Below are 55,498 nucleotides of genomic sequence, written 5' to 3' on the forward strand. Positions count from 1 at the left end.
CCGACGTCATCGACCGGTCCCTGAAGAACATTGTCTTCACCACCGACCCGCTCGCAGGGACGTACAAGAAGCTGCTCCAGGACGGCGTCGACGCCGGCACCACCAAGCAGGCCGACATCAACGGCATCTTCGACCTCACGGCGCTCAACAGCGTTCTGAGCGAGAGTGCCGGCAAGAAGATCTCCGCCGAGGGGCTCGGCAAGGACTAGCGCCCGGCCCCCAGCCATCCGCCACAACAGTAAGGACCAGACCATGCCAGTCGTACTGGAACACCTGGGCAAGCGCTTCGGCGCCGGCGCCCCGGTGCTGGACGACGTCAACGCCACCATCGGGCAGGGCGAGTTCGTCGCCCTGCTCGGTGCCTCCGGCTGCGGCAAGTCCACCCTGCTCAACATCATGGCGGGACTGGAGGCCCCGACGTCGGGCGCCCTGGAAGTGCCCAGCGACGGCGCCGCCTTCATGTTCCAGGACGCGGCACTGTTTCCCTGGCTGACCGCGCGGGAGAACATCGAGCTGGCCCTGAAGCTGCGCGGCGTCGGGAAAGCCGACCGCCGGGTCCGGGCGGGGGAGCTGCTGGACCTGGTGCACCTGGGCGGTGCGGGGGACAAACGGCCCCACGAGCTCTCCGGCGGGATGCGCCAGCGCGTCTCCCTGGCCCGGTCGCTGGCCCAGGACCGCCAGCTGCTGCTCATGGACGAGCCGTTCGCGGCCCTGGACGCGATTACACGGGACCTGCTCCATGACGAGCTGGAACGGATCTGGAAGGAAACCGGCCGGACCATCGTCTTTGTCACCCACAACGTCCGCGAGGCCGTCCGGCTGGGCCAGCGCGTCCTGCTGCTCTCCTCCCGGCCCGGCCGCGTGGTGCGGGAATGGCACGTCAGCGAAGAGCACCGCACCGACGCCGGACTGGCCGGCCAGCTCACCGGCGAAATCACCGCCCGGCTACGCGAGGAGATCCGCCGCCATGCCAAGTAACCAGCTTCCCGTGGCGGAAGCGCCAGCCGAGACCCGCAAGGTCCACGCCGCCCTGACTCGTTCCTCCACCGGCAAGGAAGACCTCCGCGAGCTCGAAGCGGGCCTCGACTCCCTGCAGTCAGACTCCATCCGCAAGGTCCGCATCGACTGGAGCCGGATCCTGCTGCCGGTGGCCGCGCTCGCGGTGCTGATCATCCTCTGGCAGTTGTACGTCTCCCTCGGCTTCAAGCGGCGCGACGTCGTGCCCGGCCCCCTGGATGTCATCGGCCAGGTCGGAACCCTGTGGGGGGAGGGCAAGCTTCAAGAGGCCGTCTGGACCTCGCTGCAGCGCGGCGTCGTGGGCTTCCTGATCAGCGTGGTGATCGCGACGCCGGTGGGTCTCGTGCTGGCCCAGGTGGCACCGCTGCGGCGCGCTTTCGGGCCGCTGATCTCCGGGCTGCAGGTCCTGCCGTCGGTGGCCTGGGTGCCGGCCGCTATTCTCTGGTTTGGGATCACGGATGCCACCGTGTATTTCGTGGTGTTCATGGGTGCGATTCCCTCGATCATCAACGGCCTGATCTCCGGTGTGGACCAGATTCCGCCGCAGTACCGCAGCGTCGGAAAGGTCCTGGGTGCGTCCCGGCTCCAGCTGGCCTTGCAGATCATCCTGCCGGCGGCCCTGCCCGGGTACCTCGGCGGTCTCAAACAGGGCTGGGCGTTCTCCTGGCGCTCGCTCATGGCGGCGGAAATCATCGCAGTCGGCGGCACCATCGGCTTCGGTCTGGGCTCCATGCTGGACCAGGGCCGCGTCCTGTCCGACATGACCATCGTCATGTCCGCCATCCTGCTGATCCTCGCCGTCGGAATCCTGATCGAGCTGCTCGTGTTCGCACCGATTGAAAAGCGGCTGCTCCGCCGCCGCGGCCTCCTGGCCGGCAGCACCCGCTAGGCCAGCCACCCAGCTCCTCCAAAGCAACGCGGGGTCACCTACGGCCCATAATCCATTGGTTTATGGGCTGTAGGTGACTCCGCGTTGCTTTTTCGATGGCTCCTTGCCCGGGTACAGGCACCGGCCTACACTCACGCCTAGAGGCCGTGTTGCGGCCCCTTCCACGGCTGATGCAAAGCCCGATTCCTAGGAGGTCGCTGTGGCGGCAAAATTTGGCGTGCTGGCCCTGGTCGAAGCCAAAGCGGGGAAGGAACAGGACGTCTGGGACTTCCTGAACGGAGGGCGCGAAATAGTGCTCAACGAGCCCGGAACGCGCACCTGGTATGCCTTCCGGGTCAACGAGAACACCTTCGGCATCTTCGACACCTTCGATACCGAGGAGGACCGTCAGGCCCACCTCAGCGGCGCCATCCCCGCCGCCCTCGGCGAACACGGTCCCGTCCTGCTCGCCAAGGATCCCGACATCAAGCTGATCGAACTCATCGCCGTGAAATAGGGGTGCCTCCGGCCGCCGCAGATCAGGAGCGGCGATTGCCATTATGTGACGCGGCGTTACCTTGCGTGAACTGGTGTTGCCGCACCGTTGTTCCGCTATGTGACGCCGCCCTATCGTCGATGCATGGCAATTCAGGACATTTACCCCACGGCCCTGCGCCTCCTCGGCCGTCCCGTGCTGGTGGTCGGCGCCGGCCCGGTGGCCGCCCGGCGCACCAAGGGGCTGCTCGACGCCGGAGCCCGCGTCACCGTCGTGGCACCGGCCGCCTGCCCGGCGCTCGCTGCACTTGCCGACGCCGGCCTCCTGAACTGGGAGCCCCGCCCGTACCGGCGGTCCGACGTTGACGGCGTCTGGTTCGTCCAGACCGCCACCGGCGACGCCGCCGTGGACGCGCAGGTCTCCGCCGACGCCGAGGCGCAGCGCATCTGGTGCGTCAACGCCTCCGACCACGAAGCCTCGGCCGCCTGGACGCCCGCCGTCGCCGTGGTGGACGACGTCAAGATCGCCGTCAACGCCGGCGGAGACCCGCGCCGCGCCATGGCCCTGCGCGACGCCGTCGCCACCGCCCTGGCCACCGGAGACCTGCCGCTGCGCCGGCACCGAGTTTCCGGCACGGGGGCAACTCCCGGATCCGTGGCCCTCGTCGGCGGCGGTCCCGGCGACACCGGACTCATCACCGTCCGCGGCCGCCGGCTCCTTGGCCAGGCCGACGTCGTGGTGGCGGACCGGCTCGGCCCGCGTGAACTCCTGGCCGAACTGGCCCCCGATGTCCGTGTGGTGGAGGTCGGCAAGACCCCCGGCCACCATCCGGTGCCGCAGTCTGAAATCAACCGGATCCTGGTCGAGGAAGCCCTGCAGGGCCACCGCGTGGTCCGGCTCAAGGGCGGTGACCCCTACGTGCTGGGCCGCGGCGGCGAGGAAGCCGAATTTTGCCGGCAGCACGGCGTCGAGGTCGAAGTGGTTTCCGGCGTCACGTCGGCCATTTCCGTCCCCGCCGCCGCCGGCATCCCGGTCACGCACCGCGGGCTGGCCAAAGGCTTCAGTGTGGTCACCGGCCATGAGGAACTCTCGGAAGTCCCGGCCCGTGCCGACCACACTGTGATCCTGCTCATGGGTGTGGGCCAGCTGCGCGATTCCGCAGCCTCCATGGCCCGCGCCGGTTTGCCTCTTCAGACGCCTGTTGGCATCGTAGAGAATGGATACCTGCCAAACCAGCGGGTGACCATCGGAACCCTCGGGACCATCGCGGACCAGGCGGAGGCCGCAGGCGTAGCGAATCCCGCCGTGATCGTGATCGGCGACGTGGTCCGCGTCAGCCCGTTCGCGCCGTCGCACTTCAAGACCGCGGACTACAGCACCACCTCCCCGAACGCTCCCCGCACCACCAAGACCCGCGTACTGACCCCCTAACACCCGTCGATTGCTCCACAACTGCCGTTATCAAGCCCCAAAGGGCGTTTGTGGAGCAACGGATGCAGAACAAAAAAGGAACACAGCCGTGTCAACTAGCACCCCCGTAGGAACCGCCGCCCGCCCGCTGCGCGTCGCCGTCGTCGGCTCCGGTCCCGCCGGCGTCTACGCCGCGGACATCCTGACCAAGAGCGAGGCCGTCAAGAGCGGCGAGCTCACCGTCAGCATCGACCTCTTCGACCGCTACCCGGCACCCTACGGTCTGATCCGCTACGGCGTGGCCCCCGACCACCCCCGCATCAAGGGCATCGTCAACGCCCTGCACAAGGTCCTGGACCGCGGCGACATCCGGTTCTTCGGCAACGTGGACTACGGCACGGACTTGTCCATCGATGACCTCCGCACCCACTACGACGCCGTCATCTTCGCCACCGGCGCCATCAAGGATGCGGACCTCAACATCCCCGGCATCGAGCTCGAGGGCTCCTACGGCGGCGCCGACTTCGTGTCCTGGTACGACGGGCACCCCGACGTGTCCCGCGAATGGCCGCTGGAGGCCAAGGAAATCGCCGTGATCGGCAACGGCAACGTGGCCCTCGACGTGGCCCGCATGCTCTCCAAGCACGCCGACGACCTCCTGGTCTCCGAAATACCGGACAACGTCTACACCGGGCTGAAGTCCTCGCCGGTCACGGACGTGCACGTGTTCGGCCGGCGCGGGCCCGCCCAGGTCAAGTTCACGCCCCTGGAACTGCGCGAACTCTCCCACTCCAAGGACGTGGACATCATCCTCTACGCCGAGGACTTCGAGTTCGACGCCGAATCGGACCGGCAGATCCAGAGCAACAACCAGACCAAGACCATGGTGGGCACGCTCACCAACTGGATCGCCGAACAGCCCGAGGACCTCTCCGAGCTCACCGCGTCCCGCCGGCTGCACCTGCACTTCCTGCACAGCCCGGTCGAGATCTACGGAGAAGAAACCGACGGCGCCGACGCGCCCGGCCGCGTCGCCGGGATAAAGTTCGAGCGCACCGAACTGGACGGCACCGGCAACGCCCGCGGCACGGGCGAGTTTGTCGAGTACCCGGTCCAGGCCGTGTACCGCGCCATCGGCTACTTCGGTTCCGCCCTCCCCGAGGTCGAGTTCGACCACAGCAAGGGAGTCGTCCCGAACGACGGCGGTCGGGTCCTGGACGCCGCCGGCACCCACGTGCCGGGGATCTACGCGACCGGCTGGATCAAGCGCGGTCCGGTGGGACTGATCGGCCACACCAAGGGTGACGCCCTCGAAACCGTGACCTACCTGCTTGAGGACCGCGAAAACCTGCCGCTGGCCGCGGCGCCCGCCCCCGAGGCGATCGTCGAGCTCCTGGCGGGCCGCGGCGTCGAGTACACCAGCTGGGAAGGCTGGCTGGCCCTGGACGAGCACGAGCGCGCCCTCGGTGAAAAGGCCACCGCTGCCGGCGGGTCGCACGGCGTCGCCGTCCAGCGCGAGCGCATCAAGGTGGTGCCCCGAGAGGACATGGTGGAGATCTCCCGCGGCGCCGCCGTCGAGGTCTAGCCTCAACACAGAACAACGCAGAGCAACGACGCAGAGCAACGCGGAGCAACGACGCTGACCAGCGCGGGGTCACTTCGCGCCCATCCCGGAAGGGATTTTGGGCGCTAAGTGACCCCGCGTTGTTTGATTTACGCGGAATCCCGGGCGGTAGTCAGTAGGCTTACCGTCATGGATGAACACTCGCCCAGGGCCGGCCAATGAGGCTCCGCCACAGCAACGCGTCCGGCCGAGGATACCGCAGGGTCCCCGCCGGGACCGGGTTCAGTTACAAGGACCTGGACGGCTCCACCCTGCCGCCAGGCCCCGTGCGGGAACGGCTCGAGGGCATCGGGATCCCGCCGGCCTGGACCGACGTCTGGATCGCCCCGTACGACAACGGGCATATCCAGGCCACGGGAGTGGACGCGGTGGGCCGGCGGCAGTACATCTACCATCCGAGCTGGCGGGAACGGAAGGACCGGCTGAAGTTCGACCGTTCGCTCCAGCTGGCTGAGACCCTGCCGACCGCACGCCGCCTGGTGACCATGGACCTGCGCTCCGAAGGGCTGACGCGGGAACGCGTGCTGGCGGCCGCCTTTCGGATGCTCGACAGCGGATCATTGCGCGTCGGCTCGGAGCGCTACACCAATGAAAACGGCAGCCATGGCCTCGCCACCCTGCTCTGCGCCCACGTCACGGTGCGCAAGGACGAACTCCGGCTCAGCTTCCCGGCCAAGAGCGGCAAGACCTGGGAGTCGCGGATTGACGACGCCGACCTCGCCGCCGTCGTGCGCCAGCTCAAGCGCCGCGGCGGCAACGCCCGCCTGCTGGCCTACAAGGACGGCCGCAGCTGGCATCCGGTGTCGAGCGCGGACATCAACGGGTACGTCAAGGAGCGCACGGGGGAGGACTTCACCGCGAAGGATTTCCGCACCCTGCGGGGGACGGCGGCGGCAGCGGTCAGCCTGGCGCAGAGCGGCCCGCAGCCGAAAGTCTCGGCCCGGAAGAGTGCGGTGAGCCAGGCCATGCAGGACGCGGCCGCGGTCCTGGGCAACACACCGTCGATCGCCCGGAAAAGCTACGTGGATCCCCGGCTGCTGGACCACTTCGCGGCCGGGGAAACGATCGACCCGAGGCGGCTGGATTCCGCCGAGTCCGAGATCCGCGCCCTGCTGTACCAGGAAGGCGACGTGGTGCCGCTGCGGAAGGCCGCCGGCTAGTTCCCGGGCGCGGCCCGGCGGCACCTCAGAACTCGGCGTTGATGAACCCGATGACAATCGCCGTCCACCAGCACAGCTGCGAGATCACCAGGCACAGCAGCAGATGGACCCGTTGCCCGGCGGTCAGGTCCTTGAACGAGGCATCGGGCGTCAGCCTGGCCAGCCGCCGCATGAGCGGAATGAGCATGATCCCGTTAAGGCTGAGCACAAGGACGGCGGCGAGCTTGAGGTCCGTCATCGGGTTGCTCAGGTGCGGGTTCAGGAACACGCCCGTGGCCAGCATGCCGGCCAGGCCGCCCCAGATCAGCGGTGTCGCCGCGCCGTCGAGCCTGATGGTTTCGGCCAGGTCACGTCTGCCGATCAGCCACAGGAAGCCGTGCCAGTCCACCAGGACGACGGCGCCAAAGGCCACCACCATCGACAGCACGTGCAGCACGACGGCGACATGGTGGACATAGGTGTCGACTTGGACCGCGGTGGACAACGTGACCGAGAGCAGCCAGGCCGCGGCGGCCGCGGCGGACAGGGCGGCCACGAGCCGCCGCGTGGACCGCTCAGATTCACGATGCCGTCGGAGGGTGCGTCTGCTCACCGGAACGTAGCTCATGCCATACCTCTGCGAGACCTGGCGCCGGTGGCCGTCCCAGCCCGGCTCGGGGTAGCTCCACGATAGTCCCGCGGGCAGATGCCAAACAAGGAAATCCCCGTCCAGGGCGGCGGCTACATCCGGCCGAAGCGCGCCCGGACCAGCGCGAACACGCCGTAGGCAATGAACCCGGCCCCGATCGCCAGGAGCAGGTACGGGCCGAAGGGGTGGTCCCGGAGCGCCTTGAGGCTGCCGTCCAAGCCGGTGGAGGAACCGGGATTGTTGGTCGCCGCGGCCACGACGAAGAGCAGCCCGGTCAGGATCAGCGCCAGCCCTTTCGAGACGTGCCCGGTGACGCCAAGGGCGCTGATCACCCTGCCGCGGCGGGTCCCCTCGAAGTGCTGCAGTTCCTCCTTGAACTTCTTCCCGAAGCCCTTGGCGATGAAATACACGCCGATTCCCATGATGGTGAGCCCGAGGCCGACCAGGGCCGGAACCCCCAACGGTGACTGGATCAGGGCCGTGCTGAAATCCCGGGTCGAGTCGCCCGAATCGCCGCGCTGGCCGAGCCCGAAGCCCGCGAAGCTCAGCCCGACGCTCCCGTACGCTATGGCAAGGAAGCCGGAGGAAATGAGTTTGCCCAGCTGCTCCCGGCGCGGCAGGTGGCGGCCCCGGAGCGTCGCCTCGCTCAGCTGCCAGAGCGCGAGGCCCGCGCAGGCGATGCAGGCCGCCCACATCACCGCCGGACCCCAGGGGTTGGCAGCGAGTTGTTCGATGGCGCCGGTGGGTTCGGCCTGACCCGGCGCGCCCAGGACCAGGGCGACGGCGATGGCCCCGATCACGATATGAAGCAGTGCCATCACCGCGAATCCGGAACGGGCGACGACGTCGAGCACGGTGCTGTTCGACGCCGCCTCCGCGGTGTCGACGGCGTCGCCGATGGCGGCTTCGATCCCGGACTCTTCTTCTGCCATGGTGATGCGGCTATTCCTCATCTGGTCCGGTGGAACGGTGCCGTGCCTACGGCGGTGTGCCGGTGTTGTGCCTTACGGCGGTGTGCCTATGGCGCCGATTCTACGCGGGGCGAAGTGACATCCGCTTGGACTACCGCGTTTTTGGTAAGTGTGCTTACCATAGCCGGGTCATGGCCCCGCTCGTGGACATGCCGCGGACCGGCAGCCTTGCTGCCCCTGCGATTCGGATTCGAAGACAGATGATAGGAAGCTCAACATGGCAGGTAATCTTGTTGCCCGATCCATTCACGACCTGACGGCAGCCGCCTGGTTCGGCGGTTCCCTGATGGGCGCCATTGGGCTCAACGGTGCCACGGCTGCTGCCAAGGACCCTGCGGAACGTACCCGCCTCTCAAGCCTGGGCTGGAAGAAGTGGGCGCCGTACCAGGCGGCGGCGTTTGGGGCGCATTTTCTTTCGGGCCTCGCCGTCATGTGGGAGAACAAGGGCCGGATGGCCAAGCAGGACGGCGTCACGCGCCTGAGCGTCTACAAGTCCGTCGTCACCCTCGCCGGTGCCGCTGTGACCCTGTACGCGGGCCTGCAGGGAGCCAAGGTGGACAAGCTGGCCGCCGAGGGCGCCAAGGGTGCCACCGAGCCGAAGCCGGGTGCCTCCGAGGAACTCCGTTCCGCGCAGCAGCAGCTGAAGATCCTGCAGTGGACCATCCCCGTGTTCGCCGGCTGGGTGATCGTGCTCGGCGCCAAGCACGGCGAGATGCAGCGGCCCAAGAACGTACTGAAGGGCCTCGTCCGCTAGCCCCGGCACAGCCGGTATGCGCCACTGTTGAGGGCCGGAACATCGCGTTCCGGCACTCAACAGTGGCAGTCGCACTCTCGCCGGAACAGCACTCTCACGCCTGAACGGGGGGAGCCGGGACTGCGGCCCGGCCCTTCGATTGCCGGGCCCGCAGGATGATCTTGAAGATTTCACCGAGGAACAGCAACACCACGCCCGGCACCAGGCAGAGCAGCCACTGCTGGCCGGAAAGCGGCAGCGTGCCGAACAGGTCCTGCATCACCTTCATCTGGGTGATCAGCATCGAGCCGAGGACGGCCCACGCGAACGCCCAGAGCAGCTTCGGGTTGGACACCGTGGCGGGCCCGAAGGCGCTCTCGGTCGGGTAACGCAGATTGAGCGCCACGAAGATGTTCATCAGCCCCAGCCCCACCACAGCCATGGTCTGGCCGACCTCCAGTGAACCGTAGGTGGTTTTGCCGATCTGCACGAGGATCAGCGTCGCGGCCGCCATGAAAAGCCCGACGACGAACAGGCGCACCATCATCGACCGGACGAGGATCGGCTGGTTGAAGGGCCGTGGTTTGCGGTCCATGATGCCCGGCGTCGCGAGATCCAGGCCCATCACCGCCCCAATCGGGGCGACGATCGCCATGTGGATCCACAGCACCTGGGCCGGGCTGAGCAGGGCCGTGCCGGCTATGGCGAAGGCCGAGGATCCGATGAACGCCAGAATGAACATGAACAGGTTGGCGACCTGGATCCGGATGAACTTCTGCAGGTTGTCGTACACGAGCCGGCCCTCTTCGACCGCCGCCACGATGGTGGCAAAGTTGTCGTCGGCCAGGATCATCTTGGCCGCGCCCTTGGCGACGTCGGTGCCGGTGATGCCCATCGCGATCCCGATGTCGGCGGCCGCGATGGCCGGCGCGTCGTTCACGCCGTCGCCGGTCATGGCCACGATGTTGCCCTTGCGCTTGAGCACCTCGACCAGCCTGACCTTGTGTTCGGGGGCTACACGGGCGATCACGCCGATCCCGTCCACCTGGCTGTCGGCCTCCGCGTCGCTCATCGCCGCGAACTCGGCCCCGGTCACCGCGCGGCCCCTGATGCCCAGTTCGTCGGCGATCGCCGCAGCGGTGACGGCGTGGTCGCCGGTGATCATCCGGACCCGGATGCCGGCGTGCTTTGCCTTGGCGATGGCGGCCACCGCCTCGGCGCGAGGCGGGTCAACCTCGCCGATCAGCGCCGAAATCTCCAGATCCTGCATCAGCGCCATCAGGTCGCCCGAAGGCTGGAACGTCGCCGGGTCGAACTCGCGCTGCGCCAGGGCGAGAACCCGCCTGCCCTGGCTGGCGATGCGTTCGTTCTCGGCAAGCACCTTGCCCCGCATTTCGTCAGTGAGGCGCTCGGCGTGGCCGCCCGGCATCCGGCCGAACGAGGACCTGCTCAGGAGGACGTCGGGTGCGCCCTTCACGTAGGCCCGGATCACGGGCCTGCCATCGGCCCCCGGCATCCGGTGGAACGTGGCCATGAACTTGTAGTCGGAATCGAACGGTACCGACGCCACGCGCGGGTTGTTCCGGCGGAATTCCCTGACGTCCACGCCGCCTTTCTGCGCGAGCACGTAGAGCGCTGCCTCGGTGGGGTCCCCGACCACCTCGCCGTCGTTGATATCGGAGTCGTTGCACAGGGCGCAGGAGAACATCACGTAGTCCAGGTTCCGTTCGGCGTCCCCGGTGGTCCGTTGGATCTGGCCGTCGAAACTGTAGCCCTCACCGCTGACGGTGTAGTGGTGCTGCACTGTGGTGATCTCGCGGACCGTCATCTGGTTCAGGGTCAGGGTGCCGGTCTTGTCCGAGTTGATGGCCGAGGTGGAGCCCAGGGTCTCGACCGCAGGGAGGACCTTCATGATGGCGTTCTTCTTGGCCATATTGACCGACCCGACGGACAGGATGGTGGTGACGACGGCGGGCAGCGCGTCCGGGATGGAGCCGACTGCCAGCGCCACACCGATTCCGAAGAGCACCGCGAAGGACTCGCCGGAGGCCAGGCCCATCACGACGATGGCGATAAACGCGAAGAGGGCCGCGATAATGATGAAGATGGTGAGCCGGTCCACCTGCTTGGTGAGCGGGGTCTTCTCCACTTTCTGCCCGGACAGCATGTGGGCGATGTGGCCGACCTCCGAGCCCATGCCGGTGGTGGTGACGAGGATTTCGCCGTGGCCCCGCGTCACGTTCGTGTTCATGAACGCCATGTTCAGGCGGTCGCCGATGCCGACGTCGTGCCGGCCGATGGTCTCGGTGTCCTTTTCGACGGCGACGCTCTCCCCGGTCAGGGCGCCCTCCTCGATCTGGAGGGTTGCCGCCAGGATGATCCGGCCGTCGGCGGGGACGCGGTCACCGGCATCGACCACCACGATGTCGCCGGGGACGATCTGTTCGGCGGGGAGCTCCACAACGTCACCGTCGCGGCGCACCTTGGCCATAGCCTTCATCATCTGCCCCAGGGAGGCGGCGGCTTCTTCGGCCTTGCCCTCCTGGTGGTACCCCAGCCACGCGTTGAACAGCGTCAGCAGGGCAAGCCCAATGGCGGTTCCGTATTCCGCGATCAGCAAGCTGACCAGGGCGGCGACCACAAGGACGATCTGCATGTAGTCCTGATAGTGCTTGAAGAACCGTTTCCATACCGGCTCCTGCTTAGCGGCGGCGAGGGCGTTCGGGCCGTACTCCTGCAGCCGCTGCTGCGCCTCTCCCGTGCTCAACCCGCCAGCCGGATCCACCTTCAGCTCGGCCGCCACTTCAGCCGGTGCCAGCGCGTACCAGCTCGCGTCAGCCTCCGCCGGGGCCACCCCAGCTACTGCTCCGGGATCGTCGCTCATGACTTCCTCCTCATCGCCGGGGCGCTGCTTAGAACGGGGTGGGGATGTGCCGCACGGCCAGTGCCGGTTCGGTGTAATCGCCGGCCTTCTGGCGCTTGGGGAGCTCGACGTCGAGCCCCGGGTACGGCTCGTAGGGCACCTGGCTGAGAATATGGCTGATGACGTTGAGCCGGCCGCGCTTCTTGATGTCATTGTGCGCGATGTACCACGGCGCCCAGGCGGTGTCGGTCGCCTCGAACATGGCGTCCCGGGCCCGGGAATAGTCGTACCACCGTTTGTAGGACTTCAGGTCCATCGGAGAGAGTTTCCAGGTCTTGCGCGGATCATCCATGCGGCTCTCGAGCCGCCTGGTCTGCTCGTCCGCACTGACCTCAAGCCAGTACTTGAGCAGGATGATCCCGGAGTCGACCATCGCCTTCTCCACCATCGGGGTCATGTCGAGGAACCTCTGGGTCTGTTCCGGGGTGCAGAAACCCATCACCCGTTCGACGCCCGCACGGTTGTACCAGCTGCGATCGAAGATGACCACCTCGCCCGCCGCCGGGAAGTGCGACATGTAGCGCTGGAGGTACATCTGCGACTTCTCCCGCTCGGTCGGTGTGGGGAGCGCGACCACGCGGAACACCCGGGGGCTCACCCGCTCGACAATGCGCTTGATCGTGCCGCCCTTGCCGGCCGTGTCGCGGCCTTCGAAGACGATGCAGATTTTGGCTCCGGTGGACTTCACCCACTCCTGCATGGCGACCAGTTCACCCTGCAGGACCTCCATCTCCGCTTCGTACTTCTTGCGCGGCATCTTCTTCCCGGCGCGCTCGTCCTCTGCGTCGGAGCCCTTGGACTTTTTCTTCTTCTTGCCCACCATCGACCTCCTCGCGACGTACTTGCTGAGGTAAACCACAACACTGCGACACCGGCGAGACTGTCATCCAACGAGACCGGCACCCCGGCCCGGGACTGGGGCGCGGCTGCACTTGTCGCGGGCACCCTCGTGCGGCGTCCTGCCATTCTTAGTGTTGACCGCGGCTCGGGTCCGGTCTACGGCACTAAGACCCTAATGGGCGGCGGCGGAACCGGGTGTCTCGGCCGAGCCGGCCCCTGCTGCTGGGCGCAGGGGCCGGCCGTCCGGGCTCGGCGCTGACGCCGATGATGACGGAAACCCGCCTGGCCGCGAGGCCGGTGCGCGGGTGGCGGCCGCCACTGAGACAGAGCATCTTCCGCGCACCTTGGGAAAGCCTTGGGTTAATCCTGGAGCCATTCCGCGCAGGAATTCAGATTCCGGGTGACGCTTTCGACGGCGGCCGCCTCGTCGCGGGCGGCAATTGCGGCCACGAGTTCGTCGTGGCCCTCGTGCGGCAGGCCGTTGAAGCCTCCCCGACGCTGCTGGCGGAGCAGGTCGTTGTGGAATACGCTGCCGAAACTGACATACAGCTCATGCAGCAGCGGGTTGGCGGACGCCTCCGCCACGCGCGCATGGAAGTCCCAGTCTGCCCGGGCCCACGCGGCGTAGTCCTCGGCGAGCCAGGCGGCACGGCGGGCGGTGAGCAAACCGCGCAGGGCGGTGAGGTCGTCGGCTGTCGCGTGGCGTGCAGCGAGCCTGGCCGCCTGGGTGTCCAGCCCGACCCGGACCTCGAGGATGTGCTCCTGGGAGTGGTCCTCATACATCCGCTGCGTGGCGCCTGCGATCTCGCTCGTGGCGCGGACATACGTGCCGTCCCCGCGGCGGACCTCGAGCATTCCGCTGTGGGCCAGCGCTTTGATGGCCTCACGCAGGGTGCCACGGGAGACCCCAAAGGCGGCCATCAGCTCAGGTTCGGCCGGAATGCGCTGCTGCAGCGGCCACTCGCCCGAGTGGATCAGGGCCCGCAGCTTGGCAGTGATTTCCTCCGCCAGCGGTGGCCGGTGCGAAGCTGTGAGTGTCATCGCCGGGTTCCTTCCGGGGCGTGCGGGGCGGTGGCCCGCAGCTTTTTGGCTGCCAGTTCCTTGGCCCGCAGCTCCTTCGGTCCGGCCGAGAGCAGGTGGCCCACCGCGATCTGGCCGAGGGCCACGGCCAGCAGCAGGGCCAACGGCAGCGTCCAGGAATTGGTGGCGCTGTGCAGCAGGCCCATGCCGAACGGGCCGAGCGTCGCCAGCAGATACCCGGCGGACTGCGCCACGGTGGACAGCGCGGTGGTCTCGGCCGTGCTGCGGCCGCTGCGGCTGATCATCACCATGACCAGCGGGAAAATGCCGAGTCCGAATCCCAGCAGCACCGCGGTCAGAGGAGCCCAGTCCGTCGGCACGACCAGCATCGAGAGGACGCCGAGGGCCATGGTCACGGTGGCCAGATAGAACGCGGTCCGAAGCATCCGGGGGCGTGATCCGATGGCCACCAGCACCATGCCGGCGGGGACGGAGACGAGCTGCATGAGCCCGAACATCAGCCCGCTGTCGGACGCGGAGAGCCCCATCGTGGCCAGCATGTAGGGGAACCAGCTGAGGACGGCGTAGGCCAGGAGCGCCTGCACTGTGAAGCCCAGCGTGATCATCGCGCCGGTGCGGGTCCGCAGCAGGGGCCACGGCGAAACCCGGGCGGCCTTGCCGGGGGATGCGTTGCGATGGGCGTGCACCGCGATCGGGAGGAAACCGAGGCACGCCCCCAGGGCCAGGAATCCGATCGCGCCGACGCCCGCCGACGGCGAGCCCAGGGCCTGGGCCACCGGAACGATCAGCACGGCGGTGGCAGTGGCGCCTGTGGTCATGGTCAGCGTGTAGACGGCGGTCATGAGGGACGTGCGGTCCGCGAAGTGCACGCGGATGAAAGAGGGCATGGCCACGTTGCAGATTGCCAGCCCGGACATCCCCGCCACGGTGCCGGCCAGGAGCATCCCGGTGGACGGGACGCCGCGGAGCAGCAGCCCGGCCGCCAGCATCACGAGGGAGAGCAGGATGGCCTTTTCCAGCCCCAGCTGCCGGGTGAGCCAGGACGTGGCAGCGCCGGCCACCGCGAAGCACAGCGTGGGGATCGAGGGGAGCAGCGCTGCGATCAGCGGGCCGTAGCCCAGGACAGCCTGCAGGTCGTGGAAAAGCGCGGCGGCGCCGGTGATGCCGGCACGCAGGTTGAGCCCGATGAGCACGAGCGCCACGACGCCGGCCACGATCACGCCCCGCGGGCGGACCGCGCCGGGTGGAGCTGTCTGGGAAAGTGCGGAAGCCGCCGTGCTGCTAGCCATAGCTAAAGGTTAGACGTTTGATGTTTGAGACTCAGCCTTTAGTGGCGAATATCTCTGCAAGTGACAGAAAGCAACGCGGGGTCACTTAGCGCCCATCCCGGGCCGCTCAATGGGCGCTAAGTGACCCCGCGTTGCCTGCGGGCCGGACTCGAAGCGCGGTCAGCGCGGATGCCGGGCGCTGAGCCGCTGCACCGCGAGCGCGAGCCAGAGCTGCACCCGGTCCGCTGTCTGCGCGGGGTCGTATCCGGTGAGTTCGGTGATCTGCGCCAGCCGGTAGCGGACCGTATTGCGGTGCAGCGTCAGTTCCTCGGCAACGGCCGCCACCGAGCCGTTGTTGCCGAGGTAGCTTTCCAGCGTGGCCATGAGTTCGGCGCCGTGCGCCGCGTCGAAGGCCCGCAGCGGGTTCAGTGATTCGTTGGCCATGTCCGCCAGCGGAACGTCCTCGCTCGCGAGCAGCAGCGAGGTCAGACTCAGCCGCTCGGGCTCGTTGACCGGCAGCCCGTGGCTGGCCGCGTCACGGGCCTCGAAATAGCTCCAGCGCAGGCCGTTGGGCTTGGTGTACGCCCCGCCTATGCCGATCGTGGCATGGATCCCGGCCTCGGCGAGGTGGTCGCTGAGGCTGCGGGCAAGGGCGCTCGCGCCGCTGCCGTCGTCGGCCACCACCACCACGAGGTCCTTCCCGACGACGGAGCCGACCGCCGCGGCCAGCGGCTGGGGCAGCGAAGAGCTGCCCAGCTGCTTCTGGTGGGCGGCCGATTCGGCGAGCAGGACCACGTTCTTGCGGGTGCTGTTGATGCCGACGCCGGCCAGACGGCGGGTGGCTTCGGACGCCTCCAGCGTCCCGTGGATAACGTCGTCGAGGACCTGGCCCGCCAGCGCCCGCTGCGCCTGCCGTTGTTTGACCATGTTGTTGAGCTCAACGCTGATCAGGTTTTGGGCGTAGCCCACGATGCCCGTGTCCTCGAACGGCTGCTTCACCCACAGGGTGCAGGCATCGCGGCGTCCCGTGGGGATGGGATAGGACGCCCAGCCCTCGGCCTTGGGCGCCGGGTGGCCCGCAACGCTGTTGTACAGCTGGGCGGTGAACTGGGTCAGGACGATCTCGGTGCGCAGCATCGACCCCAGGTGTTTCAGGAGCTCGGCCAGGCCGCCGCCCGTCAGCAGGGCGCGGGCCAGGATCTGGTGCCCGGCGATGAGCCGCTCAAGCTTGACCAGGTGGTCCGCGGACTGGGCGTCGGCCACGAGCTTTCCGATCGCGATGAACGGTGTCTCGTAGGGCACTTCCACCACCGGCAGGCCCCACCGGTTGGCTTCGGCGATCAGGGCCGGCGGAACGGCGTCGTGCGTCAGGCCGACCCCGAACCCGATGCCCACCGCGCCTGCCCGCTGGACCTGACGCACAAACCGGCGCTGCTCCGCGGCACTTTTGAGCCGCATACCGGTCGTCAGGATCAGTTCGCCGCCATTGAGGAACCGCTGCGGATCCTCCTGTTCGGTGACGGCCACCCAAAGAATGTCCTGGTGCCAGGTGGTTTCGGCGAGTCCGGCCTTGGTGAGATTCAGGGACGGAACTCCCAGTAGGGCTGCGAGTGAAATGGCCATGGATTCAGGATAGCCGGGTGCTGGTCAAGCGCACTAAAGTTCTGCGGGGATGGTGTGCAGGTGCCTATTCCCTGCCTTGGCCTGCTGGCATAGGCTCGTGACCAGTCACACATCCGTCATTGGCAGTAAGAAAGAGGTTGTACACCGTGGTTCAAACCTTGCAGAACTTCATCAACGGCGAGTTTGTCACGCCCGCCGGCACAGGATTGCTGCCCATAGTGAACCCCACCAACGGTGACGTGGTGGCGCAGGCGCCGATCTCGGTGCAGGCCGACGTCGACGCCGCCATGACGGCAGCCAAGAACGCGTTCAAGACCTGGAAGCACACCACGCCCGGGCAGCGGCAGCTCATGCTGCTCAAGCTGGCGGATGCCGTCGAGGCCAACAGTGACGAGCTCGTGGAGGCCCAGCACCGCAACACCGGCCAGGTCCGCTCCCTGATCGCCTCTGAGGAAGTGGCCGCGGGCGCCGACCAGCTGCGCTTCTTCGCAGGCGCCGCCCGCATCATGGAAGGCAAGTCCGCCGGCGAGTACTTCGAAGGCCACACCTCCTACGTGCGCCGCGAGCCGATCGGCGTCGTTGCGCAGGTGGCCCCCTGGAACTACCCGTTCCTCATGGCCATCTGGAAGATCGGGCCTGCCCTGGCCGCCGGCAACACCGTGGTCCTCAAGCCCTCGGACACCACCCCCGAGTCCACCCTGGTGCTGGCCCGGCTCGCCGGTGCGATCTTCCCGGCCGGCGTCCTGAACGTTGTTCTGGGCACCGGCGAAACCGGCGCCATGATGGTCGAGCACAAGGTCCCCGGCCTGGTCTCCATCACCGGTTCCGTCCGCGCCGGCATCGCTGTCGCCTCGGGTGCCGCCAAGGGACTCAAGCGCGCCCACCTGGAACTCGGCGGCAAGGCCCCGGCCATTGTGTTCGCCGACGCCGACATCAAGAAGAGCGCCGCGGCGATCGCCGAGTTCGCCTTCTTCAACGCCGGCCAGGACTGCACGGCCATTACGCGCGTCCTCGTCCAGGATTCGGTGCACGACGACGTCGTTGCCGCCATGGTGGAGCACACCAAGACCCTGCACACCGGCTCGCAGAACGACGAAGACAACTACTTCGGCCCGCTGAACAACGTCAACCACTTCAACGCGGTCACCTCCGTCGTCGAGCACCTGCCGGCGAACTGCAAGATCGAGACCGGCGGCCACCGTGCGGGCGAGAAGGGCTTCTTCTTCGAGCCCACCATCGTCACCGGCGCCAAGCAGAGCGATGACATCGTCCAGAAGGAAACGTTCGGCCCGGTCATCACGGTGCAGAAGTTCAGCACCGAGGACGAGGCCGTGGAACTGGCCAACGACGTGGAATACGCCCTGGCCTCGAGCGTCTGGACGACGAACCACGGAACCGCCATGCGCCTGAGCCGCGACCTCGACTTCGGCGCCGTCTGGATCAACACCCACATTCTCCTCACCGCCGAAATGCCGCACGGTGGCTTCAAGCAGTCCGGCTACGGCAAGGACCTGTCCATGTACGGCGTGGAGGACTACACCCGCATCAAGCACGTCATGAGTGCGCTCGACGCATAACGCAGACGCATAACGCAGACGCTGCTAACTCAACCTGACGCATAACTCGCGCGCCTCAACCGCACGCTTAGGAAGGCCTTCCCATGACCACCACCGCACATGACATCACCTACCGGCTCGAGCAGAAGCGCCGCGTCCAGGCCGACTTCCCGGGCCCCAAGTCCGTCGCCCTGACCGAACGCCGCAAGGCGGTCGTCGCCGCCGGCGTCGCGTCCAGCGTCCCGGTCTTCGTGGCCGACGCCGACGGCGGCATCATCCACGACGTCGACGGCAACTCCTTCATTGACCTCGGCTCCGGCATCGCCGTGACGAGCGTCGGCGCCTCGGACCCCGCCGTCGTCGGCGCCGTGAAGGAAGCCGTGGAGCACTTCACCCACACCTGCTTCATGGTCACGCCGTACGAGGGCTATGTCGCCGTTGCCGAGCAGCTGAACCGCCTCACCCCGGGCGACCACGAAAAGCGCACGGTGCTGTTCAACTCCGGCGCCGAGGCGGTCGAAAACGCCGTCAAGGTGGCCCGCCTGGCCACCGGCCGGGACGCCGTCGTCGCGTTCGACCACGCCTACCACGGCCGCACCAACCTGACCATGGCGCTGACCGCCAAGGCCATGCCGTACAAGACCAACTTCGGCCCGTTCGCGCCCGAGGTCTACCGCATGCCGATGAGCTACCCGTTCCGCGAGGAAAACCCGGAGATCACCGGTGCCGAGGCCGCCAAGCGCGCCATCACCATGATCGAGAAGCAGATTGGCGGCGAGCAGGTTGCCGCGATCATCATCGAACCGATCCAGGGCGAAGGCGGCTTCATTGTCCCCGCCGACGGGTTCCTGCCCGCGCTGGCGGACTGGGCCAAGGACAAGGGCATCGTGTTCATCGCCGATGAGGTCCAGTCCGGCTTCTGCCGCACCGGTGAATGGTTCGCCGTGAACCACGAAGGTGTTGTCCCGGACATCATCACCATGGCCAAGGGCATCGCCGGCGGCATGCCGCTCTCCGCCATCACAGGCCGCGCCGATCTCCTCGACGCCGTCCACCCGGGCGGCCTCGGCGGCACCTACGGCGGCAACCCGGTGGCGTGCGCAGCAGCGCTGGCGGCGATCGGCTCGATGGAGCAGTACGACCTCAACGGCCGCGCCAAGCACATTGAAGAGATCGCCCTCGGCAAGCTGCGCGAACTCGCCGCTGAGCTTGCTGACGGTTCGGTGATCGGTGACGTCCGAGGCCGCGGCGCCATGCTGGCCATTGAACTCGTCCAGGCCGGTTCCAGGGAGCCGAACCCGGAGCTGACCAAGGCCGTCGCCGCAGCCTGCCTCAAGGAGGGTGTCATCATCCTCACCTGCGGCACCTACGGCAACGTCATCCGGCTGCTGCCGCCGCTGGTCATCAGCGACGAGCTGCTGCTGGACGGCCTCGGGGTCCTGGCCTCGGCCATTAAGGCCAACGCCTAGCCCAAGGCCCAATGAGCTGCCGGGAAGGCGATCCTTTCCCGGCGAGCCGGCGCTACCCGAAAACGGGCGACACAGCAGAGGAGCCGCGGACACCTTGTCCGTGGCTCCTCCGCTGTTTCCGGCCTGGCTTTTCCGGCCCTGCATCCGGTCCTACTTCCAGGCGGTCGCGTCCAGCTGGATCGCCACCACGTACAGGTGCTGGCCCTGCTCGATCTTCTCCACCTCAGTGACCCGCACCTTCGTTTCCGGAATCGTGCCCATCGGACGGCCGACGCCGATCCCGTAGCTCAGCACGCCCTCGAAGTCCCCGGCCGGCGCGTAGCTGGTGAGCGCCTGGTATCCGATTGCCGGCGGCGGCGCACTGGTCACGGTGCTGGCCGTGCCGTCCGCGGTGTGTGACTGGGCCCCGCGGAAGGTCACCTCGAGGAGGGTTCCCGTGCCCGGCATCGGGATGGGCAGGCCGCTGCCGTCGTCGACGAGTTCGGGGACCATTTCGACGTCGTAGCTGGGGAAGCCACCGGTGAACCGGAAGCTCAACTGGTCGTACGGCGGCGCGTCGGAGGGGTGCTGGCCCGCGCCGATGGCGGCCAGCGTCGGCAGCGGTGCCGCCGGCGGGGGCGCGATCGGCACAGGGTTCTTGTGGTCCGTATGGAACGGAGTGGTTGGCCCCGGCACGGACCAGTCGTGGGTGACCGTGGAGGAGATCACCTTGTCGCCTGGTTGCGGCGGTGCCGTTTCGTCGGCATCCCCGGTTGCCGACGGCGACGGGCCGGCGGTCGGGCCGGCGGAGGCGGTCGGGGACTGCGACGGCGGCTGGCTGCCGGCGGAGGGCTGCGGGGCCGGCGGCGTGCAGGCAGTCAGGACCAGCAGGAGCGTCAGGGTTCCCAGTCCCGCGGCCCGCGTCCGGGTCCGTCCGTTGCGAATGGCGTCCATGGTGCGCTCCCCTCGACCATTCCAGCGTAGGTCCGGAAGATTGTGCTGGTCAGGGTAATAAGTCACCACCTTTTTGAGGTTCCGCTGGACTAGAGTCGTTCCTATCCACTGCAGGAACGCAGACCGGCCGACGTCGCCCGGAACCCCCGGGGCGCAGCTGGCATCTGCCCCAGACCCAAAAGGGGTTCATACATGCGATACGTAGTCGGCTATACACCCACCGAACGTGGTGCGGACGCCGTTGCCCTGGCCTCAGCCATGGCCCGCGCGCAGGGAGCGCATCTCGACCTGGTCTATGTGGTGGATCGGCACACGCCCTATGTGGCGATGAATCCGGAAGGAAACCAGGTCAGCGCCGCGGAGCAGCAGATCCGCTCAGCGGAACGCCAGGGAATGGAACTGGTCCCTGAGGGGCTGGAGGCGCACTTCCATGTCCGACAGGCAGAATCGTTCGCGGCCGGCCTCATTGAGGCCGCACTCGAGTACAGGGCAGGCTTGATCGTGGTGGGTGCCGCCAGCAGCGGCCTGTTCAAGCGCCATACCGTGGGCAACGTGGCCAACGCCCTGCTGCACGCTGCCCCGGTTCCGGTGGCACTGGCGCCGCGCGGCTACCGCCATACCGAAGCCATCACGCGTCTGACCCTCGCGGTGGGCCAGCGCGTCGGAGCGGAGGCGGCGATCGACGTCGCGATCGAATCCGCCGAGCGCCGCGGGGTGCCGCTTCGGCTGGTTTCCCTCGTGGAACTGGACGTCGAGGGGGACGGCGGGGAGAACGTCAACGCCGCCCACATCCACGCCAACACCGTCCTCGCTGCCGCCGCGCACCGTCTGCCGGAGGGCCACCACGTCAGCGTGGAGGTCGCCCACGGCCGCACGATCGAGGAAGCGATCGATGACCTGGAATGGGACGACGGCGAGGTCATGATCGTCGGGTCCTCCCGCCTGGCGGAGAAGCACAAACTGTTCATTGGCAGCACGGCTTTCAAGGTGCTGCGGGCGCTCCCCGTTCCCATGGTCGTGGTCCCGCGCGACTACCAGCGGGTGGATGCCTTCCCGGAGGTCTGAGGCCCCGGGGCCAGGACCGCCCAATACGCGGGAATGTTGCTGGGCGGTCCACCGGCCTCCATCGGCACCGTCTTCAGGACGGTGGGTCCCTCCGCGATGAGGGTCCAGCAGTCCGGGGGAAACACGCGGGAGCGTTGCCCGGCACCGAAGTGGCCCGGTTTCGGCAACGAGGCAATGGCCTGGCGGAGCGGTCCCGGGATCCGCTTGCCGGTGGCGCCGAGTTCCCTCAGGTAGCTCAGGGCGCCGCCCGGGACGTTCGTTTCGACGAGGTAGATCCTGCCCCGGGTGCCCAGGAGCGCTTCGATGGAGCCTGCGAGGCGTGCCTGCCGACGCCGGCTGAGGACATGGAGCACGCCGCGGACAAAGACGTTGGCGTCGCCGAGTTCGCGCGCCAGCGCAGCCGCCGCGGCCGGCTGCGTGGCATCCAGGCTCCGGAAACTGAGGCCCGCGACCTGCGGCTGCGCGGAATGCGCGGCTGCCACGGCTTGGGGTGAGACGTCGACGCCGAGGACCGAGGCGAAGATGGCGGTGAGTCGCCGTGTGATGGTGCCGTTCCCGCAGCCGAGATCGATCACCGGAAGGCTGGTGTCCATCGCGCCGGCCATCACCTGCAGGTGGTGCCGGATCTCTTCGTTCCCGGCGCCCGGGGCGGCGTCCCAGATGACCGGTTCCCGGAGGGACCCCTGGGACACGCCGCGCCAGAAGGCATCCCAGCGCCGGTCCGGGCGGCTGGGACGGTGCAGGGAGAGCACGGCAACCCTGGCTGCGAGCCGGACAGTGTCTGCCACCCTGTGCACGCGTTTTCCTGTCTTGCGTCTGCCCGCCGGAACGCTCACGCGACCGCGCCGTCTCTGTGCCCGAGCAGGTCCGTCATGTCCGCCACCGGGAGCGGGCGGCTGAAGAAATAGCCCTGGCCGAATTCGCAGTTCAGCTGCCGCAGCCTGTTGGCTTGCTCCCTGTCCTCGATGCCTTCGGCGACGGCGCCCAGCCCGGCCGAATGGATCAGCTGCAGGATGGCGGCGACGAAGGTTTCCTGCTGCCGGTCCGTGGTCAGCCCGTCGAGCAGGGACTTATCGATCTTCGCCTGCGCGGCGGGGAGCGTGCGCAGGTAGCTGATGGAGGAATAGCCGGTGCCGAAGTCGTCGATCTCGATCCGGACGCCGAGGTCATTGAGTGACTGCATGGTGGCGGCCACCTCGGGGCCGCCGCGCATGATCGCGGTTTCGGTGATTTCGATCGAAATATGGCGGGGCTCGACGCCGTGCTGGGCCAGCAGGCCTTCGACGTAGGGTGCCAGATCGACGTGGTGCAGGTCCGCGGGGGAGAGGTTGATGTGCGTGCTGAAGTCCGCGGAAAGCCCCGGATCTGACTTCCAGCGGCCGGTTTGTGCGATGGCGTTCCGGAGCACCCAGTGGCCGATTTCCACGGTGAGCCCGGCCTCGTCGGCGGCGTCGAGGAAGGTATCCGGCCCCAGCAGGCCCAAGGCGGGGTGGCGCCAGCGGATCAGGGCCTCGGCGCCGGCGATCGCTCCGGTGCGCAGGTCCATGATGGGCTGGTACTCCAGCTCGAGCTGGTCCATCGCCAGTGCCGTCCGCAGCTCCGCCACCTGGTGGACCCGCTGCTTGGCGGCCTCGTGCATGGCCGCGGAAAACACCAGGAGGGTGTCCCTGCCGCGTTTCTTGGCCTCGTGCATGGCGATGTCGGCATCGCGGATGAGTTCCTCGCTTCGCAGGCCCGGTTCCCCCAGCCGGACACCGGTGCCGGCCGTGAGGGCGACCGCCACACCGCCGGCAACGATTCTGTCCTTCAGTGATTCGCCGAGCCGGGCAGCGGTCTGCAGCACGGACTCCGTGTCCTGGTCCGCGACGAGCACCGCGAATTCATCGCCGCTGAGGCGCGCGATCAAGTGGCCCGGTCCGGCCGCGGCGCTAAGCCGCAGGGCCGTCTCGCGCAGCACGGCGTCCCCGGCGGCGTGGCCGAGGCTGTCGTTGATGAGCCGGAAGGAATCAAGGTCCATCAGGATCAGGGCCGGCTGGCGTCCCGTGCCGGCCCCGGCAACGGCTTCGGCCACTTTTTCCTGCAGCAGCGAGCGGCTGGCCAGGCCGGTCAGCTCATCGGTGTTGATGACGCGCCGGAGTTCGGCTTTGGCCGCCTCCAGGAGCGCGGTCCGCTCGGCGACCCGGACTTCCAGGTCCTCGTACATGCTCTGAAGCTCTTCGGCCAGGAGGTTGATGCCGGTGGTGACTGCGTCTATCCCGTCCCGGGCCGGTGAGACCGGCAGCCGGTTCGACAGATCGCCCGAGGACAGTACGACGATGCCGTCCACGAGGTCCTCGAGGCGGCGGTCATCATCACGCCCCGTCATGGCCCTGCGAGGTCAGCCAGCGGACCGCCTCTTCACCGTTGGTGAAAAAGCGTGTCGGAACCGGCGCGGAATTGACGCCGAGGAAGAAGTTGGCGAGGACCCGGTCTACGGCGGAGGAGCCGAGGAGCGCGATTGCCGAGGCGTCGCAGTGCTTGGCGAACACGGCCCGGGCGGCCCGGCTGACGGACTCCGTGGTGGCCATGTCGATCAGCAGCGGCGTGGGCCGGCCGTCGCACAACTCATTGACACGATCCATGGCCAGCTGGGCGTTGGGGGCATCAATCACCACGCCGCGGGCCCACTGAAGGCGCAAGATGCCGTTGCTGTCGAAGTCCAGGGACGAGATGTCGCGCCCGCCCTGAGTTTCACGATCCTCTTGTGGCACCAGCAATCCTCAATTTCGCCCCGACATATCCCCTTCATGATGACACTAACGCACGGCGGCAGGGGCAAGCAGGCCGCCAACCCGCCGGGGCGGTAGTGCTAGGCGGCGGCGCGGGCCCGTTTCCGGGTCACGGAGTTCTTCCGGGCCGTGTGCAGCATGTCCACGGTCAGTACCAGCAGCGCCAGCCAGACGACGCCGAAACCGGCCCACCGGTCAGGTGTCATGGTTTCCTTGAACACGACGAGCGCCACTATGAACTGCAGGACGGGCGCGAAGTACTGCAGCAGCCCGATCGTGATCATCGGCAGACGGCGGGCGGACGCGCCGAAGAACAGCAGGGGCACCGCGGTGATGACGCCCGACGCCACCAGCAGCCAGAAATGGCCCGCACCGTTTCCGGCCAGAGTTGCCGACCCGCTGACCGCGAGGAAGATCATGGTGGCCGCAGCTACGGGCGCCAGGACGATCGTCTCCACGGTGAGGCTTGTGATCGCCTCCGCCCGCGGGCCCACGCGCTTCTTGACGAATCCGTACAGGCCAAAGCTCAGCGCGAGTGTCAGTGCTATCCAGGGGAGCTTGCCGTAGGAGACCGTCAGCACCCCGACGGCCACGAAGCCGATGCCGACGGCGGCCCACTGCAGCGGCCGCAGCTTCTCCTTCAGGACGAAGACCCCCAGCAATACGGAGACCAGCGGGTTGATGAAGTAGCCCAGGGAGGCCTCGACGGCCTGGCCGGTGGTCACGCCGTAGGTGTACGTCAGCCAGTTCACCGCGATCAGGGCAGCGGCGATGGACAGCGGCCCAATCACCGTGCGGTCCCGGAAAGCAGCAGCCAGCACCCGCCAGGACCGTGTGACGGTTATGAGCAGGACGCAGAACAGGAGGGACCAGACCACCCGGTTGGCGACGATTTCGACCGCACCGGCCGGATGCAGGACGTAGAAGTACAGGGGCAGCAGCCCCCAGAGCCCGTAGGCGCCGATACCGAACAGGATTCCCGCCGTCGTGTCCTTGTCCACCGGTGCCGGTCCGCCCGGCCGGGCCGGCGCCGGCCCAGCGGCCGGGCCGGCCGGCGCTGTCAATGGGGCGGGGGACAAGGATCCTTCGGGCTTAGACACAAGACCAATAACACCACCTGCGCGGCGCCTATTCCTGCCAATCGGAGCGCGAGCGGGCCGGTCACATTTAGAATGGGGGCCTGTGCGCTGTATCTACTGGCGCTGTCCCTAAGACTCAGAAGGGCTCCCGGTGTCCAACTCGGCCGAATCCACATCCTCTCGTCCCCTCCGTGTCGCGATTGTTGGCGCCGGCCCGGCCGGTGTCTACGCCGCGGACATCCTGACGAAGTCCAATGAGGTCAAGGACGGCGACTTCCAGGTCAGCATCGACCTCTTCGAGGCGTATCCGGCGCCCTACGGCCTCATCCGCTACGGAGTGGCTCCCGACCATCCGCGGATCAAGGGCATTGTCAACGCGCTCCACAAGGTCCTGGACCGCGGCGACATCCGGTTCCTCGGCAACGTCACCTATGGCCGGGACCTGACGCTGCATGACTTCCGCGCGTTCTACGACGCCGTCATCTTCTCCACCGGCGCCATCAAGGACGCGGACCTGGATATTCCCGGGATCGGCCTGGAGGGATCCTTCGGCGGGGCCGACTTCGTCTCCTGGTACGACGGCCACCCGGACGTGCCGCGGGACTGGCCGCTGGAGGCCAAGGAGATTGCGGTGATCGGCAACGGGAATGTGGCCCTCGACGTGGCCCGCATGCTGGTCAAGCACGCCGATGAACTCCTGGTCACCGAAATCCCGGACAACGTCTACCGGGCGCTCAAGGATTCGCCGGTCACCGACGTCCACGTGTTTGGCCGCCGCGGCCCGGCCCAGGTGAAGTTCACGCCGCTGGAGCTGCGCGAACTCAGTCACGCCAAGGACGTGGACATCGTCCTGTATCCAGAGGACTTCGAATTCGACGAGGCTTCGGACGAGGCCATTCGCAGCAACAACCAGATCCGGACCATGGTCAACACCCTCACGAACTGGCTCGTCGAGGAGCACGCCGAGGCCGAGGAACCGTCCTCGCGCCGGCTGCACCTGCACTTCCTGCACAGCCCCGTCGAAATCTATGGAACAACAGACGACGCCGCGAACCCCGGCAAGGTCGCCGGCATCAAGTTCGAACGCATGCAGCTGGACGGCACCGGGAACGTCAAGGGCACCGGTGAGTTCCTCGACTACCCGGTCCAGGCCGTCTACCGCGCGATCGGCTACCACGGTTCGCCGCTGGATGAGCTGGAATACGATGCCCGCCGCGGCGTCGTCCCGAACGAAGGCGGCCGCGTGCTCGACGCCGAGGGCAACCCCGTGCCCGGAATCTACGCCACGGGCTGGATCAAGCGCGGCCCCGTCGGGCTGATCGGCCACACCAAGGGCGACGCGCTGGAGACCATCGGCTTCCTGCTGGAGGACCGGCTGACGCTGCCGCCGGCGCAGAACCCGGACCCGCAGGCCATCATCGACCTGCTCCAGGAGCGCGGCATCGAGTACACCACGTGGGAAGGGTGGATCAAGCTCGATGCCCACGAGCTCGCCCTCGGCGCCGAGTGGTCCGCGGCGGAGTCCGCCAACGGCATCGAACGGGAGCGCATCAAGGTGGTGCCGCGCGAGGACATGATCGAGATTTCCCGCGGCTAGGCTGTGACAGCCTGAGGCGGCAGGCCGGTGCGTTTCCAAACGCCCCGCGCGGAACTAGACTGGGCCGGACGAGGCGGCCTTCGGCACGCCGTCGAGCCCGTCCGGTGGGAGTTCAATGAGGAAACTGGTCCATCCCGCAGCACTGTTGCCGCCGGCAGGCGGAGTCACCGCAGCGCTGCGCCAGCAATATGCCAGCGCGGGCCATGAGCAGCTGGATTCCCGTGGAATGGCGTTCTCCGAGGGCCTGCAGTTGCCCGGGATCAGCACCCTGATTCAGGAATCGTGGCAGCGCTCCGTCCGGCTGCAGGCCAACCCGGACAACCCCGAGGCGCCGCTGGCCATGGACCGCGAGGAACTCGAAGAATACCGCCGCCAGCACCCCCTGGCCGCCATCATGCCCGTGATCCACAAGCTCCTGGTCCTGCCCAGCCACGACAGCGGAATGCTGGTAGCCGTGGGTGACGAGGTCGGCAGGCTCCTCTGGGTGGAAGGGGACGCCGCCCTGCAGCGCCGGGCCGAGGGCATGATGTTCGTCCCGGGCGCCGACTGGTCCGAGGCGACGGTCGGCACCAGCGCCCCCGGCACCGCGCTGGCCCTGGGCCGGGGAATCCAGATCTCCGGCGCCGAGCACTACAAGCGCTCCGTGCATCCGTGGAGCTGTACGGCGGTGCCGTTCCACGACCCGGATTCCGGCGCCCTGCTGGGGGTCGTGGACATCACCGGCACGGAGTCGGCCGTGGCCCCGCATACGTTGTCGCTGGTAGAGGCGACGGTCGCCGCGGCCCAGGCGCATCTGCGGGTCGAGCGGCTGCAGCTGGCCGCCGCCGGCCAGTCCTCGCCGTCCAGGCGGCGGAACTCGACGCCGAAAACGGCCGGGGGACCGGGCGCCAGCAGCCTCTACCGCAACAGCCTCCAGTTGCTCGGCCGCGACCAGGCCCTGCTCAGCATTGACGGCCGCACCGTGGCCATGTCCGCCCGGCACAGCGAGATCCTGGCCCTGCTCAGCACCCACCCGGCGGGGCTGAATGCCGAGGAGCTTTGCGCCCTCCTGTACCCCGGGGACGCCTCCACCATGACGCTGCGCGCCGAGATGGTGCGGCTGCGCAAGGTACTTCAGCAGCTCAACCCCGATGCCGTGCCGCAATCACGCCCCTACCGGCTGCCGCTGGACCTGGTCCCCGACGCCGGACAGGTGCTGGACTGCCTGCAGCGCGGCGCCCACCGGATAGCGCTGGAAATCTACCGCGGCGCCGTGCTGCCCCGCTCCGAGGCCCCCGGCATCGTGGAGCTGCGGGCCAGGGTCTCCGCGCTGATGCGCGAGGCACTGTTGACGGACGGCAGCGCGGAATCGCTCCTGAAATACGCCGCGCTGCCCGAAGCAAAGGACGACGTCGACGTCCGCATCGCCGCGCTGAAGCTGCTGGCGCCGCGCTCGCCCAAGCGCGCCGCCGTCGTCGCCGATCTGGAACGGCTGGACCGCGAGCTAAGCGCCTGACCGTCGCGGACCGCCGGAATGCCCCGCCAGTGACCTGGCTCACTCCGGTTGCAACCTGACTGCAACCTTCACGCGCCTACGCTGGGTGCAACGGGGGCCGGAAGCGCCTTGCAGCCCCCCATCTTGCACAGCAAAGGAGCTAGCAATGACTGTTTACGCCCAGCCCGGAACCGAGGGCTCGAAGGTCACCTTCAAGGACCGCTACGAAAACTGGATCGGCGGCGAGTGGGTTGCGCCGGTCAAGGGACAGTACTTCGAGAACATCACCCCGGTGACCGGCAAGGCTTTCTGCGAGGTGGCCCGCGGCACCGCCGAGGACATCGAACTGGCGCTGGATGCCGCCCACAAGATTGCACCGTCCTGGGGCAAGACCTCCGTGGCCGAGCGTGCCGCGATCCTGAATAAGATTGCCGACCGGATCGATGAGAACACCGAGATGCTCGCCGTCGCCGAGTCCTGGGACAACGGCAAGCCGATCCGCGAGACCCTCAACGCCGACATTCCGCTCGCCGCCGACCATTTCCGCTACTTCGCCTCCGCCGTCCGCGCCCAGGAGGGCCGGCTGTCCCAGCTCGACGACGACACCACCGCTTACCACTACCACGAGCCGCTCGGCGTCGTCGGCCAGATCATCCCCTGGAACTTCCCGATCCTCATGGCCGTCTGGAAGCTCGCCCCGGCCCTCGCCGCCGGCAACGCCGTCGTCCTGAAGCCGGCCGAGCAGACGCCGTCTTCGATCCTGGTGCTGATGGAACTCATCGGCGACCTGCTGCCGGCCGGTGTCCTCAATGTGGTCAACGGCTTCGGCGTCGAGGCCGGCAAGCCACTGGCCTCCAGCCCCCGCATCCGCAAGATCGCCTTCACCGGCGAAACCTCCACGGGCCGCCTGATCAGCCAGTACGCCAGCCAGAACCTGATTCCGGTCACGCTGGAGCTTGGCGGCAAGAGCCCGAACATCTTCTTCAACGACGTCGCGGACACCAATGACGCGTTCTACGACAAGGCCCAGGAGGGCTTCACGCTCTTCGCCTTCAACCAGGGTGAAGTCTGCACCTGCCCGTCGCGCGCCCTGATCCAGGAAGACATCTACGAATCCTTCATGGCCGACGCCGTGGCCCGGGTGGAGAAAATCATCCAGGGCAACCCGCTGGACACCGAAACCCAGCTCGGTGCCCAGGCCTCCAACGACCAGCTGGAAAAGATCCTCTCCTACATTGACATCGGAAAGCAGGAGGGCGCCAAGGTGCTCACCGGCGGTGCCCGGGCCGAAATGCCCGGAGACCTGGCCGGCGGCTACTACGTCCAGCCCACCATTTTCGAGGGCCACAACAAGATGCGGATCTTCCAGGAGGAAATCTTCGGCCCGGTTGTTTCCGTGACCCGCTTCAGCGACTACAACGACGCCATGGGCATCGCCAACGACACCCTGTACGGCCTCGGTGCCGGCGTCTGGTCCCGCAATGGCAACGTCGCCTACCGCGCCGGCCGCGAGATCCAGGCCGGCCGCGTGTGGGTCAACAACTACCACGCCTACCCGGCAGGGGCCGCGTTCGGCGGATACAAGTCCTCCGGCATCGGCCGCGAGAACCACTCGATGATGCTGGACCACTACCAGCAGACCAAGAACCTCCTGGTCAGCTACAACGAGAACAAGCTCGGCTTCTTCTAAGCCGCACTGACCCGGGCGGGGCGGATCGCGCATGATCCGCCCCGCCCGCACCACTTGTGCACCTACACGGAGGGACGCCGGCTCACTGCACACGCCCTTTAGCCACACCCAAGTTTGATGACGCAAGGATTTCGCCATGACGACGACAATGACGACGACGACAATGCAAGCCGCGGTAGTTACCGAATTCGGCAAGGACCTCCAGATCCAGACCCTCCCCGTTCCCGTGCCGGGCCGCGGTGAGGCACTCGTCAAGGTGCTGACCACCGGCGTCTGCCACACCGACCTGCACGCCGCGGAGGGCGACTGGCCGGTCAAGCCGTCCCCGCCGTTCATTCCCGGCCACGAAGGCGTCGGCGAGGTCGTCGCCCTCGGTGAGGGCGTCACGGACCTGGCCATCGGCGACCTCGTCGGCAATGCGTGGCTCTGGTCCGCCTGCGGCGACTGCCAGTACTGCCGCACCGGCTGGGAGACCCTGTGCGAGGCCCAGCAGAACGCCGGCTACAGCGTCGACGGTTCCTTCGGCGAATACATGCTGGTCGACACCCGCTTCGCGGCCAGGATCCCGGCCGGCTCGGACCCCGTCGAGGTGGCTCCGGTGCTCTGCGCCGGCGTGACCGTCTACAAGGGCCTGAAGATGACCGAAGCCAAACCGGGCCAGTGGGTCACCATCTCCGGCATCGGCGGCCTCGGCCACATCGCCGTCCAGTACGCCGTGGCGATGGGCCTGCGCGTCGCGGCTGTGGACATCGCCGACGACAAGCTCGCCCTGGCCAAGAAACACGGCGCCGAGCTGACGGTCAACGCCCTGCACGAGGATCCGGCCGAAGTTATTCAGCGCGAAACCGGAGGTTGCCATGGAGTCCTGGTCACGGCAGTGCACCCGTCAGCATTCGGGCAGGCCATCGGGATGGCGCGGCGCGGCGGAACGATCGTGTTCAACGGGCTGCCGCCGGGGGACTTCCCGGCGCCGATCTTCGAGATTGTGCTCAAGGGCCTGACGGTCCGCGGCTCCATCGTGGGCACCCGGCAGGACCTGGAGGAAGCGCTCGAGTTCTACGCCCAGGGCAAGATCCACCCCACGGTCTCCACGAGGGAACTCTCCGAGGTCAACGCCGTTCTTGACGAGATGAAGCACGCCAAGATCGACGGCCGAGTGGTCATCAAGTACTGATGAAGGACGGACTCTGATGCCAGCGACAAAGCTCGACGCCGCCGTGACCCTCCCCGGGGAGGACTTCTCCCGGGTGGCTCTCACCCCAGAGGCGGTGGAACTGCTGCTCAAAATGTGGGTGCAGCACGGACCGCTGATGTTCCATCAGTCCGGCGGCTGCTGCGACGGTTCCTCGCCAATGTGCTATCCCGCCGGGGAGTTCATCACGGGGGACTCGGACGTATTGCTCGGCCTGTTCGACATTTCCGACGGGCTGCGGCCCCAGCCGCTGGAATTCTGGATGTCGCGGGAGCAGTTCAACTACTGGAGCCACACGCACCTGACTGTCGACGTCGTTCCTGGCCGGGGGAGTGGTTTCTCGGTAGAAGCGCCGGAAGGCAAGCGGTTCCTGATCCGCTCGACGCTGATGGAAAACTGGCCGGTCTAGGCGGCCTGGATGGTCTGAAACGGAGCAGCTGCGCGCAAGCGGGCCGTGCAGGATAAACCTGCACGGCCCGCTTTTGCGTCTCACTATGTGGGATAAAAATGGCCGTCCAGTGGATGGACTCTAAGATGGATAGGTCTGTTTCCACCCCAGTTATCGAGATTGCGGACTTTCCTAATGAACCTTTTCCGGACCAAATCCATCGAGCAGTCCATGTCCGACGCCGATGAACCCGGACGCAAGCTGAAGCGCACGCTAAGCACGTGGGACCTCATGATCATGGGGGTCGCGGTTGCCGTGGGCGCCGGGATCTTCTCGGTCGGCGCCAAGGCCGCCGCGAACTTTGCCGGCCCCGCCGTCACCATCTCCTTCGCGATCGCCGCCGTCACCTGCGCGCTCGCCATCATGTGCTACGCCGAGTTCGCCACGGCCATTCCGGTGGCAGGCTCCGCCTACGTCTTCACCTACGCGACCATGGGTGAGATCCTGGCGTGGATCATCGGCTGGAACCTGATCCTCGAACTCTTCACTGCCGGCGCCGTGATTGCGAAGTACTGGGGCATCTACCTCAGCAAAGTCTTTGCGCTCATGGGCGTGGACATTCCGCCGTCGATCTCCCTGGGCGGCGTCGACCTCTACTGGGGCGCCTTCCTGATCGTTGCCATCTTCACCGTGCTGCTGGTCCTCGGGACCAAGCTCTCCGCCCGCGTCGGCAACATCTTCACGCTCATCAAGATCGCGGTGGTCCTCTTCGTGATCGTCGTCGGCTTCACGTACGTGAAGTTCGAGAACTACGCCCCGTTCGTCCCGGCCTCCGAGCCGACCGGAGGCACCGGAACCGCGGATGTCCTCAAGCAGTCGTTCTTCGGCTTCCTGACCGGCGCCGCCCCGGCCCAGTATGGAACCCTCGGTATCTTCGCCGGCGCCGCCCTGGTCTTCTTCGCCTTCATCGGCTTCGACGTCGTCGCCACCTCGGCCGAAGAGGTCAAGAACCCGCAGAAGACGCTGCCCCGCGGCATCTTCGGCGGCCTGGCAATCGTTACCGTCCTGTACATCCTGGTGTCGCTGGCGTTGACCGGCATGGTCTCCTACACCCAGCTGGCTGAGGCCAAGAACCCGACGCTCACCACCGCCTTCGAGGCGGTCGGCAACACCGACGCCGCCAAGGTCATTGCCTTTGGTTCCCTCGTGGGCCTGACCACCGTGATCATGGTGCTGCTCATGGGCCTCTCGCGCGTGGTGCTCGCGATGAGCCGCGACGGCCTGCTTCCGCGCTCCCTGTCCAAGACCAGCTCGGTGCGGGGGACGCCGGCCCGCCTGCAGATCATCTGCGGCGCCGGAGTGGCGCTCGTCGCCGGCCTGACCAACGTGGACCTGCTCGAGGAAATGATCAACATCGGGACCCTGTCCGCCTTCGTGATGGTGAGCCTTGGCATCCTGGTGCTGCGCAAGAAGCGCCCGGACCTGAAGCCGGCCTTCCGCGTCCCGTTCGGCAAGGTGCTCCCGGTCGTCTCTGCGGTCCTGTGCCTGTACCTCATGACGAACCTGGCCGTGGAAACCTGGATCTTCTTCGCCATCTGGCTCGTGATCGGTATTGCGATCTACTTCGCCTACGGCCAGCGCCACTCCAGGCTGAATGAAAAGTTCGCGGAGGCCCGCGCCTCGGTGAACGGCACGGCCAGCGCGGCCGGAGCGCCCGCGGAGGACAACGAGGACGCGCTCACCCGCTCCTGAGAAGGGAGCGGTCGGCCCCCCGCATCGAAGTCGCCGGAGCCGTGCGAATTCGCCGGAAATTTCCGGCGTAACCGCACGGCTCCGGCGACTTCGGCGTTCGGGCGCCGCTCCGTCAGGGCGGCGCTCCCTAAGATGGACACATGGCCCGCCCAGCAAGACCGGAACGCAAATCAGAGTTGCTGTCGGCAATTCTCGACTACCTCATGGACAAGACCCTGGCGGAGCTGACGTTTCGCGGTCTGGCCGACGGGCTGGGTGTCAGCAGCTACGTCCTGGTCTACCACTTCGGGCACCGCGAACAGCTGATCAACGAGATCATCCGCGGCATCGAATCCCGGCTGGACAGCATCCGCGCCACCGACGTCAGGGACATCGACCGGGACGCGTGGCGGGCCTTTCTGCTTGAGTCCTGGCAGTGGACCATGGCGCAGCGCAACCGGCACCTGGCCCGGCTTGAATTTGAGGCCACGGCGCAGGACATTGTGGCGGCGGTGCCGCGCGGCACAGCGCAGGAGCACTTCCGGATGTTGCACGAGAAGGCCCGGGACTGGCTGGTCATCCAGGGCATCCAGCCGGAATTCGCCGACACCGACGCCCGCCTGTTCACGGCCGCGTTCTACGGGCTGCAGTTCGATTTCGTCGTCAACAACCAGCCAGAGGAAGCCACCAAGGCCTTTGAGCTGATGATGCTGGTCTTCTTCAACAACCTCGACAGGCGCCTCGCCACCGACGGCCAGCACATCTGAGCAGAACCTCAGGGAGCAGCGTAGCTGCCCTCCCACTCCACGAGGGGGCGCAGTTGGTCCCAGCGCTGTGCCACTTCCTCCACCGCCCCGGGACCGGCAAGCCAGCCGGGCTGGCCCACGTTGACGCCGGCCGTGAGGGATTTGTGCTTGAGCAGCTCCGCCCGGGGATGGTCCTTGTCGAAGCCCCGCGGCACCGTCTTTAGCCGTTCGCCCTCCACCGCGAACCCTGCCGTCTCGACCTTCCGCACGATCGCCTGCAGGGCATCGCCGCTGTCGGGATCGTCCACGGCACCGCGAAAGCGTGCCAGCTGGGCCGGAGTGTGGGTGTGGCAGCCGCCGCCGATCAGGAGGCCGTCGGCGCTGAGCTGGATATAGAAGCCCACGCCTTCGCCCACCGCCGCGAAGGCCCCCTGCGCGGTCTTATAGGGTGATTTGTCCGGCGAGAACCGCACATCCCGGTTGGGGCGAAAGAGCTTGGCCGGTCCGAAGCGTGGCTCGAGCTCGGCCAGCAGCTGGGTCAGCGGCCCCTTCACCGCGGCCTCGTAGACCGGCTTGTGTTCGAGCCACCAGTCCCGGTTGTTGTTCTGTTCAAGATCGGCATAGAACCGGAAGGCGTCACTTGGAATGCCTGCGAATGGAGTGCCAGCGAATGCGGTCATGCCCAAATCCTACGGAGCCGCGGCACACGGTGGCGAGGGGCACGCGCACCCATGTGGATAACCGCAAAACGCCCCGCCACGGGAGTCCGTGGCGGGGCGTTTTGTTGGCTCCAGCGGTCACCGAATGCCGGTCACCGGCCGCCCAGGCGGCCGTCAAGGCCAGCCGTCAGGCAACGTTCCATGCAACCATCAGACCTTGTTGGCGGCCTCGGCGTCGGACTCAACCTGGCCGGCACCGAGGTTGGCGCGCAGCTTGGCGCCGAATTCGACGTCGACGTTGGTCCAGTACGCGATGGCGCGTTCCTTGATGCTGGCGTTCTTGACGCCGCTGACGGCGCCGGTGACGGTCTCCAGCAGGCGGGCCTTCTCGCCGTCGTTGTACACCTCGCGGTACAGCGTGCCGGCCTGGCCGAAGTCGCCGTCCTCTGCGTGCAGGGAGTGCGCGGAGAGCGTGAGCTCGCCGTCGTTCTCCCAGCCGCCGCCCGCAACGCCGGGCTCAACGGCAGCCGGGCCGCCCACGGAGTTCGGTGCGTACACCGGAACGGACGGGGCGTTGAAGTGGTAACGCCCGGCGCCGTCCTGGCTGTAGTTGTTGACCTGGCTCTTGGGCAGGTTCACCGGGAGCTGGGCGTGGTTGGTGCCGACGCGGTAGCGGTGCGCGTCCGCGTAGGAGAAGATGCGGGCCTGCAGCATCTTGTCCGGGGAGGCGGCGATGCCCGGCACGAAGTTCGACGGCGCGAAGGTGGCCTGCTCGATCTGCGCGAAGTAGTTCTCCGGGTTCTTGTTCAGCTCCATGGTGCCGACCTTGACCAGCGGGTAGTCCGCGTGCGGCCACACCTTGGTGAGGTCGAAGGGGTTGAAGCGGTACGTCTTGGCGTCCTCGTACGGCATGACCTGGACGTGGAGGTCCCAGGAGGGGAAGTTGCCGGCGGCAATGTTTTCCTGGAGGTCGCGGATGTAGAAGTCGCCGTCGGCGCCGGCAAGGGCCTCGGCCTCGTCGCCGGTCATGGACTTGACGCCCTGGTTGGACTTGAAGTGGTACTTGACCCAGAACCGCTCACCCTCGGCGTTGATCCACTGGTAGGTGTGCGAGCCGTAGCCCTGCATTTCACGCCAGGAGGCCGGCAGGCCGCGGTCACCCATGAGCCAGGTGACCTGGTGGGCGGACTCGGGGGAGAGGGTCCAGAAGTCCCACTGCATGTCGGCGTCGCGCAGGTGGGTGCCGGGGAGGCGCTTCTGGGAGTGGATGAAGTCCGGGAACTTGATGCCGTCGCGGATGAAGAACACCGGAGTGTTGTTGCCGACGAGGTCGTAGTTGCCCTCGGTGGTGTAGAACTTCACGGCGAAACCGCGGGGGTCGCGCCAGGTGTCGGGGGAGCCTGCCTCGCCGGCAACGGAGGAGAAGCGGATGAGCATGTCCGTCTCAACGCCGGGCTGGAACAGTGCGGCCTTGGTGAACTTCGAGACGTCCTCGGTGGTCTTGAAGGTACCGAAGGCGCCGCCGCCCTTGGCGTGCACGACGCGCTCCGGGACGCGCTCGCGGTTGAACTGCGCGAGCTTCTCGATCAGGTAGTGATCGGTCAGGATGATCGCGCCGTCGGCGCCGACGGACTTGGAGTGGGCGTCGGAAGTGACGGGAGCCCCGGACTGTGTCGTGGACACGGCGGGCGCAGAGATGATCTCAGTCATAGTTCTCCTTGGGTTGGGTTTCTTAGTTTCGTTCGGAGGGAAGCTGTTGGGTGCGCTGGCAGTCCTGGCAGATGCCCTGGTACAGCACGTCCGCGATCTGGATGGTCATCGGCTTGGCGTCCGCGTTCCAGTGCGGGGTCAGGCAGGGCGCGTGGCCCACGGCGCATTCGACGTCCTCCACCCGGCCGCAGCTGATGCACACGGCATGGTGGTGGTTGTCCCCGACCCGCGTCTCGTACAGCGCGGGGGAGTGCGGGGGCTCAAAACGGCGCAGCATGTGCAGATCCGTGAGGTCCCCGAGGACCACGTAGACGGACTGGGCGGTCAGGTCCGGCAATTCCTGCCGGGCGGCGGCAAGGATTGCCTCTGCCGGCGAATGCGGGTGATGTTCGACGGCGGCCAGCACGGCCAGGCGCTGTTTGGTCACCCGGCGGCCGTGGGCACGCAGGGCGGCTGCCCATGCGTCGTGGGTGCCCGAGGAATCCGTCATACCCTCATTCAAGCACTTATTATGACTGCCTCACAATAAGGCGTGGCTAATATTGTCCGGCCGTGTCACAGGGCACTCCCGGTTCGCCACTAGAGTTGCCCGGTGGAGAAATTGTTGGCGGACATCACGCCGTTGCGTGAAAGTCCGGCCTTCCGCCGTCTGTGGCTTGGGTCCGCCGTCTCCGCCCTGGGCAGCCAACTGACCCTGGTGGCGGTCAGCCTGGAGGTCTACCGGCTGACCCAGGACAGCCTCTACGTGGGCCTGCTGAGTCTCTTCGCCCTCGTGCCGCTGGTCTTTGGGGGCCTCCTGGGCGGCTCGATCGCCGACGCCCATGACCGCCGCACCGTAACACTCCTGGCGTCGTCCGTCCTCTGGCTGACCACCGCCGCGCTGGCCCTCCAGACGTGGCTGGAAGTGGGCAACGTGTGGCTGCTCTATGCGCTCGTGGCGGTGCAGAGCGGTGCCCAGGCCATCAACCAGCCGGCCCGCAGCGCCATCATCCCGGTGCTGGTGCGCAAGGAGTTGCTGCCGGCCGCAAATGCCCTGAGCATGATGATTTTCGGGCTGACCATGACCGCCGGCCCGCTGCTGGCCGGCGTGCTCGTGGCGTGGGTCGGGTTTGGCTGGACGTACACGATCGACGTCATCAGCTTTGCGTTTGCGTTCTGGGCCCTCCTGAAACTGCCTTCCATGCCGCCGGGCGAGCACGCCAGGCCGGCCGGCCTGCGTTCCGTGGTGGAGGGGTTCCGTTTCCTTGGCACCCGGCCCAACCTCCGCATGACGTTCGTGATCGATCTCGTGGCCATGATCTTTGCCCAGCCCCGGGCGCTCCTGCCGGCCATCGGCGCGTTGACGATCGGCGGCGGTGAGGCCACGGTGGGGATCCTGTTGGCTTCGATGGCCGTGGGGGCATTCCTGGCCGGCCTGTTCTCGGGGCCGCTGGGCGGCGTCCGCCGGCAGGGGGCCGCGGTGGTGTGGTCCGTGATGGGCTGGGGCGGCTCGGTGGCGGCCTTCGGCCTGGTGGTGGTCCTGGCCGGTCATTCCGGCGACGACGGCGTGGGCGTGTGGCTGCTGCCCGCCGCCCTGTGCTGCGCGCTGGCCGGCATCGCGGATTCCGTGAGCGCAGTCTTCCGGACCACCATCCTGCAGGCCTCCACCCCCGACCATCTGCGCGGGCGTCTGCAGGGCGTCTTTGTGGTGGTGGTCGCCGGCGGACCCCGGATCGGGGACATGCTGGCCGGCGGCGCGACTAAACTTTTGAACGAGGGGTGGGTCCTGCTGCTCGGCGGCGTGCTGTGCATTGCTGTGGCCTGGATATTGGCCCGCCAGCAGGTCGGATTCCTGCGGTACGACGCGCGGAACCCGGTGCCGTAGCGGTTCGTTTTCCTTGGTAGGTCAGTGAATTACAGGGCATCAGCTTGCAGTACACGTATCAGGAGGACCAGTGCACAAGCATCACAACGGACTGAAGACCGCGGCGCTGTTCGGAGTGCTGTGGGCGGTCCTGCTGGGCCTGGGGGCGTTCATCGCCGCGGGGACCCGCAGTGCGGCGCCGATCTGGATCATGGCCCTGATCGGGGTCGGCACCACGGCCTACGGGTACTGGAACAGCGACAAGCTCGCCATCCGTGCCATGCAGGCCTATCCCGTCACGGAGGCCGAGGCGCCCCAGCTGTACCAGATCGTCCGGGAGCTGTCCGGCCGGGCCAACCAGCCGATGCCGCGCATCTACGTCTCGCCCACCATGGCGCCAAATGCCTTCGCCACCGGCCGGAACCCGCAGAACGCGGCAGTGTGCTGCACCGAGGGCATCATGCGGATGCTGGACGCCCGCGAACTGCGCGGCGTCCTGGGGCATGAACTGATGCACGTCTACAACCGGGACATCCTGACGGCGTCGGTGGCGGCCGCCGTCGCCGGCGTCATCACTTCGGTGGCGCAGATGATGTTGCTGTTCGGCGGCGGGGACCGCCGCAATGCGAACCCGTTCGCCGCGATCGCCATGGCCCTGCTGGCCCCGTTCGCCGCATCCCTGATCCAGATGGCCATCTCCCGTACACGGGAGTACGACGCCGACGAGGACGGCTCGTCGCTGACCGGAGATCCGCTGGCGCTCGCCTCCGCCCTGCGCAAGATCGAGCAGGGCGTGCAGCTGGCGCCGTTGCCGCAGGACCAGCGGCTGGTCAACGCCTCGCACATGATGATCGCCAACCCGTTCAAAGGCGGAGGCGTGGCCAAGATGTTCTCCACCCACCCGCCGATGGCCGAGCGGATCGGCCGGCTGGAGCGGATGGCCGGGCGCCCGCTCAGCTGAGGCAGGCTGCGGCTCTGGCGACGCGCGAGTAGTTCCGCGACACGCAAAAGGGCTGGCGACACCGTCGCCAGCCCTTTTCCGCGACGCGCAAATTTGCGCCGCGGACGGGCCGCTAGCTGCGGAAGTTAACGAACTGCAGGTCGGCCTCGTCGAAGCCCTTCAGCAGGTTCATGGTCTCCTGGAGATCATCGCGGGACTTCGAGGTCACCCGGAGCTCGTCGCCCTGGATCTGTGACTTGACGGACTTGGGGGCCTCGTCCCGGATCAACTTGTTGATCTTCTTGGCGAGGTCCTGGGCGATGCCCTCCTTGATGGAGGCCTCGAGCCGGAATTCCTTGCCGGAGGCGTAGGGCTCACCTGTGTCGAGGGACTTCAGCGAAATGCCGCGGCGGATGAGCTTGGACTGCAGCACATCGAGCACCGCGAGCACCCGCTCCTCGGAGTTGGCCTTCATCAGGATCTTCTCGCCGCTGAAATCGACCTCGGCGCCGACGCCCTTGAAGTCGTAGCGCTGGGCAATTTCCTTCTGCGCCTGGTTCAGCGCGTTGGCGACTTCCTGCTTGTCTACCTTGCTGACGACGTCGAACGTGGATTCGCCTGCCATGACTTTCCTCCTGATGTTTGCCGGGTGCCTGCGTGAGGCCGGGATGTCTGCATTCCAGACTAGTACGGATGCCCCCGATGTGGCGGCCGGCCTTGCGGCCCGGGTTTCACAGTCCGCTCATAGCTCAATCACGGCGGGAACGAAGCCGGGCTGGCCAGAGTTGCAAGAGTTGGAACCGCTGCTGAAAGGCAAGAACATGCACCAAAAAGCCGTCCGCTACGTCAACCGCACTACCGCCGCCGCTGCCAGCACTCTGGCCGCGACGGCGAGCTCCGTTGCCGCCGCCGCGCTGGCGGCGTCCATCATCCTGAGCCCGGCCGCCGACGCATCAGTCCGCATGGACGGGGTCCACACGGACCTGGCCCGTGCCGTCGAGCTGAACCAGGTCACCGCCGAGCAGGCGGCACGATTCGAGGCAAGACTGGCGGGGCGGATTCTCGGCGAGGCCTGAAATTCTGCGGATTTTGGCCCTTTTTCGGCCCTTTTATGATCTGCTGAGGCGCCGATTCGATTCTTCGGCGGAAGTTCTGTAAAGTTGTCTTGCCCGCGGGTGCTGGAAGCGGAACGGACTGGAAACAGACGTTCCGGGACTGGAAACCGCGAGTGATCTTCTTTTGAAGTTCGGCAGATTACCCGAGCGGCCAAAGGGGGCTGACTGTAAATCAGCTGGCAACGCCTACGGGGGTTCGAATCCCTCATCTGCCACCCTTGGAGAAGCCTCCGGAACCATTAGGTTCCGGAGGCTTTTTCTTTGTCCGCGGCCCAACGGCCCGTCTCCACAGTGCAAGGTCTGTCTCAAAGACCTGCCTCAATGGCCCGGCTCAGTCGGCCGGGGGATTCGGAATGGTTACCGTGGTGCCGGCGGGCGGAATCCATTCGCCTCCGGTCAACAGGTTCAGGTTGGCTATCCGCAAGGCATAGAGCGGGACGCCGTAGCGGCTCGCGATGCCCGAGGGAGTGTCTCCGGCGCCCACCCTGTACAGGAGCCGTCCCTGCCCGTCCTGCCCGGTCACGCTGCCGCCGGCCCCTAGCTGGGGCACGTCCACGCCCCTGAGGTCGATAATCTCTCCTGCGGCAACGGACACCGCTTCGTTGAAGCTCCTGAGGATCTCCGGAGTCATCCGGAAGTGGGCGGCGATGCCCTCCCAGGTGTCGCCGTCGACGGCCGCGTAGCGCATCGGCAGGAGGAACCCGTTCACTTCGGTCGTCCCCCGCAGGCCTCCGGACGCCGGGGACGTTGCGGGGGCGGACGCCGCAGGCCGGCCCGCCGGAACTCCGTCCGGGGCCTCTGCGCCGGAAGAACAGGCTGCCAAAAGAATGGCGAGAGCCGCGGCCAGGAGAGCTGCGGCCAGGAGTACTGCGGCGGGCCGGACCCGATGTGCACCGGAATCGAGATTCACCCTGGGTGTCCTGTCGATCGGGGCCTCCCCCCGAGGCCCGTTGGCACCAATTATTCCATACGTTGTATGAAACCCGTTGTTCTGCCAGACTGTTCTGCCAGGCAGCGCCCGCGCGTTCGGTATAGTGCGGGTCATGGACGACAAAGCGATCTTGCACACCTACCTGCGCACCCGGCGGCAGGACCTCCTCGGGAAGCTCGAAGGTCTCAGCGAGTATGACGTGCGCCGGCCCCTCACTCCCACGGGAACCAGCCTGCTGGGACTGGTCAAGCACGTGGCCAGCGTCGAACTCGGCTACTTTGGCGAGGTCTTCGGCCGTCCCAGCGAGCTGAAGCTGCCGTGGTTCGCCGACGACGCGGAGCCGGATGCGGACATGTGGGCAGCCCCCGGCGAGACGCGCGAGCAGATCACCGAGCTGCACCGGCTCTCGGCGGCCCACAGCGATGCCACCATCGATGAACTGCCGCTCAACGCGCCCGGTGTGGTGCCTTGGTGGCCGGACGAGCGCAAGCACGTGACCCTGCAGCAGATCCTCGTGCACATGTGCGTGGAGACCGCCCACCACCTCGGACACGCCGACATCCTGCGCGAACTCATCGACGGCAGCGCGGGCCAGCGTCCCGGGGATCCGAACCTTTCGCCGCGCACCGCCGAGGAATGGGCCGTGCACCGGGCCCGCATCGAGGCTGCCGCCGTCGCTGCCGAAGCAGCGGGGGCAGGCCGGTAGGAGCCCGAAGGCGACCCGGAGAGGCGGAATGATCCTTCCGTGCGGGAAATAGCTCAACTAGCATGGCGGCATGAGTCGGTTGCGTCGAAGCGGTCTGCTGGTTGTTGCCATGCTGGTTGCCGGCATGGCGCTGGCGGCAATCACGGGGTGCTCCGGCCCGGCGCTGAAGTCGTTCGCCGGAAGTTGGGGACAGACCGTCAAAGGTCAGCCCAACCTGACGATCACCGACGACGGCTCCTTCCAAGGAACGGACGGCTGCAATCGTTTGACGGGCAAAGGATCGATTTCGGGCGATTCCTTCGACTTCGGCCCGATCGCATCCACCATGATGGCCTGCAACGACGTCGACACGTGGCTATCGCAGGCGCACGCCGCCAAAGTGGATGGGACTGTGCTTGTCGTCTACGACAACAGCGGTAACAAGATCGGAACCCTGGCCAAGCAGTGACATTGCCGTCTTCGCACTCTGTGGGCGTTCGTGTTCCGGCAAACACCCCGCTTTTCTGCAAGCTAAATCTCAGTTTTCGGTGCGGAGCCAACGTAGGGTGGTCCGGTCCGCTGTTGAAGAAGAAGGAGCATTCGTGAAGTCGTTTGCCTGTGGTGATGTGGTTCCCGGTTGTGACGCCCGCTGGGTGTGCAGTACCGACGATGAAATTCTGGTCAATGTGGCCGCCCACGCGGCGTCCGCACATGGGCTGGAGGAGCTGCCGGCCGACGTCGTGCAGTCGGTCCACAGAGCCATCGTTCCCGTTAGTTGATTCACGAGGCAGGCGGCCTCCCGCCCGACGCCGGGGCCGCGCCGGGCCCGGATTGGGTGAAGCAACTGGCGGCCGCCTGCCGGGGTGTTGGCCTTTCCGCGGCCTACCAGCCCATTGTTGATACCGCGCGCGGCACAGTGGTGGGCTATGAGGCCCTGGCCCGGTTTCCGGGCTTCGCCGAAAAAAATCCTGAGGTGTGGTTTGCCGCCGCGCGCACGCATGGCCTGGCAGCCGAGCTCGAGGCCGCAGCCTTGCGGGCGGCGCTCGCGGCGCGTCCCACATTGCCGCCGAACTGCTTCCTGACCCTCAACGTCTCACCGGAGCTGCTGTTGACGGAGGAGATCCGTGGCATCTGGCGCGGCCAGGGAAACCTCGCCGGACTGGTGGTCGAGCTGACGGAGCAGACCCCGATCGACTCCTATCTGGAGCTTGAGCCCGACCTCAACCAGCTGCGCGCTGCAGGCGCGCTGATCGCCGTCGACGACGCCGGTGCCGGCTATGCCGGGCTCCGGCACCTGCTGGCCCTGCGGCCCTCGCTGATCAAGCTGGATCGTGAACTGATCCAGGATGTTGACCGTGACGAAGCCAAGCGTGCCCTGATCTCCATGCTCGGAACCTTTGCCAGCCGCGTCGATGCCTGGATCCTGGCCGAGGGAGTGGAGCGCGTGGAGGAACTGGACGCCCTCGTCGCCCTCGGCGTACCCCTGGTGCAGGGGTATTGCCTGGCCCGGCCCGGACCGGCGTGGGAAAAAATCGATCTCGACGTTGCCCACCGTCTGGCGTCCAACCCCCCGGCGACGCACCAGAGCATCATCCGGGACATCGTGGAACCCGCGACGACGGCCGCCACCACTGCGACGGCGGCGGCCGCGTTTGATGACAACCCGGCCCTGCAGTCGGTGGTGCTGATGGGCGATCATCTGCGGCCCGTTGCGGTGCTCGACCCCTCCGCGGCGGCCCTCGGCGTCGTGAGCCCGGGAATGCGGGTCAACCTGGACACGCCGCTCAGCGAAGCCCTGGCCCGTTCCATGACGCGGACTCAGGCCAACCGGTTTGACCCCCTGCTGGTGACGGACAACGCCGGCCGCTTTGCCGGCGTCGCCCGCATGGAGCGGATGATCACGGCGCTGGCCGCGGACAGCTAACCGTCCGCCGGGTCCGGGCCGCCGGGTTGTCCGTCCCGCAACTGGCCTTCCAGCAGCCGGTCCGTGGCGGGATCGGACAGGCCATCGAAATAGCGGTCCAGGACGACGCGGAACACGGTTTCGCCGGGCGCGGCCCGCTGGAACAGCGTCATGGATGAGTGCAGCTTCCGGGTGTCGATGCCGCCGAAAATTTGCGCCGCGGACCGCCCCTGAAGTTCGGCCACTGCGGCGGCAGCCTCCCGCAGCCGCGGGCCAAGGACGCCGTGCCGGCAGTAAGCGCGGGCCTCGGCCAGGGATGAGATGGCGTACTTCCGGGCGGTTTCGCTGCGGCCCAGGCCCGCGAGCTGGGGGAAAACGAACCACATCCAGTGACTCCTCTTCATGCCTGACCGCAACTCCGCCAGTGCGTGCCCGTAGGTTCCGCCGGCGTCCTGGGCCGCCACGAACCGTTCAAGATCGTAAGGGTCTTCCATGCTCGCTAGGCTACGTCCCCCGGTGCCGGAGTGACAGCACGGCGACAGGCCGCGCGCGGGCGAAGGGTCATTCGGCCGGGGCGGGATTGCCGATCCCGGGCGTATCGTGTCCCCCATGGCGAATGTCCTGGAGATGGTCGGCGTTGTGAAGCGGTTCGGTCCCGTGGTTGCCTTGAATGGGTTGGACTTTTCAGTCGAGGCGGGCGAGGTCCACGGCTTCCTCGGACCGAACGGCTCCGGCAAATCGACCACGATTCGCCTGCTGCTGGGCATGCTTCGCGCCAATGCTGGCTCCATCCGGGTGCTGGGCCTTGACCCGTGGCGCGACGTCGCGAGCCTCCACCGGCGCCTGGCCTACGTCCCCGGGGATGTGGCGTTGTGGCCCAACCTGACCGGCGGAGAAGTGATCGACCTCCTCGGCCGGCTCCAGGGCGGCCAGGACCTGGCCCGGCGGGCCCAGCTGTTGGAGCTCTTCGACCTCGATCCGACCAAGAAGTCCCGGGCCTACTCCAAAGGCAACCGGCAGAAAGTGGCCCTGGTCGCTGCCCTGGCCACCGACGCTGAGCTGTTCCTGCTGGACGAGCCCACCAGCGGACTGGACCCCCTGATGGAGGAGGCCTTCCGCGGCTGTATCCGGGAACTGCGTAACCAGGGCCGCACGGTACTGCTCAGCAGCCATATCCTCAGCGAGGCCGAGGCACTTTCGGACCGCGTGAGCATCATCCGTGAGGGCCGGGTGGTGGAGACGGGGCGGCTTGATGAACTCAGGCACCTGACCCGCACCTCCGTCACTGCCGATGTCGCGGTGGTACCGGCGGGCTTGGATGCCCTGCCAGGCGTGCACGACGTCGTCGTCACGAACCACCGCGTCAGCGCCCACGTGGAACCGTCCGGCCTGGCCCCGTTCATGCGGGCGTTGACCGACGCGGGACTCGTCGCGCTGACCAGCCAGCCGCCCACCCTGGAGGATCTCTTCCTTCGCCACTACGGCGCTGCGGTGCCCGTGGCCGCGGCCGGGTCGAGCAGCGGACGCACCACCGATGCGTGAAACGTTGGCGGGGACCGGAGTCCTGATCAGGCTCGGGCTCCGCCGCGACCGATGGCTGTTGCCGGCGTGGATCGCCGGATTCGCCGCGACAACGTATTCAACCGCGGTGGCCGGCGCCGAGCTCTACCCCGATGTGGGCAGCCGGGTCGAGGCCGCGACGGCCCTGAATGCCACGGCCTCGCTCGTGGCCCTCTTCGGCAGGGTCTACGACCCCACGTCCCTCGGTGCCTTGTCCCTCATCAAGTACACGGCGTTCATGGCTGCCATCCTCGCCGTCCTGATGGTGTTCATTACCGTCCGCCATACCCGCAGCGACGAAGAGTCCGGGCGGCTCGAGCTCCTGGGCGGCGGCCGAATGGGCCGCGACGCGCCGCTCGCGGCCGCCCTCACCATCAGCTTCGGAGCCAGCATTGTCCTGGGGCTGGTCACTGCGGTGTCTTTGGCCGCCGGCGGACTTCCGGTGGCCGGCTCGATCGCGTTCGGACTGGGCTGGGCCGCCACCGGCATGGCATTCAGCGCCGTGGCCGGGGTCACCGCCCAGCTGACGGCCAGCGCGCGGGCGGCCACGGGAATGAGCCTCGGCGTCGTTGCCGTGACCTATGCGCTGCGTGCGGTGGGGGACCTCGCCGAACCGGGGCCCTCCGCCCTGTCCTGGCTTTCGCCGATCGGCTGGAACCAGCAGATCCGGGCCTTCGCCGGGGACCAGTGGTGGGTGCTCGCCCTGCCACTGGCACTGTGCGCCTTACTCGTGCCCGTGGCCCTGGCACTCCGCGCCCGTCGGGACCTCGGCTCCGGCCTGCGCCAGGAGCGCCCCGGCCCGGCTCGCGGCTCGCTCCGCGGGGTTGGGGACCTCGCTGTGCGGCTCCAGTTCCGGCTGCTGGCGGCCTGGGCGGTCGCCTTCGTGGTGTTCGGCGTGGTGATCGGATCGCTGGCCGGCAACGTCATGGACTTGTTGAGTTCGCCCAACGCGCAGGACCTGATCATGATGCTGGGCGGAACCCAGGCCATGACGGATGCCTTCATTGCAGCGGAGATCAGCATCATGGGACTGCTGGCCGCTGCCTACGGACTGTCCGCGGCCAGCCGGCTCCGTGACGAGGAGACCGACGGCCACGTCGAGGCACTGCTGGGCACCGCCACCACCCGGCCGCGGTGGGCGACCAGCCATTTCGCCCTGGCGCTGGCCGGGGTCGCCGTGCTCATGCTGCTGGCCGGAGTGTCGGTCGGGGCCGGCGCAGCCACCGTCCTGGCCGATGCCAACCAACTTGGCCGCGTCACACTGGCCGCTGCCGCCCAGATCCCCGCGGCCTGGGTCATGACCGCTGCGGTGCTGGCGGTGTTCGGCTGGGCGCCCCGGCTCACCGGGACGGTCTGGGCCCTGCTGCTGCTCTTCGTCGCGCTTGGTGAGTTTGGCGTGCTGTGGAATGCCCCGGAGTGGCTGATGGAGCTCTCCCCGTTCCGGCACTCGCCGCTGCTGCCCCTGGATTCCGGCGCCGTCGGGCCGTTGCTCGGACTTACGGTGATTGCCGCGGCGCTCGCCGCGCTGGGGTACGCCGGCTGGCGCCGCCGGGATCTGGCCCCGTGAGCGGGCCAGAGCAGCCACTACTCGCCACTAGGGGGCAGCGGTAATATCAGATTCGAGAGTTCTTGGCGCATTCCGGCACTGACGGGACGCCGCTCTCGGGCCGGGTCGGAGGGCGGGATGCAGGACGCATACGGGCTATATACCCCGACCACGCTGGTGGAAATCGGGCTTCTGCTGGCGACATTTATCCTCTGCTCCCTGATTGGCACTGAGCGGCAGGTCCGGCAAAAGGTCGCTGGCTACCGCACCCACGTCCTGGTCGGCCTCGGATCGTGCACGTTCACCCTGATCTCCGCCTACGGCTTCGCCGCCGCGCTGGCGCCCGGGGCCACCATGGACCCGTCCCGTATTGCAGCCCAAATCGTCAGCGGCATCGGCTTCCTCGGTGCCGGGGTGATTTTCAAGGGACGGAACGTAGTCCGCGGCCTGACGACGGCGGCCAGCATTTGGGTTTCTGCCGCCGTCGGCATGGCGTGCGGGGCCGGAATGCTGTCCCTGGCTGTTTCGCTGACCGCTTTCCACCTCATCACGTTGTACGTCGTTTCTCCCGTGATCAGGAAGATCCCGACCCCCGACGCCCACCGGGTTCTGCACCTGGGCTATGACGACAACCGGGGCGTGCTGCGGCAAGTGTTGGAGATCGCCACGAATATGGGGTTCAGCTCGTCGATCCTGAGCATCAATAAGGCGGGCGATGAAAAAAAGCCGATCGTCCTCATGGACATCCGCTTCCATGGTCATCTTCCGCTGCGGGAACTCGTCCCTTACCTCCTTGATGTGCCCGGCGTGCAGAGTGTGACCGTTCGCGGCACCGATCCGAACGAGGATGACGACGATCCCAGCGCCTGAGAACCCCATCAAGCACACCACCGGGACTCCCGTGACTGGCGCACGCTGATTGAAGCCGTTCGGGATGACCGTTAGAGTCTGCGGATGACCGAGAACAGCGTCGCTTTGACGGATACCGTGTGCGTGCGGGTGCTGCGCAGGTCCGACGCCGGGCACCTGGCCGACGCCTACCGGCGGAACCGGGAGCACCTGGCGCCCTGGGAACCGGTGCGGTTTGAGGAATTCTTCACCGCAGAGGGACAAGCCGCCAGCATTGAATCCAAGCTCGGGTTGTTCATCGCGGGAACGGATGTGCCCTGGGTCCTCGTGGAAGGCTCCCGCATCATCGGGGTGATCAACCTCAGCGGGATTGTCCGGGGGCCATTCCTCAGCGCCCACCTCGGCTACTGGGTGGACAAGGACCTGACAGGGCGGGGAATTGGCTCGGCCGCGGTGGAGTTCGCCCTCCAGACCGCGCGCAACGAACTGGGACTGCACCGGCTGCAGGCCTCAACCCTCCCGCACAACGCCGCGTCCCAGCGGATCCTGAAGCGGGCTGGCTTTGAGGAGATCGGTTTGGCAGCCCAGTACCTTCGGATTGCCGGATCCTGGCAGGACCACATCCTCTTCCAGCGGATACTGTTCTGATGGCTGATGTTCCGGTTGCACCAGGTCCCGTTGTGCCAGTTCCCATTGCACCGGGGGACTTTGGTGCCCTGCACCATGTAGAACTCTGGGTGCCGGACCTGCAGCGGGCCAGGGACCAGTGGGGCTGGCTGCTGGGCAGGCTGGGCTACGAGGCCTACCAGGACTGGGCCCACGGGTGCAGCTGGCGCCGCGGGCCGACGTACATCGTCGTCGAGCAGTCCCCGGCGCTGACCGGAACCGCGCACGACCGCAAAGCACCGGGCCTGAACCACCTGGCGTTCAGCGCGGGGACCCGGGCTGACGTGGACGCCATGGCGGGCGAGAGCGTCAGCCACGGCTGGGCCGAGCTGTTTCCGGACAAGTATCCGCACGCAGGCGGCCCCGCCCACTTCGCCGCCTACCTCGTGAACGCGGACGGCTACGAAGTGGAGCTGATTGCTACAGGCTGATGGCGTCGGTGCCCTACGGGTTGGTTGTCGGAGGTGCCTGCTCGGCCTTCAGTTCCTCGCCGTGGGCGATGATCGCGTAGATGATCAGCACGTCCATGGCGATGACGATGACGGACCACCACGGCTGCTGCGGAATGAGCATCAGTTGAACGACCGCACTGAAGCCGGCAACGACGACGCCAACGACTCGAGCCCACGTTGCGCCGGCGAAGAGCGCGACGGCGGTGAGGATCAAGAGCACCCCGAGGGCGACATTCCACCAGCCCCACCCCTTCGCATCGAAGAGGAACAGGGTTCCCGGGGTCGACAAATAGTAGGTGTCGGGTCCGGTGAGCGCGACGAGGCCTTGAAGGCCGCTGAAAACGCCGTTGATGATCAGAATGACTCCGGCGAAACGGACCCAACCGGTCCAGCCGGTCGCAGTGACAGGGTGATGGGCAGTACTCATAGTGTCGACCGCTTTCCGTTGAATGCTCTGCCGTCGGCCTCATGGTCGGCGCAGTCGTGGGGTGAAGCTAGTACCGATTCCGATTATGTTCCTCGCAGTCCGGACCGGTCAATCGCTATAGGTCCTCGGAGCCGCCCGCGCCGGGCTCATTGCGATTGCCGTGGATCCGGGTACGTTGAACCATGACCATCCTGCTTGTTGGCGGCGGCCCCGACACCGTAACCACAGCTGCCGTCTTCGACCGCTTCGTCAAGGAACTCCGGCACCGGGCTACCGGCAGGGTTCCGCGCGTCGCTGTGGTTCTCTTTGACCATGAGGGCAGCTCGGAATATTTCCTGCCTGCCTATGTGGTGCCGTTGGAGTCCCGGACAGCCTGCGAGGTCGTCCCGGTCCTCCTCGGCTTCAACCGGGGCGCGGACCCTGCCGCGTTCGACGACGTCGACGGCATCGTCGTCGGGGGCGGGCCGACGCCGGGCTATCTGGAAGGCTTGCTGCCGTCCGCGCAGCCCATCCGCAGTCTGGTCTCCGACGGTGTGCCGTATATGGGATTCTCAGCCGGCGCGATGGTGGCTCCGGTGCGGGCGATCGTGGGCGGCTACCGGATCCGCGGCACCGAGGTCTGCCCGGCGGATTGGTCGGAGGGTCTGGAAGAAGTGGAGATCCGCGACGGGCTGGGTCTGGTGCCTTTCGCCGTCGACGTGCACGCCGCGCAGGCGGGAACGCTCGGCCGGGCCGTGGGGGCGGTGGCAAAAGGTCTCGTGGACCGCGCGGTCGCCGTGGACGAGGACACTGCCCTGGTCCTGCACCACGCGGGCCTGGAGGAGCTGGACGTGATCGGCACCGGGAACTGCTGGACGATTCGCGGCGTTGGCACCAAAGCCACCGTCTCGGTTCTGTCGGCGCACAGCTAGGTTCCGGCACCCACCCCTTGGCACACTTGTTACCCGCGGGTAACATATGACTCATGCATCTCCTGTTCCGGACTCTCCTGCTGCTGTTCACGTCCTCACGCCGCTCACCGTTGAGCATCTGGGACAGCTCCTCGCTGCCGCTGCGGGTCCTGCCCACGGACATCGACATCGCCCTGCACGTCAATAACGGCATGTACTTCTCGCTCATGGACCTCGGCCGCTTCGACCTCATGGCCCGCAGCGGCACCTGGAGGAAGATGCGCCGCCGGGGCTGGACGCCGGTCGCGGCGGGGGAGACCATCGCGTTCCGCCGTTCGCTGCAGCTCTGGCAGCAGTACACGATCGAGTCCAGGATCATCGGCCTGGACTCGAAGGCCATCTACTTCGAACAGCGGATGGTGGTGGACGGCGAAGTGTATGCGCGCGCCTATATCGCCACCCGGCTTCTGAGCAAGGGCAAGCCCGTCAGCCAGGAGGAAATCATCCGCGAGTTCGGCGCCCCGCCGGCGGATCTGGAGCTGCCCGGGTGGATCCACGAATGGCGCGAAACCAACGCCCTGCCCGGCGCCAGGCGTCCGGCCCCGCACGCCTGGGCGTGACCCGCCTACAGCCCCGCCCGGATGTGCCAACAGCGAAATGCCGGGGACAATCCGTGCCCGCTCCCGTACCGTTGACTCATGGCTACCGTAGACATCACAGGTGAACAGTTCGCATCGACAGTCGAGGATAACGACATTGTCCTCGTCGATTTCTGGGCCGAATGGTGCGGCCCGTGCAAACAGTTCGGCCCCACGTACTCGGCGATCTCCGAGAAGCACCCGGACGTCGTCTTCTCCAAGGTCGACACCGAAGCCGAGCAGCAGCTCGCCGCCGAGGCCGGCATTACGTCGATTCCCACGCTGATGGCCTTCCGCGAAAAGGTCCTGGTGTTCTCGCAGCCTGGCGCCCTGAACGCGCAGCAGCTCGAGCAGGTGGTCGACGCCGTCAAGGCCCTGGACATGGAAGAAGTCCACGCCCACGTGGCCCGGTCCCAGGCCGAGGCCGCCGCAGCTGCGGCCAAGCAGGACGGCACCCAGATCCCGGAGGCCTGAACGTCCACGGCTTAATCCCAGGCTTAACGCAACGCGGGGTCACTCCGCGCCCATAAATCCCTCTGGGATGGGCGCGGAGTGACCCCGCGTTGTGGTTGGAAGGGTGGGTTAGAGCGTTTCGAGCTTGACCGGCTCGGCCAGCAGCGCGCTGAGGGATTCGTTCAGGTCCTGGACGGCCGTGCCCTTGGAGTGCTTGTCCAGGTCCGCCTGGCTGGCCCACCGTTCGGTCAGGACGAGCTTGTCCTCGCTGGCCTCGGTGAGCTCGTAGCGGATGCAGCCGGGCTCGTTGACCACCTCGTCGATCGCGATGTCCAGGGCGAGCTTCACGCGGAAGAATTCGCCGTCGTTGGGGATGAAAATGGCCTGAAGGTCAACGGGTGCACTCATGGCAATCACCCTACCGGGCTGCCGGGCAGGCGCCGGACCATGACCCAAGATTTCATAGGACTTCCAAGCTTTGCTCTTCTTTTGCCTCCGCACTGTTGGTAGCGTCACACCATGCTTGCTTACACAGCCGGGGACACTGACGTCCCGCTGCTCAAGGAAACCATTGGCGCGAACTTCGAACGGATCGCGGCGCGGTTCCCGTACCACGACGCCCTGATCGAGGCGGCTGCGGTACCCGGCGAAGAGGCCCGGCGGTGGAGCTACACCAAGTTGAACGACGACGTCGACCGCCTGGCACGTGCGCTCCTCGCCCTGGGCGTCGCGAAGGGCGAGCGGATCGGCATCTGGAGCCCCAACTGCGCCGAGTGGACCATCCTGCAGTACGCCACCGCGAAGGTCGGGGCGATCCTGGTCAACGTCAACCCCGCCTACCGCAGCCATGAGCTCGAGTTTGTGGTCACCCAGAACGGCATGCGCATGCTGGTCACCGCGCCGTCGGACAGGAACAGCGACTACACAGCGATGGCGCGGCAGGCGCTGGCGGCGTGCCCGGATCTGCGCGAGCTGGTCTTCCTCCCGGGCACCGGCCTGGACGGGCTGACCGCCGGCGAACCCGGCACTGACGCGGAGCGCACCTATGCCGAGCTGCTCAAGCGGGCCGACGACGTCGGGCACTCCGAGCTGAAAGCGCGCATGGCGGCACTGGACGCGCAGGACCCCGTCAATCTGCAGTACACCTCCGGCACCACGGGGTTCCCGAAGGGCGCCACGCTGACGCACCACAACATCCTTAATAACGGTTTTTCGATCGGCGAACAGCTGGGCTACACGGAACACGACCGCGTGGTGATCCCGGTGCCCTTCTATCACTGCTTCGGCATGGTGATCGGGAACCTCGCGGCGCTCAGCCACGGGGCCGCCACCATCATCCCCGGCCGGTCATTCTCGCCGGCCGCGGCGCTGGAAGCTGTGCAGGACTTCGGCGGAACCTCGCTCTACGGCGTGCCGACCATGTTCATCGCCGAGCTCGCCCTGCCGGACTTCGCCTCCTACGACCTCTCGACACTGCGCACGGGCGTCATGGCCGGCTCGCTGTGTCCCATCGAGGTGATGAACCGGGTCATCACGGAAATGAACATGAAAGACGTCGCCATTTGCTACGGCATGACGGAGACCTCGCCGGTGTCCACGATGACCCGGAGCGTGGACACCATGGCCCAGCGCACCGAGACTGTGGGCCGGACCATGCCGAACCTGGAGAGCCGGATCGTGGACCCGGTCACGGGAGAGGTGGTGGAGCGCGGCGGGATCGGCGAACTCTGCACGCGCGGCTACGCGGTGATGCGCGGGTACTGGAACCAGCCTGACAAGACCGCCGAGGCGATCGACGCCGACGCCTGGATGCACACCGGAGACCTCGCCCGGATGGACGCGGACGGGTACATCGTGATCGAGGGCCGGATCAAGGACATGGTGATCCGCGGCGGCGAGAACGTCTATCCGCGCGAAATCGAGGAATTCCTCTACACCCACCCGGACATCCAGGACGTGCAGGTGATCGGTGTCCCGGACGAAAAGTACGGCGAGGAGCTGATGGCCTGCGTCATTTTGAAGCCGGGGGCCGCGCCGATGGACGCCGCCAGCCTGGCCGAGTTCTGCCGCGGCAAGCTGGCGCACTACAAGGTCCCGCGCTACGTGGATGTCCGGGAGAGCTTCCCGATGACCGTTTCCGGCAAGATCCGCAAGGTGGACATGCGCCAGGAGGCCGCGGCCCGGCTGGGCCTCCAGACCGGCGGCTGACGGCAACGCGGGGTCACTTAAGGCCCATCCCGGGGCGCCGGACGGGCCGTAAGTGACCCCGTGTTGAGGCGATTCCGGAGGGCCTGTGGATAACCTCAGCGCCGAGGTTGATCCGCGGTCACAATGGTGCGCATGGTCCGCATTGTGCCGCTTCCCGAAAGCCTCACCCTCACACCGTTCACCGTCTATGAGTCGCGCGCGCTGGGTATTCCGCCCAAACGTCTACGGGCGCAGGATTTGTCCGACGGCGGCCGCCTTATTTATCTGCCGGCCGGCCGGCAGCTTGAGATCGTCGAACGGGCCAGGGTCCTCGCCGCTGCTACCCCGGGTGCCTGGGCGTCCCATGAAACCGCGGCCGTGCTGACCAGGCTCGGGCTGCCGCCATGGTTGGGCGAATGCCACACCATCCACCTCAGCAAACCCCATGAACTGCCCAGAGTCCGCCGTGCCGGGGTGACTGGCCACCGCGTGCGGCTCATTCCGGGCGAGCTGACCGACGTCGACGGCATCCCTGTCACGGCGCCGCCCCGCACTTGGCTGGATCTGGCCGCAGTCCTGCCGCTCAACTACCTCATCGCGATGGGGGACCAGCTCATCCGACAGCCCAGGCCCAGCCTCGAACTGAGGTCGGAGCCCTACGCCTACAAGGATGGCCTGCGGTTGCTGATCCGCCAGCATCCCAACATGAAGGGCGTCGAGAAGGCGCGGCTTGCGCTGGACGAGATGCGGGTGGGAGCAGACTCTTTCCCGGAGACATTCCTGCGGCTGGCGCTGTTGGATGCGCGTCTGCCGGAGCCGGAGCTGCAATTGAGGCTCGACCCGGAAGACCCGCGCTCACCGGCTGCAGACATGGGCTACCGGAGGTACGGGATCGCCATGCAGTACGACGGCGTCCACCACCTCACGCGGGAACAGCAGACCCGGGACAACCGGCGAGACGAAGCGTTCCGCAGCGCCGGATGGGCGTATTTCAAAGTCAACGCCGATGATCTTGCCGAGGGATTCGACAGCGTCATCACCCGGATCAAGAGGGCCCGGCTCCGCGCCTAAGCAAACTCCGCCCCGCCTGTCCCGCCCACACCAACGCGGGGTCAGATCGCGCCCATAAAGGGGCCCCTGATGGGCCGTAAGTGACCCCGCGTTGCTTTCGAGCGAGAGGGAGGTCAGTGGCTGCGGTGGTCCTGGATGGTCATGCGCGGGCCAAATGTCGGTTTCCGGAAGCCGCTCAGCCCGAACATCCGGACCACCCTCTGCCGGTGCCCCGCCCATGGAGCCAGCAGCCTGAGCATGCCGGCGTCGTCTGTCCGGCGGCCGGTCAGGGCGGCGCCCACGTAGGCCGCAAGGTGGTAGTCGCCGACCGAGATCGAATCCGGGCAGCCGTGCGTGCGCTGCACTACCTCCGCCGCCGTCCAGACCCCGATTCCGGGCAGCGTCTGCAGCTTGGCCGCCGCCTCCGCGGCGGGGAGGGCGGCGAGCCGTTCCAGCGCGGCGGCCGAACGCAGCGCCCGCATGACGGTTCCCGACCGCTGCGGGCCCACGCCGGCCTTGTGCCACTCCCAGGACGGGATGTGCAGCCACTGCGCGGCCGTCGGCTGGACCAGCAGATTGGCGGGCGCGACGGTGCCGGCGCCCGGCGCCGCCGTCCCGAAGCGGTACATCAGGTAGCGGTATCCGCGGCGGGCCTCGATAACGGTGACCTTCTGCTCCAGGATGGTCGGCACGAGTGAATCGAT

The 55,498-nt window shown here is 67.2% G+C and carries 55 protein-coding genes, 1 tRNA gene and 1 pseudogene (1 of these 57 cut by a window edge); 36 read left to right on the forward strand and 21 right to left on the reverse strand.

Features of this window, described 5'->3' with window-relative positions; all coding sequences use genetic code 11:
• From AC1DNG_RS06620 to AC1DNG_RS06650, 7 genes and pseudogenes are all read left to right on the forward strand, one after another.
• A pseudogene (locus AC1DNG_RS06620) lies at positions 1-209 on the forward strand (sulfonate ABC transporter substrate-binding protein); the annotation flags it as partial.
• Between the two features lie 43 nt (positions 210-252).
• Positions 253-978: an ABC transporter ATP-binding protein gene (locus AC1DNG_RS06625; protein ID WP_018775157.1), complete on the forward strand. Its 726-nt coding sequence runs from the start codon at positions 253-255 to the stop codon at positions 976-978.
• Entirely contained in the window at positions 968-1,906 is a 939-nt protein-coding gene (locus tag AC1DNG_RS06630; protein ID WP_476886964.1) for an ABC transporter permease, read from the forward strand. Before AC1DNG_RS06625 ends, AC1DNG_RS06630 begins: the two co-directional genes overlap by 11 nt.
• Before the next feature lie 199 nt (positions 1,907-2,105).
• On the forward strand, positions 2,106-2,402 hold the full coding sequence (locus AC1DNG_RS06635; protein WP_476886965.1) for a putative quinol monooxygenase: 297 nt from the start codon (positions 2,106-2,108) through the stop codon (positions 2,400-2,402).
• Positions 2,403-2,525: 123 nt separating this feature from the next.
• Complete coding sequence (gene cobA, locus AC1DNG_RS06640) at positions 2,526-3,812, forward strand: uroporphyrinogen-III C-methyltransferase (protein WP_476886966.1); 1,287 nt, start codon at positions 2,526-2,528, stop codon at positions 3,810-3,812.
• Between the two features lie 88 nt (positions 3,813-3,900).
• Entirely contained in the window at positions 3,901-5,376 is a 1,476-nt protein-coding gene (locus AC1DNG_RS06645; protein WP_476855617.1) for an FAD-dependent oxidoreductase, read from the forward strand.
• Between the two features lie 197 nt (positions 5,377-5,573).
• On the forward strand, positions 5,574-6,575 hold the full coding sequence (locus AC1DNG_RS06650; RefSeq protein ID WP_476886967.1) for a DNA topoisomerase IB: 1,002 nt from the start codon (positions 5,574-5,576) through the stop codon (positions 6,573-6,575).
• 25 nt (positions 6,576-6,600) lie between these two features.
• On the opposite strand, the gene AC1DNG_RS06655 is transcribed toward AC1DNG_RS06650, so the two are convergent.
• A complete protein-coding gene (locus AC1DNG_RS06655) occupies positions 6,601-7,182 on the reverse strand; it encodes a hypothetical protein (RefSeq protein ID WP_476855619.1) in 582 nt (193 codons plus the stop codon).
• 113 nt (positions 7,183-7,295) lie between these two features.
• Complete coding sequence (locus AC1DNG_RS06660; RefSeq protein ID WP_476886968.1) at positions 7,296-8,135, reverse strand: DUF1206 domain-containing protein; 840 nt, start codon at positions 8,133-8,135, stop codon at positions 7,296-7,298.
• Between the two features lie 256 nt (positions 8,136-8,391).
• Here AC1DNG_RS06660 and AC1DNG_RS06665 point away from each other — a divergent pair, with 256 nt between their 5' ends.
• The gene (locus AC1DNG_RS06665) at positions 8,392-8,928 is read left to right on the forward strand and encodes a hypothetical protein (RefSeq protein WP_476851241.1); all 537 of its coding nucleotides are present in this window, start codon (positions 8,392-8,394) and stop codon (positions 8,926-8,928) included.
• 94 nt (positions 8,929-9,022) lie between these two features.
• Here AC1DNG_RS06665 and AC1DNG_RS06670 read toward each other — a convergent pair whose 3' ends face one another.
• The 5 genes from AC1DNG_RS06670 to AC1DNG_RS06690 form a co-directional block, all read right to left on the reverse strand.
• Positions 9,023-11,791, reverse strand: a complete 2,769-nt coding sequence (locus tag AC1DNG_RS06670; RefSeq protein ID WP_476886969.1) for a cation-translocating P-type ATPase — start codon at positions 11,789-11,791, stop codon at positions 9,023-9,025.
• A gap of 28 nt (positions 11,792-11,819) precedes the next feature.
• Positions 11,820-12,689, reverse strand: a complete 870-nt coding sequence (gene ppk2, locus AC1DNG_RS06675) for a polyphosphate kinase 2 (protein ID WP_476886970.1) — start codon at positions 12,687-12,689, stop codon at positions 11,820-11,822.
• 341 nt (positions 12,690-13,030) lie between these two features.
• On the reverse strand, positions 13,031-13,711 hold the full coding sequence (locus tag AC1DNG_RS06680; RefSeq protein ID WP_223913963.1) for a FadR/GntR family transcriptional regulator: 681 nt from the start codon (positions 13,709-13,711) through the stop codon (positions 13,031-13,033).
• Positions 13,708-15,000: an MFS transporter gene (locus tag AC1DNG_RS06685; RefSeq protein WP_476886971.1), complete on the reverse strand. Its 1,293-nt coding sequence runs from the start codon at positions 14,998-15,000 to the stop codon at positions 13,708-13,710. Before AC1DNG_RS06685 ends, AC1DNG_RS06680 begins: the two co-directional genes overlap by 4 nt.
• 159 nt (positions 15,001-15,159) lie before the next feature.
• Complete coding sequence (locus tag AC1DNG_RS06690; RefSeq protein ID WP_079550035.1) at positions 15,160-16,602, reverse strand: PucR family transcriptional regulator; 1,443 nt, start codon at positions 16,600-16,602, stop codon at positions 15,160-15,162.
• Positions 16,603-16,748: 146 nt separating this feature from the next.
• On the opposite strand from AC1DNG_RS06690, the gene AC1DNG_RS06695 reads away from it, so the two are divergent.
• Positions 16,749-18,179, forward strand: a complete 1,431-nt coding sequence (locus AC1DNG_RS06695; protein ID WP_476886972.1) for a gamma-aminobutyraldehyde dehydrogenase — start codon at positions 16,749-16,751, stop codon at positions 18,177-18,179.
• An 83-nt stretch (positions 18,180-18,262) separates the two neighbouring features.
• Positions 18,263-19,627: a 4-aminobutyrate--2-oxoglutarate transaminase gene (gene gabT / locus AC1DNG_RS06700; protein WP_476886973.1), complete on the forward strand. Its 1,365-nt coding sequence runs from the start codon at positions 18,263-18,265 to the stop codon at positions 19,625-19,627.
• A 150-nt stretch (positions 19,628-19,777) separates the two neighbouring features.
• Here gabT and AC1DNG_RS06705 read toward each other — a convergent pair whose 3' ends face one another.
• Positions 19,778-20,560 carry an AMIN-like domain-containing (lipo)protein gene (locus AC1DNG_RS06705; protein WP_476886974.1) on the reverse strand — a complete coding sequence of 261 codons (783 nt, stop codon included), beginning with the start codon at positions 20,558-20,560 and terminating at the stop codon, positions 19,778-19,780.
• 192 nt (positions 20,561-20,752) lie between these two features.
• Between AC1DNG_RS06705 and AC1DNG_RS06710 the strand changes: the two genes are divergently transcribed.
• Positions 20,753-21,625, forward strand: coding sequence for a universal stress protein (locus AC1DNG_RS06710; RefSeq protein WP_223913727.1), 873 nt, complete (start codon positions 20,753-20,755; stop codon positions 21,623-21,625).
• On the opposite strand, the gene AC1DNG_RS06715 is transcribed toward AC1DNG_RS06710, so the two are convergent.
• From AC1DNG_RS06715 to rarD, 4 genes are all read right to left on the reverse strand, one after another.
• Positions 21,592-22,422, reverse strand: a complete 831-nt coding sequence (locus AC1DNG_RS06715; protein ID WP_230007475.1) for a class I SAM-dependent methyltransferase — start codon at positions 22,420-22,422, stop codon at positions 21,592-21,594. The two genes, AC1DNG_RS06710 and AC1DNG_RS06715, sit on opposite strands and share 34 nt — an antisense overlap.
• 35 nt (positions 22,423-22,457) lie before the next feature.
• On the reverse strand, positions 22,458-23,990 hold the full coding sequence (locus AC1DNG_RS06720; protein ID WP_223913729.1) for a putative bifunctional diguanylate cyclase/phosphodiesterase: 1,533 nt from the start codon (positions 23,988-23,990) through the stop codon (positions 22,458-22,460).
• A complete protein-coding gene (locus AC1DNG_RS06725) occupies positions 23,977-24,381 on the reverse strand; it encodes a DUF7793 family protein (RefSeq protein WP_476886975.1) in 405 nt (134 codons plus the stop codon). Before AC1DNG_RS06725 ends, AC1DNG_RS06720 begins: the two co-directional genes overlap by 14 nt.
• 92 nt (positions 24,382-24,473) lie before the next feature.
• The gene (rarD, locus tag AC1DNG_RS06730) at positions 24,474-25,493 is read right to left on the reverse strand and encodes an EamA family transporter RarD (RefSeq protein ID WP_476886976.1); all 1,020 of its coding nucleotides are present in this window, start codon (positions 25,491-25,493) and stop codon (positions 24,474-24,476) included.
• Positions 25,494-25,623: 130 nt separating this feature from the next.
• On the opposite strand from rarD, the gene AC1DNG_RS06735 reads away from it, so the two are divergent.
• The 7 genes from AC1DNG_RS06735 to AC1DNG_RS06765 all read left to right on the forward strand — a co-directional run bounded on the left by AC1DNG_RS06735 (position 25,624) and on the right by AC1DNG_RS06765 (position 34,311).
• A complete protein-coding gene (locus AC1DNG_RS06735; protein WP_230007477.1) occupies positions 25,624-27,069 on the forward strand; it encodes an FAD-dependent oxidoreductase in 1,446 nt (481 codons plus the stop codon).
• Positions 27,070-27,184: 115 nt separating this feature from the next.
• Positions 27,185-28,564, forward strand: coding sequence for a GAF domain-containing protein (locus AC1DNG_RS06740; protein WP_476851253.1), 1,380 nt, complete (start codon positions 27,185-27,187; stop codon positions 28,562-28,564).
• A gap of 145 nt (positions 28,565-28,709) precedes the next feature.
• Positions 28,710-30,233 (forward strand): acetaldehyde dehydrogenase ExaC, encoded by a 1,524-nt coding sequence (gene exaC, locus AC1DNG_RS06745; RefSeq protein WP_230008636.1) that lies wholly within the window; start codon positions 28,710-28,712, stop codon positions 30,231-30,233.
• Between the two features lie 163 nt (positions 30,234-30,396).
• Complete coding sequence (gene adhP, locus AC1DNG_RS06750; protein ID WP_476887063.1) at positions 30,397-31,407, forward strand: alcohol dehydrogenase AdhP; 1,011 nt, start codon at positions 30,397-30,399, stop codon at positions 31,405-31,407.
• Positions 31,408-31,423: 16 nt separating this feature from the next.
• A complete protein-coding gene (locus tag AC1DNG_RS06755; protein WP_223913736.1) occupies positions 31,424-31,834 on the forward strand; it encodes a DUF779 domain-containing protein in 411 nt (136 codons plus the stop codon).
• Positions 31,835-32,008: 174 nt separating this feature from the next.
• Positions 32,009-33,565, forward strand: a complete 1,557-nt coding sequence (locus AC1DNG_RS06760) for an amino acid permease (RefSeq protein WP_476851254.1) — start codon at positions 32,009-32,011, stop codon at positions 33,563-33,565.
• 140 nt (positions 33,566-33,705) lie between these two features.
• A complete protein-coding gene (locus AC1DNG_RS06765; protein WP_028276965.1) occupies positions 33,706-34,311 on the forward strand; it encodes a TetR/AcrR family transcriptional regulator in 606 nt (201 codons plus the stop codon).
• An 8-nt stretch (positions 34,312-34,319) separates the two neighbouring features.
• Here the strand turns inward: AC1DNG_RS06765 and AC1DNG_RS06770 are convergent, their stop codons facing one another.
• The 3 genes from AC1DNG_RS06770 to AC1DNG_RS06780 form a co-directional block, all read right to left on the reverse strand.
• Entirely contained in the window at positions 34,320-34,970 is a 651-nt protein-coding gene (locus AC1DNG_RS06770) for a DUF2461 domain-containing protein (protein ID WP_476886977.1), read from the reverse strand.
• A gap of 189 nt (positions 34,971-35,159) precedes the next feature.
• Positions 35,160-36,659, reverse strand: a complete 1,500-nt coding sequence (locus AC1DNG_RS06775) for a catalase (protein ID WP_476886978.1) — start codon at positions 36,657-36,659, stop codon at positions 35,160-35,162.
• A gap of 22 nt (positions 36,660-36,681) precedes the next feature.
• The gene (locus AC1DNG_RS06780; protein WP_026537503.1) at positions 36,682-37,149 is read right to left on the reverse strand and encodes a Fur family transcriptional regulator; all 468 of its coding nucleotides are present in this window, start codon (positions 37,147-37,149) and stop codon (positions 36,682-36,684) included.
• 102 nt (positions 37,150-37,251) lie between these two features.
• On the opposite strand from AC1DNG_RS06780, the gene AC1DNG_RS06785 reads away from it, so the two are divergent.
• Positions 37,252-38,523 carry an MFS transporter gene (locus AC1DNG_RS06785; protein ID WP_476886979.1) on the forward strand — a complete coding sequence of 424 codons (1,272 nt, stop codon included), beginning with the start codon at positions 37,252-37,254 and terminating at the stop codon, positions 38,521-38,523.
• A gap of 70 nt (positions 38,524-38,593) precedes the next feature.
• Positions 38,594-39,463 (forward strand): zinc metalloprotease HtpX, encoded by an 870-nt coding sequence (htpX, locus tag AC1DNG_RS06790; protein ID WP_243181996.1) that lies wholly within the window; start codon positions 38,594-38,596, stop codon positions 39,461-39,463.
• Between the two features lie 112 nt (positions 39,464-39,575).
• On the opposite strand, the gene AC1DNG_RS06795 is transcribed toward htpX, so the two are convergent.
• Positions 39,576-40,067 carry a YajQ family cyclic di-GMP-binding protein gene (locus tag AC1DNG_RS06795; protein ID WP_018773569.1) on the reverse strand — a complete coding sequence of 164 codons (492 nt, stop codon included), beginning with the start codon at positions 40,065-40,067 and terminating at the stop codon, positions 39,576-39,578.
• A gap of 196 nt (positions 40,068-40,263) precedes the next feature.
• Here AC1DNG_RS06795 and AC1DNG_RS06800 point away from each other — a divergent pair, with 196 nt between their 5' ends.
• Both AC1DNG_RS06800 and AC1DNG_RS06805 read left to right on the forward strand, forming a co-directional pair.
• The gene (locus tag AC1DNG_RS06800) at positions 40,264-40,518 is read left to right on the forward strand and encodes a hypothetical protein (RefSeq protein ID WP_028276970.1); all 255 of its coding nucleotides are present in this window, start codon (positions 40,264-40,266) and stop codon (positions 40,516-40,518) included.
• A gap of 172 nt (positions 40,519-40,690) precedes the next feature.
• Positions 40,691-40,772: transfer RNA gene (locus tag AC1DNG_RS06805), tRNA-Tyr, on the forward strand.
• 116 nt (positions 40,773-40,888) lie between these two features.
• Here the strand turns inward: AC1DNG_RS06805 and AC1DNG_RS06810 are convergent.
• Positions 40,889-41,467, reverse strand: a complete 579-nt coding sequence (locus tag AC1DNG_RS06810) for a LysM peptidoglycan-binding domain-containing protein (protein WP_476886980.1) — start codon at positions 41,465-41,467, stop codon at positions 40,889-40,891.
• Positions 41,468-41,600: 133 nt separating this feature from the next.
• Here AC1DNG_RS06810 and AC1DNG_RS06815 point away from each other — a divergent pair, with 133 nt between their 5' ends.
• The 4 genes from AC1DNG_RS06815 to AC1DNG_RS06830 all read left to right on the forward strand — a co-directional run bounded on the left by AC1DNG_RS06815 (position 41,601) and on the right by AC1DNG_RS06830 (position 44,097).
• Positions 41,601-42,194: a DinB family protein gene (locus AC1DNG_RS06815; protein WP_476886981.1), complete on the forward strand. Its 594-nt coding sequence runs from the start codon at positions 41,601-41,603 to the stop codon at positions 42,192-42,194.
• 70 nt (positions 42,195-42,264) lie between these two features.
• Positions 42,265-42,642 (forward strand): META domain-containing protein, encoded by a 378-nt coding sequence (locus tag AC1DNG_RS06820; protein ID WP_230009962.1) that lies wholly within the window; start codon positions 42,265-42,267, stop codon positions 42,640-42,642.
• A gap of 133 nt (positions 42,643-42,775) precedes the next feature.
• A complete protein-coding gene (locus AC1DNG_RS06825) occupies positions 42,776-42,952 on the forward strand; it encodes a DUF1059 domain-containing protein (RefSeq protein ID WP_162159079.1) in 177 nt (58 codons plus the stop codon).
• Entirely contained in the window at positions 42,949-44,097 is a 1,149-nt protein-coding gene (locus AC1DNG_RS06830; RefSeq protein WP_476886982.1) for an EAL domain-containing protein, read from the forward strand. Before AC1DNG_RS06825 ends, AC1DNG_RS06830 begins: the two co-directional genes overlap by 4 nt.
• Here the strand turns inward: AC1DNG_RS06830 and AC1DNG_RS06835 are convergent.
• Positions 44,094-44,570, reverse strand: coding sequence for a DUF1810 domain-containing protein (locus AC1DNG_RS06835; RefSeq protein WP_476859362.1), 477 nt, complete (start codon positions 44,568-44,570; stop codon positions 44,094-44,096). The two genes, AC1DNG_RS06830 and AC1DNG_RS06835, sit on opposite strands and share 4 nt — an antisense overlap.
• 115 nt (positions 44,571-44,685) lie before the next feature.
• Here AC1DNG_RS06835 and AC1DNG_RS06840 point away from each other — a divergent pair, with 115 nt between their 5' ends.
• The 5 genes from AC1DNG_RS06840 to AC1DNG_RS06860 all read left to right on the forward strand — a co-directional run bounded on the left by AC1DNG_RS06840 (position 44,686) and on the right by AC1DNG_RS06860 (position 49,128).
• Complete coding sequence (locus tag AC1DNG_RS06840) at positions 44,686-45,618, forward strand: ABC transporter ATP-binding protein (RefSeq protein ID WP_476886983.1); 933 nt, start codon at positions 44,686-44,688, stop codon at positions 45,616-45,618.
• Positions 45,611-47,203 carry an ABC transporter permease gene (locus tag AC1DNG_RS06845; RefSeq protein ID WP_476886984.1) on the forward strand — a complete coding sequence of 531 codons (1,593 nt, stop codon included), beginning with the start codon at positions 45,611-45,613 and terminating at the stop codon, positions 47,201-47,203. Before AC1DNG_RS06840 ends, AC1DNG_RS06845 begins: the two co-directional genes overlap by 8 nt.
• Positions 47,204-47,320: 117 nt before the next feature.
• Complete coding sequence (locus AC1DNG_RS06850; protein WP_476886985.1) at positions 47,321-48,052, forward strand: MgtC/SapB family protein; 732 nt, start codon at positions 47,321-47,323, stop codon at positions 48,050-48,052.
• 84 nt (positions 48,053-48,136) lie between these two features.
• Complete coding sequence (locus tag AC1DNG_RS06855) at positions 48,137-48,679, forward strand: GNAT family N-acetyltransferase (protein WP_476855641.1); 543 nt, start codon at positions 48,137-48,139, stop codon at positions 48,677-48,679.
• A 32-nt stretch (positions 48,680-48,711) separates the two neighbouring features.
• The gene (locus AC1DNG_RS06860) at positions 48,712-49,128 is read left to right on the forward strand and encodes a VOC family protein (RefSeq protein WP_476872963.1); all 417 of its coding nucleotides are present in this window, start codon (positions 48,712-48,714) and stop codon (positions 49,126-49,128) included.
• A 13-nt stretch (positions 49,129-49,141) separates the two neighbouring features.
• On the opposite strand, the gene AC1DNG_RS06865 is transcribed toward AC1DNG_RS06860, so the two are convergent.
• Positions 49,142-49,576, reverse strand: a complete 435-nt coding sequence (locus AC1DNG_RS06865) for a DUF7144 family membrane protein (protein WP_043436157.1) — start codon at positions 49,574-49,576, stop codon at positions 49,142-49,144.
• A gap of 182 nt (positions 49,577-49,758) precedes the next feature.
• Between AC1DNG_RS06865 and AC1DNG_RS06870 the strand changes: the two genes are divergently transcribed.
• The 3 genes from AC1DNG_RS06870 to trxA all read left to right on the forward strand — a co-directional run bounded on the left by AC1DNG_RS06870 (position 49,759) and on the right by trxA (position 51,578).
• Positions 49,759-50,487: a Type 1 glutamine amidotransferase-like domain-containing protein gene (locus tag AC1DNG_RS06870; protein WP_476886986.1), complete on the forward strand. Its 729-nt coding sequence runs from the start codon at positions 49,759-49,761 to the stop codon at positions 50,485-50,487.
• A 53-nt stretch (positions 50,488-50,540) separates the two neighbouring features.
• A complete protein-coding gene (locus tag AC1DNG_RS06875; RefSeq protein WP_476886987.1) occupies positions 50,541-51,086 on the forward strand; it encodes an acyl-CoA thioesterase in 546 nt (181 codons plus the stop codon).
• 78 nt (positions 51,087-51,164) lie between these two features.
• The gene (gene trxA / locus AC1DNG_RS06880; protein WP_018773584.1) at positions 51,165-51,578 is read left to right on the forward strand and encodes a thioredoxin; all 414 of its coding nucleotides are present in this window, start codon (positions 51,165-51,167) and stop codon (positions 51,576-51,578) included.
• Between the two features lie 108 nt (positions 51,579-51,686).
• Here the strand turns inward: trxA and AC1DNG_RS06885 are convergent, their stop codons facing one another.
• Positions 51,687-51,965: a putative quinol monooxygenase gene (locus AC1DNG_RS06885; protein ID WP_223913755.1), complete on the reverse strand. Its 279-nt coding sequence runs from the start codon at positions 51,963-51,965 to the stop codon at positions 51,687-51,689.
• Positions 51,966-52,076: 111 nt separating this feature from the next.
• On the opposite strand from AC1DNG_RS06885, the gene AC1DNG_RS06890 reads away from it, so the two are divergent.
• Positions 52,077-53,765 carry an AMP-binding protein gene (locus AC1DNG_RS06890; protein WP_476886988.1) on the forward strand — a complete coding sequence of 563 codons (1,689 nt, stop codon included), beginning with the start codon at positions 52,077-52,079 and terminating at the stop codon, positions 53,763-53,765.
• Positions 53,766-53,897: 132 nt separating this feature from the next.
• Complete coding sequence (locus AC1DNG_RS06895) at positions 53,898-54,815, forward strand: hypothetical protein (protein WP_476886989.1); 918 nt, start codon at positions 53,898-53,900, stop codon at positions 54,813-54,815.
• Positions 54,816-54,928: 113 nt separating this feature from the next.
• Here AC1DNG_RS06895 and AC1DNG_RS06900 read toward each other — a convergent pair whose 3' ends face one another.
• On the reverse strand, positions 54,929-55,498 hold the 3' portion of the coding sequence (locus tag AC1DNG_RS06900; protein WP_476886990.1) for a DNA-3-methyladenine glycosylase family protein. 411 nt of this gene lie beyond the right edge of the window; the window shows 570 of its 981 coding nt (coding positions 412-981); the start codon falls outside the window, past its right edge; it ends in the stop codon at positions 54,929-54,931.

This window comes from Arthrobacter sp. 01T425, from assembly GCF_056398725.1.

Excerpts from the sequence above, each read along its gene's own strand:
- AC1DNG_RS06895 (WP_476886989.1), top strand. The coding sequence starts at position 53,898 with ATGGTCCGCATTGTGCCGCTTCCCGAAAGCCTCACCCTCACACCGTTC.
- AC1DNG_RS06885 (WP_223913755.1), bottom strand. The coding sequence starts at position 51,965 with ATGAGTGCACCCGTTGACCTTCAGGCCATTTTCATCCCCAACGACGGC.
- trxA (WP_018773584.1), top strand. The coding sequence starts at position 51,165 with ATGGCTACCGTAGACATCACAGGTGAACAGTTCGCATCGACAGTCGAG.
- AC1DNG_RS06865 (WP_043436157.1), bottom strand. The coding sequence starts at position 49,576 with ATGAGTACTGCCCATCACCCTGTCACTGCGACCGGCTGGACCGGTTGG.
- AC1DNG_RS06625 (WP_018775157.1), top strand. The coding sequence starts at position 253 with ATGCCAGTCGTACTGGAACACCTGGGCAAGCGCTTCGGCGCCGGCGCC.
- AC1DNG_RS06855 (WP_476855641.1), top strand. The coding sequence starts at position 48,137 with ATGACCGAGAACAGCGTCGCTTTGACGGATACCGTGTGCGTGCGGGTG.
- AC1DNG_RS06835 (WP_476859362.1), bottom strand. The coding sequence starts at position 44,570 with ATGGAAGACCCTTACGATCTTGAACGGTTCGTGGCGGCCCAGGACGCC.
- AC1DNG_RS06820 (WP_230009962.1), top strand. The coding sequence starts at position 42,265 with ATGAGTCGGTTGCGTCGAAGCGGTCTGCTGGTTGTTGCCATGCTGGTT.
- AC1DNG_RS06665 (WP_476851241.1), top strand. The coding sequence starts at position 8,392 with ATGGCAGGTAATCTTGTTGCCCGATCCATTCACGACCTGACGGCAGCC.
- AC1DNG_RS06655 (WP_476855619.1), bottom strand. The coding sequence starts at position 7,182 with ATGAGCTACGTTCCGGTGAGCAGACGCACCCTCCGACGGCATCGTGAA.
- AC1DNG_RS06800 (WP_028276970.1), top strand. The coding sequence starts at position 40,264 with ATGCACCAAAAAGCCGTCCGCTACGTCAACCGCACTACCGCCGCCGCT.
- AC1DNG_RS06755 (WP_223913736.1), top strand. The coding sequence starts at position 31,424 with ATGCCAGCGACAAAGCTCGACGCCGCCGTGACCCTCCCCGGGGAGGAC.
- AC1DNG_RS06890 (WP_476886988.1), top strand. The coding sequence starts at position 52,077 with ATGCTTGCTTACACAGCCGGGGACACTGACGTCCCGCTGCTCAAGGAA.
- AC1DNG_RS06650 (WP_476886967.1), top strand. The coding sequence starts at position 5,574 with ATGAGGCTCCGCCACAGCAACGCGTCCGGCCGAGGATACCGCAGGGTC.
- AC1DNG_RS06685 (WP_476886971.1), bottom strand. The coding sequence starts at position 15,000 with ATGGCTAGCAGCACGGCGGCTTCCGCACTTTCCCAGACAGCTCCACCC.
- AC1DNG_RS06660 (WP_476886968.1), bottom strand. The coding sequence starts at position 8,135 with ATGGCAGAAGAAGAGTCCGGGATCGAAGCCGCCATCGGCGACGCCGTC.
- AC1DNG_RS06705 (WP_476886974.1), bottom strand. The coding sequence starts at position 20,560 with ATGGACGCCATTCGCAACGGACGGACCCGGACGCGGGCCGCGGGACTG.
- AC1DNG_RS06765 (WP_028276965.1), top strand. The coding sequence starts at position 33,706 with ATGGCCCGCCCAGCAAGACCGGAACGCAAATCAGAGTTGCTGTCGGCA.
- AC1DNG_RS06875 (WP_476886987.1), top strand. The coding sequence starts at position 50,541 with ATGCATCTCCTGTTCCGGACTCTCCTGCTGCTGTTCACGTCCTCACGC.
- AC1DNG_RS06795 (WP_018773569.1), bottom strand. The coding sequence starts at position 40,067 with ATGGCAGGCGAATCCACGTTCGACGTCGTCAGCAAGGTAGACAAGCAG.
- AC1DNG_RS06680 (WP_223913963.1), bottom strand. The coding sequence starts at position 13,711 with ATGACACTCACAGCTTCGCACCGGCCACCGCTGGCGGAGGAAATCACT.
- AC1DNG_RS06840 (WP_476886983.1), top strand. The coding sequence starts at position 44,686 with ATGGCGAATGTCCTGGAGATGGTCGGCGTTGTGAAGCGGTTCGGTCCC.
- AC1DNG_RS06815 (WP_476886981.1), top strand. The coding sequence starts at position 41,601 with ATGGACGACAAAGCGATCTTGCACACCTACCTGCGCACCCGGCGGCAG.
- cobA (WP_476886966.1), top strand. The coding sequence starts at position 2,526 with ATGGCAATTCAGGACATTTACCCCACGGCCCTGCGCCTCCTCGGCCGT.
- AC1DNG_RS06780 (WP_026537503.1), bottom strand. The coding sequence starts at position 37,149 with ATGACGGATTCCTCGGGCACCCACGACGCATGGGCAGCCGCCCTGCGT.
- AC1DNG_RS06775 (WP_476886978.1), bottom strand. The coding sequence starts at position 36,659 with ATGACTGAGATCATCTCTGCGCCCGCCGTGTCCACGACACAGTCCGGG.
- adhP (WP_476887063.1), top strand. The coding sequence starts at position 30,397 with ATGCAAGCCGCGGTAGTTACCGAATTCGGCAAGGACCTCCAGATCCAG.
- AC1DNG_RS06770 (WP_476886977.1), bottom strand. The coding sequence starts at position 34,970 with ATGACCGCATTCGCTGGCACTCCATTCGCAGGCATTCCAAGTGACGCC.
- AC1DNG_RS06720 (WP_223913729.1), bottom strand. The coding sequence starts at position 23,990 with ATGACGGGGCGTGATGATGACCGCCGCCTCGAGGACCTCGTGGACGGC.
- AC1DNG_RS06870 (WP_476886986.1), top strand. The coding sequence starts at position 49,759 with ATGACCATCCTGCTTGTTGGCGGCGGCCCCGACACCGTAACCACAGCT.
- AC1DNG_RS06670 (WP_476886969.1), bottom strand. The coding sequence starts at position 11,791 with ATGAGCGACGATCCCGGAGCAGTAGCTGGGGTGGCCCCGGCGGAGGCT.
- AC1DNG_RS06850 (WP_476886985.1), top strand. The coding sequence starts at position 47,321 with ATGCAGGACGCATACGGGCTATATACCCCGACCACGCTGGTGGAAATC.
- AC1DNG_RS06740 (WP_476851253.1), top strand. The coding sequence starts at position 27,185 with ATGAGGAAACTGGTCCATCCCGCAGCACTGTTGCCGCCGGCAGGCGGA.
- AC1DNG_RS06690 (WP_079550035.1), bottom strand. The coding sequence starts at position 16,602 with ATGGCCATTTCACTCGCAGCCCTACTGGGAGTTCCGTCCCTGAATCTC.
- AC1DNG_RS06760 (WP_476851254.1), top strand. The coding sequence starts at position 32,009 with ATGAACCTTTTCCGGACCAAATCCATCGAGCAGTCCATGTCCGACGCC.
- AC1DNG_RS06630 (WP_476886964.1), top strand. The coding sequence starts at position 968 with ATGCCAAGTAACCAGCTTCCCGTGGCGGAAGCGCCAGCCGAGACCCGC.
- exaC (WP_230008636.1), top strand. The coding sequence starts at position 28,710 with ATGACTGTTTACGCCCAGCCCGGAACCGAGGGCTCGAAGGTCACCTTC.
- AC1DNG_RS06845 (WP_476886984.1), top strand. The coding sequence starts at position 45,611 with ATGCGTGAAACGTTGGCGGGGACCGGAGTCCTGATCAGGCTCGGGCTC.
- AC1DNG_RS06710 (WP_223913727.1), top strand. The coding sequence starts at position 20,753 with ATGCGATACGTAGTCGGCTATACACCCACCGAACGTGGTGCGGACGCC.
- gabT (WP_476886973.1), top strand. The coding sequence starts at position 18,263 with ATGACCACCACCGCACATGACATCACCTACCGGCTCGAGCAGAAGCGC.